The organism is Pseudomonas sp. W3I7, assembly GCF_030816095.1.
Lineage (GTDB): Bacteria > Pseudomonadota > Gammaproteobacteria > Pseudomonadales > Pseudomonadaceae > Aquipseudomonas > Aquipseudomonas salomonii.
Genome location: NZ_JAUSXP010000001.1, coordinates 5,999,458 through 6,055,858, shown reverse-complemented (window position 1 = coordinate 6,055,858; position 56,401 = coordinate 5,999,458). Strand labels below are relative to the sequence as shown.

At 60.3% G+C, this 56,401-nt stretch carries 50 protein-coding genes, 1 tRNA gene and 1 pseudogene (2 of these 52 running past the window's edge); 35 read left to right on the top strand and 17 right to left on the bottom strand.

Features of this window, described 5'->3' with window-relative positions; genetic code table 11:
- Positions 1-2,353, top strand: the 3' portion of a protein-coding gene (locus QF043_RS27805; protein WP_307420936.1) for an autotransporter outer membrane beta-barrel domain-containing protein. The gene continues 218 nt to the left of window position 1, outside the view; the window shows 2,353 of its 2,571 coding nt (coding positions 219-2,571); the start codon falls outside the window, past its left edge; its stop codon occupies positions 2,351-2,353.
- A gap of 667 nt (positions 2,354-3,020) precedes the next feature.
- Here the strand turns inward: QF043_RS27805 and QF043_RS27800 are convergent.
- Both QF043_RS27800 and QF043_RS27795 read right to left on the bottom strand, forming a co-directional pair.
- The gene (locus QF043_RS27800; RefSeq protein WP_305456966.1) at positions 3,021-3,608 is read right to left on the bottom strand and encodes a hypothetical protein; all 588 of its coding nucleotides are present in this window, start codon (positions 3,606-3,608) and stop codon (positions 3,021-3,023) included.
- Between the two features lie 16 nt (positions 3,609-3,624).
- Positions 3,625-4,236, bottom strand: coding sequence for a hypothetical protein (locus tag QF043_RS27795; RefSeq protein WP_307420935.1), 612 nt, complete (start codon positions 4,234-4,236; stop codon positions 3,625-3,627).
- A 197-nt stretch (positions 4,237-4,433) separates the two neighbouring features.
- Between QF043_RS27795 and QF043_RS27790 the strand changes: the two genes are divergently transcribed.
- From QF043_RS27790 to QF043_RS27775, 4 genes are all read left to right on the top strand, one after another.
- A complete protein-coding gene (locus QF043_RS27790) occupies positions 4,434-4,598 on the top strand; it encodes a hypothetical protein (RefSeq protein WP_307420933.1) in 165 nt (54 codons plus the stop codon).
- A 67-nt stretch (positions 4,599-4,665) separates the two neighbouring features.
- Positions 4,666-5,346: a CsgG/HfaB family protein gene (locus QF043_RS27785; protein ID WP_056858115.1), complete on the top strand. Its 681-nt coding sequence runs from the start codon at positions 4,666-4,668 to the stop codon at positions 5,344-5,346.
- A 29-nt stretch (positions 5,347-5,375) separates the two neighbouring features.
- On the top strand, positions 5,376-5,738 hold the full coding sequence (locus tag QF043_RS27780) for a DUF4810 domain-containing protein (RefSeq protein ID WP_056858116.1): 363 nt from the start codon (positions 5,376-5,378) through the stop codon (positions 5,736-5,738).
- Entirely contained in the window at positions 5,735-6,385 is a 651-nt protein-coding gene (locus QF043_RS27775) for a DUF799 domain-containing protein (RefSeq protein WP_017136674.1), read from the top strand. Before QF043_RS27780 ends, QF043_RS27775 begins: the two co-directional genes overlap by 4 nt.
- A gap of 81 nt (positions 6,386-6,466) precedes the next feature.
- Here QF043_RS27775 and QF043_RS27770 read toward each other — a convergent pair whose 3' ends face one another.
- The 3 genes from QF043_RS27770 to QF043_RS27760 all read right to left on the bottom strand — a co-directional run bounded on the left by QF043_RS27770 (position 6,467) and on the right by QF043_RS27760 (position 11,509).
- On the bottom strand, positions 6,467-7,615 hold the full coding sequence (locus tag QF043_RS27770; RefSeq protein ID WP_307420932.1) for a M10 family metallopeptidase C-terminal domain-containing protein: 1,149 nt from the start codon (positions 7,613-7,615) through the stop codon (positions 6,467-6,469).
- Between the two features lie 506 nt (positions 7,616-8,121).
- On the bottom strand, positions 8,122-9,507 hold the full coding sequence (locus tag QF043_RS27765) for a M10 family metallopeptidase C-terminal domain-containing protein (protein ID WP_307420931.1): 1,386 nt from the start codon (positions 9,505-9,507) through the stop codon (positions 8,122-8,124).
- Positions 9,508-9,607: 100 nt separating this feature from the next.
- Positions 9,608-11,509 carry a M10 family metallopeptidase C-terminal domain-containing protein gene (locus QF043_RS27760; RefSeq protein ID WP_307420929.1) on the bottom strand — a complete coding sequence of 634 codons (1,902 nt, stop codon included), beginning with the start codon at positions 11,507-11,509 and terminating at the stop codon, positions 9,608-9,610.
- A 560-nt stretch (positions 11,510-12,069) separates the two neighbouring features.
- Between QF043_RS27760 and QF043_RS27755 the strand changes: the two genes are divergently transcribed.
- The 3 genes from QF043_RS27755 to QF043_RS27745 all read left to right on the top strand — a co-directional run bounded on the left by QF043_RS27755 (position 12,070) and on the right by QF043_RS27745 (position 14,944).
- A complete protein-coding gene (locus QF043_RS27755) occupies positions 12,070-13,695 on the top strand; it encodes a VWA domain-containing protein (protein ID WP_307420928.1) in 1,626 nt (541 codons plus the stop codon).
- Between the two features lie 92 nt (positions 13,696-13,787).
- On the top strand, positions 13,788-14,360 hold the full coding sequence (locus QF043_RS27750) for an RNA polymerase sigma factor (protein WP_307420927.1): 573 nt from the start codon (positions 13,788-13,790) through the stop codon (positions 14,358-14,360).
- Positions 14,357-14,944, top strand: coding sequence for a hypothetical protein (locus QF043_RS27745; RefSeq protein ID WP_307420925.1), 588 nt, complete (start codon positions 14,357-14,359; stop codon positions 14,942-14,944). Before QF043_RS27750 ends, QF043_RS27745 begins: the two co-directional genes overlap by 4 nt.
- A 322-nt stretch (positions 14,945-15,266) precedes the next feature.
- Here QF043_RS27745 and QF043_RS27740 read toward each other — a convergent pair.
- A tRNA-Arg gene (locus QF043_RS27740) sits at positions 15,267-15,343 on the bottom strand.
- Positions 15,344-15,712: 369 nt separating this feature from the next.
- On the opposite strand from QF043_RS27740, the gene gabD reads away from it, so the two are divergent.
- The 3 genes from gabD to QF043_RS27725 all read left to right on the top strand — a co-directional run bounded on the left by gabD (position 15,713) and on the right by QF043_RS27725 (position 19,957).
- Positions 15,713-17,155: an NADP-dependent succinate-semialdehyde dehydrogenase gene (gene gabD / locus QF043_RS27735; protein ID WP_056858131.1), complete on the top strand. Its 1,443-nt coding sequence runs from the start codon at positions 15,713-15,715 to the stop codon at positions 17,153-17,155.
- Between the two features lie 182 nt (positions 17,156-17,337).
- Positions 17,338-18,615 (top strand): 4-aminobutyrate--2-oxoglutarate transaminase, encoded by a 1,278-nt coding sequence (gene gabT / locus QF043_RS27730; RefSeq protein ID WP_012721619.1) that lies wholly within the window; start codon positions 17,338-17,340, stop codon positions 18,613-18,615.
- Positions 18,616-18,754: 139 nt separating this feature from the next.
- Positions 18,755-19,957, top strand: coding sequence for an HDOD domain-containing protein (locus tag QF043_RS27725; RefSeq protein WP_307420924.1), 1,203 nt, complete (start codon positions 18,755-18,757; stop codon positions 19,955-19,957).
- Positions 19,958-20,100: 143 nt separating this feature from the next.
- Here the strand turns inward: QF043_RS27725 and QF043_RS27720 are convergent, their stop codons facing one another.
- Both QF043_RS27720 and desA read right to left on the bottom strand, forming a co-directional pair.
- Positions 20,101-21,102 carry a sensor domain-containing diguanylate cyclase gene (locus QF043_RS27720; RefSeq protein ID WP_307420923.1) on the bottom strand — a complete coding sequence of 334 codons (1,002 nt, stop codon included), beginning with the start codon at positions 21,100-21,102 and terminating at the stop codon, positions 20,101-20,103.
- A gap of 312 nt (positions 21,103-21,414) precedes the next feature.
- Complete coding sequence (gene desA, locus QF043_RS27715; RefSeq protein WP_017136693.1) at positions 21,415-22,599, bottom strand: delta-9 fatty acid desaturase DesA; 1,185 nt, start codon at positions 22,597-22,599, stop codon at positions 21,415-21,417.
- Between the two features lie 166 nt (positions 22,600-22,765).
- On the opposite strand from desA, the gene dibA reads away from it, so the two are divergent.
- The 6 genes from dibA to QF043_RS27685 all read left to right on the top strand — a co-directional run bounded on the left by dibA (position 22,766) and on the right by QF043_RS27685 (position 29,180).
- On the top strand, positions 22,766-24,679 hold the full coding sequence (gene dibA / locus QF043_RS27710) for a phosphodiesterase DibA (RefSeq protein WP_307420922.1): 1,914 nt from the start codon (positions 22,766-22,768) through the stop codon (positions 24,677-24,679).
- A gap of 301 nt (positions 24,680-24,980) precedes the next feature.
- Positions 24,981-25,163, top strand: coding sequence for a sulfur starvation response protein OscA (gene oscA / locus QF043_RS27705; protein ID WP_003170956.1), 183 nt, complete (start codon positions 24,981-24,983; stop codon positions 25,161-25,163).
- A gap of 75 nt (positions 25,164-25,238) precedes the next feature.
- Positions 25,239-26,249, top strand: a complete 1,011-nt coding sequence (locus QF043_RS27700) for a sulfate ABC transporter substrate-binding protein (protein ID WP_003170959.1) — start codon at positions 25,239-25,241, stop codon at positions 26,247-26,249.
- Between the two features lie 242 nt (positions 26,250-26,491).
- The gene (gene cysT, locus QF043_RS27695; RefSeq protein WP_056858136.1) at positions 26,492-27,310 is read left to right on the top strand and encodes a sulfate ABC transporter permease subunit CysT; all 819 of its coding nucleotides are present in this window, start codon (positions 26,492-26,494) and stop codon (positions 27,308-27,310) included.
- A gap of 13 nt (positions 27,311-27,323) precedes the next feature.
- Entirely contained in the window at positions 27,324-28,196 is an 873-nt protein-coding gene (cysW, locus tag QF043_RS27690; RefSeq protein ID WP_056858137.1) for a sulfate ABC transporter permease subunit CysW, read from the top strand.
- Between the two features lie 3 nt (positions 28,197-28,199).
- Positions 28,200-29,180, top strand: a complete 981-nt coding sequence (locus QF043_RS27685; RefSeq protein ID WP_056858138.1) for a sulfate/molybdate ABC transporter ATP-binding protein — start codon at positions 28,200-28,202, stop codon at positions 29,178-29,180.
- 123 nt (positions 29,181-29,303) lie between these two features.
- Here QF043_RS27685 and QF043_RS27680 read toward each other — a convergent pair whose 3' ends face one another.
- Entirely contained in the window at positions 29,304-29,831 is a 528-nt protein-coding gene (locus QF043_RS27680) for a DUF962 domain-containing protein (RefSeq protein WP_307420920.1), read from the bottom strand.
- 83 nt (positions 29,832-29,914) lie between these two features.
- Here QF043_RS27680 and QF043_RS27675 point away from each other — a divergent pair, with 83 nt between their 5' ends.
- The gene (locus QF043_RS27675) at positions 29,915-30,601 is read left to right on the top strand and encodes a Crp/Fnr family transcriptional regulator (RefSeq protein ID WP_307420919.1); all 687 of its coding nucleotides are present in this window, start codon (positions 29,915-29,917) and stop codon (positions 30,599-30,601) included.
- 38 nt (positions 30,602-30,639) lie between these two features.
- On the top strand, positions 30,640-30,999 hold the full coding sequence (locus QF043_RS27670; protein ID WP_305457010.1) for a response regulator: 360 nt from the start codon (positions 30,640-30,642) through the stop codon (positions 30,997-30,999).
- A gap of 99 nt (positions 31,000-31,098) precedes the next feature.
- Here the strand turns inward: QF043_RS27670 and QF043_RS27665 are convergent, their stop codons facing one another.
- On the bottom strand, positions 31,099-32,103 hold the full coding sequence (locus QF043_RS27665; protein ID WP_307420917.1) for an AraC family transcriptional regulator: 1,005 nt from the start codon (positions 32,101-32,103) through the stop codon (positions 31,099-31,101).
- A 101-nt stretch (positions 32,104-32,204) separates the two neighbouring features.
- Here QF043_RS27665 and QF043_RS27660 point away from each other — a divergent pair, with 101 nt between their 5' ends.
- The gene (locus QF043_RS27660) at positions 32,205-33,275 is read left to right on the top strand and encodes a fatty acid desaturase (protein ID WP_058422575.1); all 1,071 of its coding nucleotides are present in this window, start codon (positions 32,205-32,207) and stop codon (positions 33,273-33,275) included.
- On the opposite strand, the gene QF043_RS27655 is transcribed toward QF043_RS27660, so the two are convergent.
- The gene (locus QF043_RS27655) at positions 33,262-34,077 is read right to left on the bottom strand and encodes an ABC transporter ATP-binding protein (protein WP_307420916.1); all 816 of its coding nucleotides are present in this window, start codon (positions 34,075-34,077) and stop codon (positions 33,262-33,264) included. The genes QF043_RS27660 and QF043_RS27655 overlap by 14 nt on opposite strands.
- Positions 34,074-35,660 carry an ABC transporter permease gene (locus QF043_RS27650; RefSeq protein WP_307420915.1) on the bottom strand — a complete coding sequence of 529 codons (1,587 nt, stop codon included), beginning with the start codon at positions 35,658-35,660 and terminating at the stop codon, positions 34,074-34,076. The genes QF043_RS27655 and QF043_RS27650 overlap by 4 nt, the downstream gene beginning before the upstream one ends.
- Before the next feature lie 279 nt (positions 35,661-35,939).
- Between QF043_RS27650 and QF043_RS27645 the strand changes: the two genes are divergently transcribed.
- On the top strand, positions 35,940-36,941 hold the full coding sequence (locus QF043_RS27645) for an ABC transporter substrate-binding protein (protein ID WP_307420914.1): 1,002 nt from the start codon (positions 35,940-35,942) through the stop codon (positions 36,939-36,941).
- A 98-nt stretch (positions 36,942-37,039) separates the two neighbouring features.
- Here QF043_RS27645 and QF043_RS27640 read toward each other — a convergent pair whose 3' ends face one another.
- Positions 37,040-37,960 (bottom strand): LysR family transcriptional regulator, encoded by a 921-nt coding sequence (locus QF043_RS27640; RefSeq protein ID WP_307420913.1) that lies wholly within the window; start codon positions 37,958-37,960, stop codon positions 37,040-37,042.
- Between the two features lie 181 nt (positions 37,961-38,141).
- On the opposite strand from QF043_RS27640, the gene QF043_RS27635 reads away from it, so the two are divergent.
- Positions 38,142-39,047: a TauD/TfdA family dioxygenase gene (locus QF043_RS27635; RefSeq protein ID WP_307420910.1), complete on the top strand. Its 906-nt coding sequence runs from the start codon at positions 38,142-38,144 to the stop codon at positions 39,045-39,047.
- Positions 39,048-39,185: 138 nt separating this feature from the next.
- Here QF043_RS27635 and QF043_RS27630 read toward each other — a convergent pair whose 3' ends face one another.
- Positions 39,186-40,793, bottom strand: a complete 1,608-nt coding sequence (locus QF043_RS27630) for an alkaline phosphatase family protein (RefSeq protein ID WP_307420909.1) — start codon at positions 40,791-40,793, stop codon at positions 39,186-39,188.
- A 190-nt stretch (positions 40,794-40,983) separates the two neighbouring features.
- A complete protein-coding gene (locus tag QF043_RS27625) occupies positions 40,984-41,928 on the bottom strand; it encodes a LysR family transcriptional regulator (protein WP_307420908.1) in 945 nt (314 codons plus the stop codon).
- A 155-nt stretch (positions 41,929-42,083) separates the two neighbouring features.
- Here QF043_RS27625 and QF043_RS27620 point away from each other — a divergent pair, with 155 nt between their 5' ends.
- Positions 42,084-44,399: a TonB-dependent receptor gene (locus tag QF043_RS27620; protein WP_307420907.1), complete on the top strand. Its 2,316-nt coding sequence runs from the start codon at positions 42,084-42,086 to the stop codon at positions 44,397-44,399.
- Here the strand turns inward: QF043_RS27620 and QF043_RS27615 are convergent.
- A complete protein-coding gene (locus tag QF043_RS27615) occupies positions 44,370-45,569 on the bottom strand; it encodes a CynX/NimT family MFS transporter (protein WP_307420905.1) in 1,200 nt (399 codons plus the stop codon). The genes QF043_RS27620 and QF043_RS27615 overlap by 30 nt on opposite strands.
- A 109-nt stretch (positions 45,570-45,678) precedes the next feature.
- Between QF043_RS27615 and QF043_RS27610 the strand changes: the two genes are divergently transcribed.
- From QF043_RS27610 to QF043_RS27555, 12 genes and pseudogenes are all read left to right on the top strand, one after another.
- Entirely contained in the window at positions 45,679-46,530 is an 852-nt protein-coding gene (locus QF043_RS27610) for a LysR family transcriptional regulator (protein WP_307420904.1), read from the top strand.
- 397 nt (positions 46,531-46,927) lie between these two features.
- Positions 46,928-47,746 (top strand): energy transducer TonB, encoded by an 819-nt coding sequence (locus QF043_RS27605; RefSeq protein WP_307420903.1) that lies wholly within the window; start codon positions 46,928-46,930, stop codon positions 47,744-47,746.
- Positions 47,747-47,797: 51 nt separating this feature from the next.
- Positions 47,798-48,520, top strand: a complete 723-nt coding sequence (locus QF043_RS27600; protein WP_305459957.1) for a MotA/TolQ/ExbB proton channel family protein — start codon at positions 47,798-47,800, stop codon at positions 48,518-48,520.
- Between the two features lies 1 nt (position 48,521).
- A complete protein-coding gene (locus tag QF043_RS27595) occupies positions 48,522-48,923 on the top strand; it encodes a biopolymer transporter ExbD (protein ID WP_017136714.1) in 402 nt (133 codons plus the stop codon).
- A 237-nt stretch (positions 48,924-49,160) separates the two neighbouring features.
- Positions 49,161-49,967 (top strand): type III effector, encoded by an 807-nt coding sequence (locus tag QF043_RS27590; protein ID WP_307421535.1) that lies wholly within the window; start codon positions 49,161-49,163, stop codon positions 49,965-49,967.
- Positions 49,968-50,131: 164 nt separating this feature from the next.
- Positions 50,132-50,713, top strand: coding sequence for an alpha/beta hydrolase (locus QF043_RS27585; protein WP_058422586.1), 582 nt, complete (start codon positions 50,132-50,134; stop codon positions 50,711-50,713).
- A 48-nt stretch (positions 50,714-50,761) separates the two neighbouring features.
- A complete protein-coding gene (locus QF043_RS27580) occupies positions 50,762-51,700 on the top strand; it encodes a sigma 54-interacting transcriptional regulator (protein WP_069786395.1) in 939 nt (312 codons plus the stop codon).
- Between the two features lie 124 nt (positions 51,701-51,824).
- Positions 51,825-52,607, top strand: a complete 783-nt coding sequence (locus QF043_RS27575) for a MetQ/NlpA family ABC transporter substrate-binding protein (protein ID WP_017135750.1) — start codon at positions 51,825-51,827, stop codon at positions 52,605-52,607.
- A gap of 488 nt (positions 52,608-53,095) precedes the next feature.
- On the top strand, positions 53,096-53,761 hold the full coding sequence (locus tag QF043_RS27570) for an amino acid ABC transporter permease (protein WP_058422589.1): 666 nt from the start codon (positions 53,096-53,098) through the stop codon (positions 53,759-53,761).
- Positions 53,742-54,402: pseudogene (locus QF043_RS27565) on the top strand (amino acid ABC transporter permease). The gene QF043_RS27570 and the pseudogene QF043_RS27565 overlap by 20 nt, the downstream one beginning before the upstream one ends.
- On the top strand, positions 54,399-55,175 hold the full coding sequence (locus QF043_RS27560; RefSeq protein WP_056858161.1) for an amino acid ABC transporter ATP-binding protein: 777 nt from the start codon (positions 54,399-54,401) through the stop codon (positions 55,173-55,175). The pseudogene QF043_RS27565 and the gene QF043_RS27560 overlap by 4 nt, the downstream one beginning before the upstream one ends.
- A complete protein-coding gene (locus QF043_RS27555) occupies positions 55,172-56,023 on the top strand; it encodes a transporter substrate-binding domain-containing protein (protein WP_056858162.1) in 852 nt (283 codons plus the stop codon). Before QF043_RS27560 ends, QF043_RS27555 begins: the two co-directional genes overlap by 4 nt.
- A 116-nt stretch (positions 56,024-56,139) precedes the next feature.
- Here the strand turns inward: QF043_RS27555 and QF043_RS27550 are convergent, their stop codons facing one another.
- Positions 56,140-56,401, bottom strand: partial view of an AAA family ATPase gene (locus tag QF043_RS27550; RefSeq protein WP_307420902.1) — the 3' end only. It continues 899 nt past the right edge of the window; 262 of the gene's 1,161 nt are visible here — the last part of the coding sequence; its start codon lies beyond the right edge, outside the window — the gene reads right to left on this strand; it ends in the stop codon at positions 56,140-56,142.

Sequence of the window (56,401 nt, the reverse complement as noted above, 5' to 3'; positions counted from 1 at the left end):
GTTGATCAACTACGCCAATTTCAACCTGGATGGCAGCGGCCGCAATGTGCGCGGGTTTGTGGTGGATGGCGCGCTGGATTCAGACCTGCGCAACCGGGGCGGCACCATCACCGGCGGTATCGTTCAGGCCGGCACGATCAACATGGTCAACCAGATCTGGGCCGAAGGCTTTGAAGTGGGCGCGGCCATGGTCGGCGGCAATCTGGTCAACACCGGCACGATCATCGCGGTCGATGTACCGGGCTCCGGGCCGGAAAGCGACGCGGAAGGCATCTACCTCAATGGCACTACGGTTGCCGGCGACGTGATCAACTCGGGCCTGGTGGATATCACCTCGTACTACGGGTATGGCTTGATTCTGGACACCCACAACAACATACCGGTGACGGTCGGCGGCAAGATTATCAACGCCGGGATTATCCGCGTCACGGGTGAAGAAGCGCTGGGGATGGTGATTGAGACCAAGACCAATGCCCTGCGCATTGAGAACACGGGCTTGCTCTCGGTCACCGGTGGTCAGTCACGGGCGGTAGAGATATACGAAGGCACCCTTGATAACCTGCTCAACACGGGCACCATCGAAGCCAAGGGCGGCAACGCGAGCGCGATCAGCTTGCGCGGGGCGACGTTCACCAACGATTCGCCGGTCGGGGCGCGGGGCATCATCAACCGGGGTGTGATCAGTGCTGACAGCACGGCGATCCTGGTGAACCCTCTCGAGCAGACCTCGCCCTTCGAGATCAACCAGCAAGCCGGGGAAATTCGCAGCAGTTCCGGCGTTGCGATTGACGGCGGCAACATGGCCTCGCTGATCTGGACCGGTGGCCGCATTCAGGGTGACGTGCTGGATGTGAACTCGGTGAACATCGGCGGGCAAGCGGATTTTACCGGCAGCCGTATCAACGCGCCGGTGTCGGTTAACGCCGGTTCCCTGAACCTGTCGGCGCCCGGCACGGTGGTTAGCCGTGAGATGTATGTGGGCAGCGGCGCAGGTGTGGACATGCGCCTGGGCAGCCATGTGGTGCCGACCACGCCGTACCTCACCGTCAATGGCCCGGCGACTTTTGCCCTGGGTTCGCACATTACCGTCAGCGCCCAACCCGGTGACTTCACCAGCACGCCTGCCGCCACGCAATACACCCTGTTACAGGCCGGCAGTTTGCAGAATAACGGCCTGACGGTGGCCAGCGCGTCGTCGTTGCTTAACGTGCTCAGCTACTCGGCTGACGCGCAGACGGTCAAGGCCGTGGTGAGTGTGAAGAGCGATCAGCAAGTGCGCAGCATGCTCGCCAGTGTGGGCACTGCCGAGCCGACTGTGGCGGTGGTCAACACCCTTAAAAACCGCGTGCTCGGCCAGCTCGATACCCAGGATGCGGTGTTCCAGTCGGTGGCCAATGCGCCCTCGGTACAAGCGCTTGCACAGGTCGGCGAGGCGCTGAAGCCGGACGCCAACCGCGGCGCGTTGGATGTGGCGTTGTCGGGGCAAAGCGTGGTCAATGGCGCGATCTTCAACCGCCTCACTGACCAGCGTGAAAACCGCCAAACCGGCGGCGTGTGGGTGCAGGGTTTGAGCAGCAACATGGACCAGGACGGGCGCGGCGGTAACAACGGTTACTCGGCCAACAGCAGCGGCATGGCCGTGGGTGTGGACGGGCGATTGAACGACACCACCACCCTGGGCGTGGCTTACAGCTACCTTAATTCCAACATCCATTCGGACCTGGGCAACAAGACCGAAGTCGAAGGCCATGCGCTGTCGCTGTATGGCAACTGGGCGCTGCAAAACTGGTTTGTGGATGGCAGCCTCAGCTACGGCCACAACGACAACGACAGCAAGCGCCATGTGGCCGGGACCACGGCCAAGGGCAGTTACGACAGCAACGTGTTGGCAGCCAGTGTGATCGGCGGCTACAGCTTCAAGCCATCGCAGGCGGTGGTGATCGAGCCTCGCGTGGCGGCGCGTTATGCCAATGTGCGCATGGACGGTTTTGACGAGAAGGGCTCGGCCGCCGCGTTGAGCACACGTTCGCAGCGCTATGAAGTGGGTGAGCTGGGCGCCGGTGTGCGTTTGGCCGGCAACTTGCCGATGGGCGCAGGCAGCCTGCAACCGGAAGCCACCTTGATGGCGTATCACGACCTGATGGGTGATCGCGTGGCGCAAACCTCAAACTTTGTCGCGGGTGGTGCGGCGTTCACCACCACTGGTGCGTCGGTGGCGCGTGACAGCTACGAGGCAAGTGTGGGTGTTAACTACCAGGTGTCGGACTTCACCGTGGGCGCCAGCTACACCCGCCAGGCGCGCAGTGGCTTTGACGCCGATGGCGTGATGCTCAAAGCGCGTTACGCGTTCTAAACCCCAGCACCAAACCCCTGTGGGAGCGGGCTTGCTCGCGAAAGCGGCGGGTCAGTCGATACATGCACTGGCTGACACACCGCCTTCGCGAGCAAGCCCGCTCCCACCTTTGGATTTGGGTGTTTCAGGTAGCTGGGTTTTGCTTTCAGTTCAGTTATCGCCAGTGTGGTATGCGTTGCAAGCTAACATCACCTGACCCTGTGGGAGCGGGCTTGCCCGCGAAAGCGGCGGGTCAGTCGATACATGCACTGGCTGGCACACCGCCTTCGCGAGCAAGCCCGCTCCCACCTTTGGATTTGGGTGTTTCAGGTAGTTGGGTTTTGCTTTCAGTTCAGCTATCGCCAGTGCGGCACGCGTTCTAAACCCCAGCGCCTAACCCCTGTGGGAGCGGGCTTGCCCGCGAAAGCGGTAGACCAGTCGATACGTGCACTGGCTGGCACACCGCCTTCGCGAGCAAGCCCGCTCCCACCTTTGGATTTGGGTGTTTCAGGTAGCTGGGTTTTGCTTCCAGTTCAGTTGTCGCCAGTGCGGCACGCGTTCTAAACCCCAGCGCCTAACCCCTGTGGGAGCGGGCTTGCTCGCGAAAGCGGCGGGTCAGTCGATACATGCATTGGCTGACACACTGCTATCGCGGGCAAGCCCGCTCCCACAAGGGGTGTTGTGTTTGTCAGAACAGCTTGCGCTGCACGGCCTCATCCAGCGTGCTGCGGGTCAGTGCTTCAACCACTTCTCCGGTATTGGCCTGGAACGGAATACCCACGATCAGCACCAGGTGCATCCAGGTCCGCACGGATTCGCTTTTCTTCACCCGGCCCAACTCTTTGCCGTCCTTGTCCTTGAACACGGTTTCCAGGGTGAAGGTGTTCTTCGCCGTGGACGGGATGATGAAGAACGTGGCGCCGGTGATGATCGCCGAGGCCATGCTGAACTGTTCGTTGTTGTACAGCGTGGCATCGGCGTAGATGTCTGAGTCGACCTTGTCGGTGCTCACCCGTGCAAAGCGGTTGGACTGGCGGAACCCATCAGCCACGGTTTTTTCCCACAGCGCCGCAGGTGCACCGGCAGTGGTATTGCCGGGGCCACCGTTGACCTGGCTCAGCGCCGTGGTGCGCACGTAGGCAGTGGGTTTCTGTGCCGGTGTGCTGGCGGTCGGCGGCCAGGTTTGCACGGCTGGCAATTCGTGTTGCGAGTAGGACACGCAACCGGTCAACAAGACGGCGGCGAGGACCAGGCTGTGTTTGATCAACCCTTTCATGTGTTGCTCCCTGAAATTACGGTTTGGCGAGTTTGGCAGTGGCGGTATCGAGCAGTTGCGCGACCAGTTCGTTCAACTGTTTGGCGCCCATGGTCGGGGCCCAGTATTCGCGGCCGTAGAGGCCCACGTTGCGTTCAAACTTGACCTCTTGCTTGGCGCTCGCCAATTCCTTGCCGTCACGGTCGACAATCACCAGGTCGCCGGCCACGTCGAAGGTGTCGACGAAAATCGGGCCGTTGACCCAGATCCAGATCGTTAGCGTCAACAGCGCGCCAGGCACGTAGGCGGGGTGAACGCCACGGTGGCCCTTGAGGGAGGTCATGTTGAATTTCAGCGCGACGTCGTTTTCGCCAAGGCGCACCGGGTACTCAGTGACCTGCTTGAAGTAGCCCGCCGTACGCACGTACTGGTTGAGCTGGGCCGTGAGCGAGTGGCTGATCGCAGTTTTATTGGCGTCGTTGACGTCGGCGGCGCTCACTGTCACATCAGCCACTTGCGCACTGCGCGGGCTGCTGATGGGTGCCGGGTGGAGCGGGGCGCCAATGGGGCCGCTGACGGTGTAGGAGACGCAGCCGGTCATCGACAGCGTCGCGAGCAGGGCCGCAGCCCTAAGGAGGGTTTTCAACACGCAATATCCCTATTTAATGAACAAGCCAAGCCAATGTCTCGACCGATGGCTGGGTAACTTGAGGCGGGCGCGCAGCGTAACAGAACGCCGTTGAGCGGCGAACGCTTGCGAAACGGTGAAACCGCTTGAGTACACAGGGCAACCCCGTAAAATACCGCGCACTGGATACACGGCATTTTTCAAGGACGAATCAAGCAATGCGCCTGTCTGCTTTTCTCCCTGCCACCCGCCTCACTGCGGGCCGCATGTTTCAACCGCACTGCTGCATGGCAGTCACTCTTCCTGATACCGCTATTGGCGGGCTCGACACTTTTGATGTTGAGGCCGTGTGCAAGCGTGCGCGCTTTTTCAGCAAAATCTGATCGCCGCCACTGGGTTGATAACGTACACCACAGCCCTTTCCGTTGGTTTCACCCCTAGGAGCACCCTGTGAAAACACTGTCCAAAATTCTGCTGTCGGGCTTTGCCGCCGCAGCGCTGCTGAGCGTGGCCGGTTGTGCCACCGAGAGCAACCGTGCGATGCCGGTGGAGCAAGTTGCCAGCGCCCACGTCGCTTATTCCGGCGTGCGTGTGCCGATTGCCGTGGGCAAGTTCGATAACCGCTCCAGCTACATGCGCGGCATCTTCTCCGACGGCGTTGACCGCCTTGGCGGCCAGGCCAAGACCATCCTGATCACCCACCTGCAGCAAACCAACCGCTTCAGCGTGCTGGACCGCGACAACATGGGCGAAATCTCCCAGGAAGCCGCGATCAAAGGCGCCGTGCAGAAGCTTAAAGGCGCTGACTATGTGGTGACGGGCGACGTGACCGAGTTCGGCCGCAAAGAGACCGGCGACCGCCAGTTGTTCGGCATTCTCGGCCGTGGCAAAACCCAAGTGGCCTACGCCAAAGTTGCGCTGAATATCGTCAACATCAGCACCTCCGAAGTGGTGTATTCCACCCAGGGCGCCGGTGAGTACGCGCTGTCCAACCGCGAAGTCATCGGTTTTGGCGGCACTGCCAGCTACGACTCCACGCTCAATGGCAAGGTTCTGGACCTGGCCATGCGCGAAGCGATCAACCGCCTGGTAGACGGCATCAACGCCGGCGCCTGGAACCCGCGTAACTAATAACAACAACGCCAAGGAGCACTACACGGATGAGCAAGGCAGTTAAGTTGGCGCTGATGCTGACAGCAATCGCGACGGTCGCCGGGTGCCAGACGGCGCCCCAACCCCTGTATCAATGGGAAAGCTACCAGCCCCAGGTTTACGAGTACTTCAAGGGCGAGCCCAAGGAAGCGCAGGTGGAAGCCCTGGAGCGCGATCTGCAAAAGATCAACGCCAGCGGCCGCAAGGCCCCGCCGGGTTACCACGCGCACCTGGGCATGCTGTACATGAGCATGGGCAAGGATGACCAGATGGTGCAGGAGTTGCGCACCGAGAAGGCGTTGTTCCCTGAGTCCGCTGCGTACATGGATTTTCTGCTGAAAAACGCCAAGGCTGGAGTCGCCACTAAATGAACCTGTTAAAACTCACCGGCGCCTTGCTGGCCCTGGCGTTGCTCGGCGGTTGCGCGGCGCCCAAGACCATTGATTACACGGCCTTCAAACAGGCTCGGCCGAAGTCGATCCTGGTACTGCCACCCATCAATGAATCGCCGGAAGTGCAGGCGTCCTACAGCCTGGTTTCGCAGGTCACCTACCCGTTGGCCGAAGCCGGTTACTACGTGCTGCCGATCGCCCTGGTGGACGAGACCTTCCGCCAGAACGGCCTGACCACCGCCAACGATATCCAGGGCGTAGCACCGGGCAAGCTGCATGACATTTTTGGTGCAGACGCGGCGCTGTACATCACCATCAGCGACTACGGCACCAAGTACATGCTGATCTCCAGCGACACCTCCGTGACGGCCTCGGCCAAGCTGGTGGACCTGCGTACCGGCACCACGCTGTGGACCGGCTCGGCACGCGCCTCCAGCGAGGAAGGCAACAACAATGGCGGTGGCCTGGTGGGCATGCTGGTCTCGGCAGCGGTGAAGCAGGTGATCAACAGCTCCACCGATGCGGCGCACCCGATTGCCGGTATTGCCAGTGTCCGCCTGCTGTCGGCCGGGCAGCGCACCGGCATTTTGTATGGCCCGCGTAACCCGAAATACGGCACCGACTGAGTGCCTGTTCAACCGTGAACAACCTTTGCTGGCCGCTCGGGTCCGCAAAGGCTTCGCGGGGGTGGTGTCCACGCGTTGCCGTCAGTTTACAAGCACATCCGGTGGCCTGATCACTTGCGTACTGGTCACCACAAAGTCTGCTGTGCGGTTGCCGGTCAAGTCGATGGCGATGAAGTGGCGCTGGGTCTGCGGGTTGAAGCCCACGATCGCGTCGCCGATACGCCCGCTGAACGCCTGGACGGGCTTGAATCGCGTGTTGGACCTTCGCTCCAGCCCGCGCAGGTCAATCTTGTCGGTGCCGCTGGTGAAATCCATGATGACATCGGGGTTTGCAGGCGTGGAGTCGCTGGCGTGATTATAGACGAAACTGTCGGCGCCGCCGCCGCCGCGCATGCGGTCCGCACCCGCCCCACCGGTGAGCCGGTTATCGGCGGCGTTGCCGATCAGCACATCGTGGCCTGAGCCACCGATAGCGTTTTCGATGAGGCAGTTGCGGGCGATAGAGACGTTGCCCTGATAACCACCTACGTCGGAAAACGAGCCATCTCTCAGATTGATCGTTTGGTTATTGCCGTAACCCGAGAAGTCCAGCGTGTCATTGCCGGCGCCATCCCATACGCAAAAAATAGCGGCATCCTGATGGCTTCTCAGGGAGTAGTGGTCCCTGCCGGTGTTGGAGTTGAAACCGTAGATGTTGTTTTCTCGGCGGGTTTGATAGTTGGCGCCGTACTGGTGCTGGATAGCACTGATGTCATCCATCATGGGAGCCAGCGGCCTGCCCTCGAAGTGTTTGCCACTGCTTTGGGCAGGGTAATAGCTCATGACGGTATGGGCTTTAGAGTCTTGGGCATAAAACCGTTTGGCGTCGTCTTTTTGGCCGTTGTAAGTACCGGGGTGATTCAGGCCGAGCGTGTGACCGATTTCGTGGGTTACGGTGGGGCGTGTCACAAAGCCCGGTTGATAGCGGGTATCGCCAGCGATGCCGTCTTTGTCGTGGCTATAGGGGTAGTAGCCGTCGGCAACTATCACATTATTGGAAATACGGAAGGCCAGCCGTCCTTCTGCCGGGCCGCCGTTTTCAGTGAACGTCAGGTTCGCCACATCGCCCCAGGACTGGATGGCGCGCCGTGCTTCTTGTTTCTCGTAGTCGTTGAATCCAAGACCCTGTTCATAAGTGAAGTTGTAGGAAATCTCGGTCCTGTTGTTTTGGTTTCGGTCCTGCCATTTCAACCTGCCACCCGTCAGTTGCTCAACGACCTGCCGCTGATTAAATGACGGCCTGTCGGCTCTGCTTGTGTAGGGGTCATTCGCGCGTAGAGTCGGGTCATAGTTGCCCCCATTGCCGCTGAGAGAACGGGCTACCGGGGCGTCCCAGCGGCGGTGTGCTGGGCTTTGGGCTGATTGAGCGCTGCTCGAATAAGGCTTGTACATCGGCGTTAAAGGATTAATTCTCAAGGTCGTTGTTCTCACGGGGTATTGGCACTTTTCCTTCTTGGTGAGGCAGGCAGGTTCCCTTTTGCCTAGTGTGAAGTTGCCAGTGTTGGCGTCACTTTCCAAAGCCCGATGTGTGTCCGAGTAAGTTGTTTTTCTTGCAGGTAAAGTGTTCCTACACAGGGTTAAGCCAATGCCCAGTCCTGGGCTGAATTTTCGCCCTGCATCAGAAAAAACGGCCACCGCGAATGACCGTTTTTCACACGTGTTCAGGGACGACTTTGAACCCTGGTGCGACAGTGCGTTTATCCGAATATAGGCCGTGAGGTCATCAGCCCACTGATATCCTGGGGCCTTATCAACCGCGTGCTTTTCAGCAGGAAGTCCGTCTGGCCGTTTCCGGTCAGGTCAATGGCGACAAAGTACCGATTACTGTAGGCGTTGAACCTCACCAGCGTGTCGCCCGCGCGGCCGGAGTAGGTGTGGACTAGTCGCAGCTGAGTGCGGGTGCTCTGGCTCAGCCCGGTAAGGTCGATCCTGTCTTGGCCGCTGACAAAATCGGTGATCAGGTCAGCACCCGCAGCGGTTGAATCGCTGGCCTTGTCGTAGACAAAAACATCCGCGCCGCCGCCGCCCCTCAACGTGTCTGCGCCGCCCCCGCCCTTGAGGCGGTTGTTGGCGTTGTTGCCAATCAACGTATCGTCATGGCTGCCGCCAATGGCATTTTCCACGGTCACGCCCTTGGCGATGGAAACGTTGCCTTTCATACCGCCCACATCAGAGAAAGCTTCGGCGTTCAAGTTGATGGTTTGTTTCTGATTGAAACCGGAACAGTCCAACGTATCGTTGCCACCGCCATCCCATATGCAAAAAACCGGCGCGTCCCGCGAGGACTTCAGGCTGAAATAATCACGCTCGGTATTGGAGTTGAAACCGTAAACGGTATCGCCGCGACGGGTCTGGTAGTTGGCGCCGTAAGCGGCCTGTATAGCTGCAATGTCATGCATCAGGGGCGCCACTGAGTAATGGGTCCACTGTGCGTTTTTTGAGAAGTTCTGACCACTTCTGATCTCGGGGTTGTAGCTCATCACGCTGTAGGCTTGAGTGTCCTCCAAGTAGTCACGCGTGGCGGGTTGCTGGGTATAGTCACCGGTATGGTCAAGGCCCAGCGTATGCCCAATTTCGTGAGCCATGACATGTTGGTCGTAACGGTCAGTCCTGGGTTGTGCATGCCCTGAGTCCAGCCATGCCTCGCCTCCTTTTTTGAAGCGCTTGGGAAAGGGCAGGGTCGCATAGGATTCCTCGTTACCCTCGTAAAGACCCAGGGTCAGCCGCCCCTCGGTACTGGCGCTTTTATGCGAGAACTTTATACGGGCGACATCCGCCCAGGCTTGCATCGACGTAAGCGCTCGTTTCTTTTGTTGTTCATTCAACTCACGGGCGCCCTTGGGCACATGACTGACCCGGTGCGGCTCATTCGGCGTAAAGAACTCATAGGCAATATCAATGACGCCGTCGCGGTTGTGGTCTTGCCATTTCAATCCCTTTTCGCGGCTGGCGCGTAGCAAGTGCCTGGCGGCTTGGTCGGTGGTGTAGGACACCAGTGGCGTGTCCTTTACACCACCGGGTGGTTGATGCACACGTTCAATTAGTGCAAGCGCGGTATAAGGCTTGTTATTAACGGGAAGCATCTACTTGAATCCTTTTAATAGGCGAACGGAGGCGTGAACGTTAAAGCTCATGGGTAATGAAATTTCTCAGTGGGCGGGCGGGGTTAAACCTTTGGAATTGCTATCCGCGTGAAAATGCCTTGGCGGGTGTTTTAATGTTTGCAGTCAAACCCGTAATGTCCTCGGGCTTTATCAGTTGAGTGCTTTTGACCAGAAAATCGGTCCGGCGATTACCCGTAAAGTCCACGCCCACAAAATAACGACCACTGCGTGAATTTAACTTAACAACGGTATCGCCAATGCGGCCTGTATAGTTATCGACAAGCCGCAACGGTGTGCCGGTATTCTTGGCCAAGGCAGTGAGATTGATCTTGTCTTTGCCACTGACAAAGTCCTCAATCAAGTCGGCATTCTGATAGGACGAGTCACTGACCTTTTCGTAAGTGTGTGTCATTGAACGGTGGGAGGGTCGGGTGGGTGTGAGTGTGGATCGAGTCGTTGGGGCGTCAGGCTGTTGATGATGGGCTGCGGTGTTTGCGGAGGCGACAATATCGTTTGCTTTGACTTGCCCATAAGTGCGGATCAGCAGGTCAGCTTTGCCGTCGCCCGTCAGGTCAATCGCCACGCTGCCCTTGCCGCTTTGTTGATCGTAGGTGAGCACCGTCTCACCTGCCTTGCCTGTCATCTGGCTGACGAAGGCCAGGGCGCCGACATTGGCATGCTTCATGGCCACGGACACGTTGATTTTGTCGGTGCCGCTGACAAAATCCATAATCGTATCGGGGTTGTCGGGCGTGGAGTCACTGGCACTGTTGTAGTCAAACGTATCCGCGCCGCCGCCGCCGCGCAGCCGGTCACCTCCCGCGCCGCCGGTGAACCGGTTATCGGCATCGTTGCCGATCAGCGCGTCGTCGCCTGAGCCACCGATGGCATTTTCGATGACGCAACCGCGAGCGATGGACACGTTGCCCCTGAGCCCGCCGACATCGGAGTACGAGCCGGCCTTGAGGTTAATGGTCTGGTTGGAACGGTAGCCGGAAACGTCCAGGGTATCGTTGCCACCGCCGTCCCATATGCAGAACACGGCAGTGTCCCGGTTGGAATTGAGGGTGTAGTGGTCGCGCTGGCTATTGGAGTTGAACCCGTAGGTGGTGTCATCCTGACGGATCTGGAGGTTGACGCCATAGAGTGCCTGGATGGCGGAAATATCATCCATCATGGGTGAATTTGTATCGGAACGGCCATGGCTTTTGCCGCTTTTCTCTGCACTGAAATAACTCATGACGCTATGGGCCTTCGAGTCTTGTGCATGGCTCCATTGGCTTGCGCTCATGCTGCCATTGTAATTGCCGCTATGTGCCAGCCCCAGTGCGTGGCCTGTTTCGTGAACCACCATTTCGTCCGTCACATGTTTGGGGTTATAAGTCGTGACGCCGGCATCGTTGTGGTTACCTGGTGAGGAGCCATGGCCGCCGGGCACTGCGGATGAAATGCGAAACGACATCCTCCCTTCTGTGCGAGGCCCATTTTCCACGAAGGAAAGGTTGGCCGCGTCGCTCCACGACTGCAGGGCACGGCGCGCCATTTCTTTCTGGCGCTCATTGAACTGCCTGAAACCGGAGTTGAACGAGTAGCCAACAGAGACCTTGCCATCCCCATTAATGTCACGCCAACGAGTGTTCCAGCGAGTGAGGTTATTGACGGCCTGGCGTGCATCGAATGAGCGCTTGTTGAGGTTCGCCACATACGGGTCGTCAGGTCGCAGAGTCGGGTCTTGGCCATCCCAGTTACGCTTGGTCGGTGTGTCGGAGGTATTGGGAATGGTTCTGGGGTTGGGGTTCGACGGGGTGTACGTAGTGCGTTGAATAAACGGGCGCACAAACGGGTGCTGAACGAAGGGCTGTATAAATGGACGAAAAATCGGGTGCCGGTATATTTGGGTCAAAGGCCGAAGTAACGGTTGCAAAAAATCCCCCTCGAACCTTTGTTGTGGAAGTGCAAACGGCCTTAAGTCGATTTTCATAAGGATAATCCAGATTTTATTATGGGATGAGTTCCTTTTTTGTATGGGAAGCGCGTGTCCGTGTGCTGAAAATACCTTCGCATCCTATAAATTGATTGGCAATGAGGTATATATTTCTTGGGTGTTTCTGAGGGTGGGGTTTACATGAATTGCAATGGTCGTCATGTTTATTGAATTATTTATTTTTACAGGTGTTGTGCTGTTTTTCATGCTGATGCTTGTCATTTTGAAAGGGTTTTTTTCAATCTTGTTTATTATGTGTTTTTTCGACATACAGAACTACTTACAGAGTGGGTTGTGTTGGTAAAGCGGTTATCAATGTTCAAGTAAGAGATTTTACTCAAGTAGTTTTTTTTGAAGGTTTTCCCACGTGGCAGCAAATTTTTTTGGACTCGGCAGCGTTGAATCGCTTACTGCTTCTATGCCATGAGCTGACATTTGACGTTCACTGCGCGTTCGGACGAGCGTGCAGTGCGAGTGAACCTTGGCCATTAACCCGAACCCACTGTGGTTCGCGTCTGAACCTATGAACGGATTATCTACTGTTGAGGTTCAGCACCATGTCACATGTACCTTTAATTACGCGTCCCATCGCCTGCAGCGTTGCCGTTACCGTGCTGATGACGCTTGTAGGCTGTGGGGTGTCATCCTCTCCCGAGTCAACCAAGCCGGTCGGGCCGCTATCTGCTCCCCGTCCTGAGGGCGCCTTGGCCAAGCGAGCAGCTATGCCTGTATTGATGGCCGCGCCAACGCCCATGCACGACGCGGTGGCCTTGGCGTATCAGGCCACGCCTCAAGAGCACTACCAGAACCTGCCCGACAACCCGGTCTACAGCGTTGCACAAGCCCCGGTCTCGACCTTCAGCGCAGACGTCGACACGGGCAGCTACGCCAATGTGAGACGTTTCCTCAACCAGGGGCGGCTGCCACCTGACGGCGCTGTTCGACTGGAGGAAATGCTCAATTATTTCCCCTATGACTACGCGCTGCCCACTGATGGCTCGCCCTTTGGCGTGACCACCGAAGTCGCCGCCACACCGTGGAGCCCGCACACGCGACTGCTGCGCATCGGCATCAAGGCCTCCGACCGTGCGGTGGCAGACCTTGCGCCGGCCAACCTGGTGTTTCTGGTGGACGTATCGGGTTCCATGGACCGCCGTGAAGGGTTGCCGCTGGTGCAAAGCACGCTGAAATTGCTGGTGGACCAGCTGCGTGATCAAGACCGTGTGTCGCTGGTGGTCTACGCCGGTGAGTCGCGAGTGGTGCTTGAACCCACCAGCGGGCACGACAAAACCAGGATCCGCAACGCCATCGACCAACTCACCGCCGGCGGCTCTACGGCAGGCGCCTCCGGCATCGAGCTGGCTTACCAGATGGCCCGTGCCGGCTTTATAGAGAAGGGCATCAACCGCATCCTGCTGGCCACCGACGGTGACTTCAATGTGGGCATCAGCGACTTCGACAGCCTCAAGCAGATGGCCGTCGACCAGCGCAAAACTGGCGTGTCCCTGACCACCCTGGGTTTCGGTGTGGATAACTACAACGAGCACCTGATGGAGCAACTGGCCGACGCCGGCGACGGCAACTACGCCTACATCGACAACCTGCGTGAAGCCCGCAAAGTGTTGGTGGACCAGCTCAGCTCGACCCTGGCGGTAGTGGCGCGGGACGTGAAATTACAGGTGGAATTCAACCCGGCCCAGGTCAGCGAGTACCGCTTGCTGGGTTATGAAAACCGCGCACTCAACCGTGAGGATTTCAACAACGACAAGGTCGACGCCGCAGAGATCGGTGCAGGGCACACTGTGACCGCCCTGTACGAAATTGTGCCCAAGGGCGAGAAAGGCTGGTTGGAGCCGTTGCGTTACGCCGCCGCGCCTGCGGCCGAAAACACCTCCACTGAGCTGGCCATGCTGCGCGTACGCTACAAACCGGCGGCGGGCGGTGCCAGCCAACTGATTGAACGGCCCATCCGCAACGAAACCACCCCAGCCAGCGCCGACCTGCGCTTTGCGGCAGCCGTGGCCGCCTTCGCCCAACAGCTCAAGGGCGATGGCCGCTACACTGGCAGCATGAGCTTAAAGGACACCGCCGCACTGGCCCGCTCGGCACGCGGTGATGACCCGTTCGGGTTGCGCAACGAGTTCGTGCAACTGGTGGAACTGGCGCAGAGCCTCAAACGCTGATCCCGAACATGGCAACAATCAACTGTGGGAGCTGGCTTGCCTGCTCCCACAGTCAATGTGCATCGATCCATCGAAAGGAGTTCGCGACCTACATGGCCGTACCCGATGATTCACCCAGCGACGAATCGCTGCTGGCCCGCTACCGAACCGGCGACGCTTACGCGTTCGAAGTGTTGTACGCGCGGCACCGCCAAGGGCTTTATCGGTTTCTGGTGTCACTGAGCAACAAGGCCGAACTGGCTGAAGAGGTGTACCAGGAAACCTGGCTCAGCCTGATCCGCAGCACCACCCAGCCACAGGGCCGGGCGAGTTTTCGTACATGGCTGTTCCAGATAGCCCGCAACCGCCTGATCGACCACTGGCGCAAGCACGGCATCCACAACCCGCTGCACGACAGCTACGACGAACAACTGCACGCCCAGGCCGACGACAGCGCCGGCCCTGAGCAGCAACTAAGTTTGAGCCGCGACCAGGCCCGCCTCGACGCGGCATTGCAAGACCTGCCCGAAGACCAGCGCGAGGTCTTCCTGCTACGCCTGCACGGCGACCTCGAAGTGCCGCAAATCGCCGCCCTCACCGGCGCCCCGCTGGAAACCGTAAAAAGCCGCCTGCGTTACGCCCAGCAGAAACTGCGCCGCCTGCTGGCCGAGGAGATACTTGTATGACCCACTCCCCACACACACCCGACGACGAGCTGATCCAGCATTTTCGTCAACACAGCACCGGCGAGCCGCCTGCGTCCCTCGATGCCTTCATCCTCGCCACCGCCCGCCGCGAAGCCCCCAAGCCGCAACCCAGCCTGTGGCAACGCTGGCTGCAAGCCTGCCGCCAACCGCGCTGGCAAATGGCATTCGCCACCGTCGCCGGTGTGGCATTGATGATCGGCGTGGTGATGCGCGTGCCCGTGTCACCGCCGGAGATCTCCACCGCAACGTTTTCCGCGGCGCCGGCGCCACAGATGTATGCCGCGCCGGCGCCTGCGCCCATGGCGCGGATGGCGATTGCGCCGAGGGTTGAGTCCGCACCGGTTCAGGCTGAAATCGCCGGTGCGATGGCGGATGCACCCGTGGCGAAGCTGAGCAAACGCGCACCGGTCGTTGTGCCTTCGTTGGAGGAGGGGTTGCAGGAGATTGTGAACCTGCGCCTGGCGGGGCAAGCCAAAGCGGCGGATGAAAAGCTGTTGGCGCTGCATGAGCGCTTTCCCGAGGAGGATTTGCCGGCGCGGTTGGAGGCGTTGCAGAAGCGATAAATGCCTTCAAAGAAAGCCCGCCACCGACTACTCGGTGGTGGGCTTTTTAATGGAATCTTGAAAACAACTTGGCCAAAAAATGTGGGAGCGGGCTTGCTCGCGAAAGCGGTGTATCAGTCATACCTGTATTGGCTGGCACTCCGTCTTCGCGAGCAAGCCCGCTCCCACATTTTGATCATCGTTTGCCTGGAAAGGCGCTGGGGGGAAATGGGCACCCCAAGTCAACTATTTCGATAGTGCGGAGACTTGAAGCCTAGGACATAAAAAAAACGCCCACAAAAAAGCCCCAGGTCTTTCGACCTGGGGCTTTTTCATCTGTATCTGGTGCACCCGGCGGGATTCGAACCCACGACCCCTGCCTTCGGAGGGCAGTACTCTATCCAGCTGAGCTACGGATGCTTGTGCGGGCGACATCATACCCATGTCGACCTTGGGCGTCCATGCTGGTCTTTGGCCGTTTATGGGTAGGAATTTGCTGCCAGGAGGCTCTACGCCGCGTACCAGTGATCGAAAGGTTGGAACCCGGCCGAAACACATTGATCAGAAAGATTCGGCAAATGCGCCGTTTTCGTTCTTTTTTTCGAACAGACTATTGCCCTGTACCCCCATTGATCCTAGGATTCGTTTGAGATTTCAAACGCTCTGTCTCCCGTGCGCTATTTCACTTATCTCTCGCACTGGGTGATTTCCCTGACGGCAGCCCACAAGGCGCCTTTCAACAACTCTAATTCGCTCCGCGTGCGCGCGGTGCTGTTAAGGAAAGCCGACATGCAGCTCAAAGATACCCAGTTGTTCCGCCAACAAGCCTTTATCGATGGCGCTTGGGTCGATGCGGATAACGGTCAAACCATCAAGGTCAACAACCCGGCCACGGGCGAAATTCTCGGTACCGTGCCGAAGATGGGCGCGGCCGAAACCCGCCGTGCCATCGAAGCCGCCGACAAGGCTCTGCCGGCCTGGCGTGCACTCACCGCCAAGGACCGCGCCAACAAGCTGCGTCGCTGGTTCGAGCTGATCATCGAGAATCAGGACGACCTGGCGCGCCTGATGACTCTGGAGCAGGGCAAGCCGCTGGCCGAAGCCAAAGGCGAAATCGTCTATGCCGCTTCCTTTATCGAGTGGTTCGCCGAAGAGGCCAAGCGTGTCTACGGTGATGTGATTCCTGGCCACCAGCCGGATAAGCGCCTGATCGTGATCAAGCAACCGATCGGCGTTACCGCTGCCATCACGCCGTGGAACTTCCCGGCCGCGATGATCACCCGTAAAGCCGGCCCGGCCCTGGCCGCCGGTTGCACCATGGTGCTCAAGCCGGCTTCGCAAACCCCTTACTCGGCGTTCGCCCTGGCTGAACTGGCCCAGCGTGCGGGCATTCCAAAAGGCGTGTTCAGCGTGGTTTCCGGCAGCGCCGGTGATATCGGCAGCGAGCTGACCAGCAACCCGATCGTGCGTAAATTGTCCTTCACCGGCTCCACCGAAATCGGTCGCCAGCTGATGGCCGAATGCGCCAAGGACATCAAGAAAGTCTCGCTGGAACTGGGCGGCAATGCGCCGTTTATCGTGTTCGACGACGCCGACTTGGATAAGGCTGTCGAAGGCGCGATCATCTCCAAGTACCGCAACAACGGCCAGACCTGCGTGTGTGCCAACCGCCTGTACATCCAGGATTCGGTGTACGACGCGTTCGCCGAAAAACTCAAAGTGGCCGTGGCCAAACTCAAGATCGGCAACGGTCTGGAAGAAGGCACCACCACTGGCCCGCTGATCGACGAAAAAGCCGTGGCCAAGGTTCAGGAACACATCGCCGATGCCCTGAGCAAAGGCGCCAAGCTGCTGGCCGGTGGCAAGGTGATGGAAGGCAACTTCTTTGAGCCGACCATTCTGGTCAACGTGCCCAAAGATGCTGCTGTCGCCAAGGAAGAAACCTTCGGGCCATTGGCGCCGCTGTTCCGCTTCAAAGACGAAGCCGAAGTGATTGCGATGTCCAACGACACCGAGTTCGGCCTGGCTTCCTATTTCTATGCGCGCGACCTGGGCCGTGTGTTCCGTGTGGCTGAAGCCTTGGAATACGGCATGGTTGGCGTCAACACCGGGTTGATCTCCAACGAAGTGGCGCCGTTCGGCGGCATCAAGGCTTCGGGCCTGGGCCGTGAAGGCTCCAAGTACGGGATCGAGGATTACCTGGAAATCAAATACCTCTGCCTGGGCATCTAAGCTCGGCACGAGATTGCAGCAAACGCAGAGGGCACGAGAGCGCTGACCCTTTGCGTGTTTCAAGACGTTATTCGTAGTGGCCGGGAAAGCTGTGGCAGTCGATCATCGCATGCTGCCGTAGTTGCCTCCCCGCCACGTATTCCTTGGACCACGCCACCCGATGAGTGGCGAATGAGGACTTTATGAGCAAGACCAACGCATCCCTGATGAAACGCCGCGAAGCCGCTGTACCGCGCGGTGTTGGCCAGATTCACCCGATCTTCGCCGAATCCGCGAAGAACGCCACCGTGACCGACGTTGAAGGTCGCGAGTTCATCGATTTCGCCGGCGGTATCGCCGTGTTGAACACCGGCCACGTGCACCCGAAAATCATCGCGGCCGTGACCGAGCAACTGAACAAGCTGACTCACACCTGCTTCCAGGTACTGGCTTACGAGCCTTACGTGGAGCTGTGCGAAAAAATCAACGCCAAGGTGCCAGGTGATTTCGCCAAGAAAACCCTGCTGGTCACTACCGGTTCCGAAGCGGTCGAAAACGCCGTGAAAATCGCCCGCGCCGCCACTGGCCGTGCTGGCGTAATCGCGTTTACCGGCGCTTACCACGGCCGCACCATGATGACCTTGGGCCTGACCGGTAAAGTCGTGCCGTACTCGGCCGGCATGGGCCTGATGCCAGGCGGTGTGTTCCGCGCACTGTTCCCGAACGAACTGCACGGCGTGAGCGATGACGATGCTATCGCCAGCATCGAACGCATCTTCAAAAACGATGCCGAGCCGCGTGATATCGCTGCCATCATCATCGAGCCGGTGCAGGGCGAAGGCGGTTTCTACGTGGCGCCTAAATCCTTCATGAAGCGCCTGCGCGAACTGTGCGACAAGCACGGCATCCTGCTGATCGCCGACGAAGTGCAAACCGGTGCCGGCCGTACCGGTACGTTCTTTGCCATGGAACAGATGGGCGTGGCTGCCGACCTGACCACCTTCGCCAAATCCATCGCTGGCGGCTTCCCGCTGGCCGGTGTGTGCGGCAAGGCTGAATACATGGACGCCATTGCCCCAGGCGGCCTGGGCGGCACTTATGCCGGTAGCCCGATTGCCTGCGCGGCTGCGCTGGCGGTGATGGAAGTGTTCGAAGAAGAGCACCTGCTGGACCGCTGCAAGGCGGTTGGCGAGCGCTTGGTGACGGGCCTCAAAGCCATTCAAGCCAAGTACCCGGTGATCGGTGAAGTGCGTGCCCTGGGCGCGATGATCGCGGTGGAGCTGTTCGAAGATGGCGACAGCCACAAGCCGAACGCGGCTGCCGTGGCTTCCGTGGTGGCCAAGGCGCGTGACAAGGGCCTGATCCTGCTGTCTTGCGGCACCTACGGCAACGTGTTGCGCGTACTGGTGCCGCTGACCTCGCCGGACGAGCAGTTGGACAAAGGTTTGGCGATCATCGAAGAGTGCTTCTCCGAGCTGTAAGCGGCGCTTGACCTGATCGACAGAAAAAACCCGCCTCGGCGGGTTTTTTTGTGCCTGGTGCAGCACATTCAGGCCATGTTCATTGTATGTAGGCGGGGTGATTGACTAAGGTGCACGCATTGCCGATGGAGCGTGCTGGATGACTGCTGTTGATTTACCCGCTGTACCCCGTGTGTTAATTGCCGAGGCGGACCCTTGGTCGCGGGACCTGCTCAAGCAAGTGTTGTTGAATGTGCGCTGTGACGCGCGGCTGGATGTGTGTGGCGATGGTCAGGAAGCGGCCACGCTGTTGCGAGACAAAACCTACGACCTGATCCTGGCAGATTGGGAGTTGCCGGGCATCGATGGCTTGAGCCTGCTGCGCAGCGTGCGCCAGAAGCGCCGTTCGCTGCCATTTATTCTGCTGAGCAACCGCAATGACAGCGCCAGCGTGCGCGAAGCCTTGCCCCTGGCGCCCACGGCGTATCTGACCAAACCCCTGAACATGCAAGGCCTGACCCAGCGCCTGCAAGACCTGCTGCTCAATGAAGGCGAAAGTGTGTATTGCGAGATACCGCCGCTGGCCCCGGGCATGGCCTTGCCCATGTTCCTGGAACGCCGCCGCGACGTCTGCGATGGCGCGCCGCTGCGGGTCGATGTGAAGGCCGCCGTGCAACACAGCCTGGCGCCGGACGGCCTGGACCTTGGGCAACTTGAAGAACAGGTAAAAACCGACCCGCAAATCACGGCTGTACTGATCGCCGCCGCCAACAGCGCCGGGCATCACGGCACGCCGGTGCAGACCCTGGCCGCGGCACTGCAAAAGCTCGCCGCCGGGCAGAGCATGAATCTGATTCTGGGCCTGGCGCTCAAGCACAACGTGGTGCTGGGTGACCCGGCGCTGGTGGCCTACGCCGAGCGCCACTGGCAGTTGTCCCAGGACACCGCCGACTATGGCCGCCGCCTGGCGCGCATGTTGGAGCTGGATCACGAACGCTGTTACTGCGCCGGCATCCTGCATCGGCTGGGTGACTTGGCCTTGTTACGCTGCCTGGAAGACTGGCGCCTGGGTGGCGGGGCGCTGGATGACGAGGCAATCGGTGAATCTCTCGACACCTTTGGCGCGGCTTATGGCTCGGCGTTACGCACGCGCTGGCGCTTGCCGCTGGAGTTGCGACAGTTGATTGCGGCAACCTACTCACTTGAAGGCGGGGTGTATTCGCGCGACGCGCTGGTGGTGAACCTGGCGGCGCAGATGGCGCGCCTGACTGAACATGAGGGGCTGGAAGCGCTGGCCAAGGGCAAGACGGCGCGGCTGCTCAAGGTGGGCTTGTCGGAGCTGATGCGGGTGCGCAAGGCCTAGTCAGCAACGAGGTTCGGGTCTGGGAGCAGGCTTGTGTGGGAGCCGGGCTTGCCCGCGATAGCATCGACTCGGTATAGCCGATAGACCGAGGTGCCGGCATCGCAGGCAAGCCAGCTCCCACACAAACCCGCTCCCACTGAGTGCTAGCCTTCTATGACGCGGTTTTTGCCTTGGCGCTTGGCCTCATACATCGCGGCATCGGCCCGTGCGAACAGGCTGTCCAGGGTTGAGTCGTCTTCGCGCAGGTTGGCCAGGCCTTGGCTGACGGTCACGGTAAAGTCCCGGCCTTCAAAGCTGAAACTCAGGGCCTGGATTTCCTTGCCCAGCCGCTCGGCCACCTGTAACGCCATCTGCGGGGCACAGCCAGGCAGCACGGCGGCGAACTCTTCGCCGCCAATGCGTCCGAACAGGTCGCCACGACGCAGTACACCGCGACCGCTCTCGGCGATACGCCGCAACACCTGATCGCCTTCCAGGTGGCCGTAGCTGTCGTTGACGTCTTTGAAGTCATCGATGTCCAGCAGCAGGAACGCCAGTGGGGCGCCTTGGGCACAGGCGGTGTCGAAAGCCTGGTTGGCGCACTCGAAAAAGTGCCTGCGGTTGCTGCTTTGGGTCAGCACATCAGTGGTGGCGAGTCGGTGCAGCTCCAACTCCATGTGCTTTTTTTCGGTGATGTCTTCGGCCATGCCGACCACAATCACCGGCTTGCCGGGTTCGACCTGTTGGTTGATGTAGCACTTGTCGCTCAACCAGCGAATCTGACCGTCGGCGGTGATGATGCGGTACTCGCGGTCCTCCACGGCGCCGTCTTCCATCACGCGGGCCAGGCTGTGTTCGGCGTAGTCGAGGTCTTCGGGGTGAATGCTGTTGCGCCATTCGCGGTGGTCGGCGAGCAACAAACCGGCGGATCGGCCAAACACCCGCTCGTAGGCCGGGCTCACGTACAGCACACGCCGGGTTTCCCAGTCGATGGCCCACAGCACGGCATTCACGCTGACCAGCAGTGAACTGAGCAGTTGTTCGCGCTCACTCAGCCGTTCGACTTCACCCTGGGCATGCATCAGCGCCAGCAGGGTGGCCGCCGCAGTCGGGCGTGGGGGCTCAGCGACAGGGGCATCGGTTGAATAGGGCTTTTCGGGAACCATCGGCACAACTCTCTCTGGGCTCGCCGCAGGATGGAGCAGCGGTCAGTACAAGGGCCACCATGATGGCGAAGTGTTCCTTGAGAGAGGGGATTTGCGGTGAAGTTCCGTGAACGGGCTGACTAAGAAATGGCGTCAGAAACCAGTGGCAAGCCAAACTCGAGGTTCAGCTGTTGCAGATCAATTTACGGCAAGCACCGTACCTGTGGCGCGCGAGCTTGCTCGCGCTGGACTGCGTAGCAGGCCCAATTTGGGGCCGCTTGGCGGCCCAGCGGGAGCAAGCTCCCTCGCCACAGGAGGGTTGTGGAGACCGGGTCAGACCGCTGCAGGGCGCAGCGAGTAGGTCTTCAACTGGTGGGCAAAATCGCGCAGGGACTGAATGCCGCTGGCCTCAGCCTCATGCACCCATTCCTTGATCGCCGCCAACATGTCGTGGCCATTGGTGCTGGTCTTCAGCCAGATCTGCTGCAGCGCCAGGCGCTTCTCGTAGATCACGGTCAGCGCGTGGCTGTGTTCGAGCATGCTCTGGATGCGCACGTGATGGCGGTCATCCAGCAGGCTGGTTTCACGCGACAGCAGGCGCTTGGCACGGTGGAACTGGTGACGCACCGAATGATCGACCTTTTCCAGCTCCTGCTTGACCAGCGGGCCGATCACCAACTTGCGGTACTGGGCCATGATCTGGAAGCGGTTGTTGAGGATCGCCATGGCGGTGTCCATGTCCAGATGGCCTTTGCCTTCCACGCGGTGCGCGATGGGCGCGACGCGTTGCACCTTGGCCAGACGCAGGAAGCTGAACACCTTGATCCACGCCCAACCCAGGTCGAATTCCCACTTCTTCACCGACAGCTTGGCCGAGTTCGGGTAGGTGTGGTGGTTGTTGTGCAGCTCTTCACCGCCAACGATGATGCCCCACGGCACCAGGTTGGTGGCGGCGTCACGGCACTCGAAGTTGCGATAACCGACCGCATGGCCCAGGCCGTTGATGACGCCGGCGGCCCAGAACGGGATCCACATCATCTGGATCGCCCAGATGGTGATGCCGATGGTGCCAAACAGCAGCAGGTCGATGACGCCCATGATCGCCACGCCCAGCAGCGGGTAAGGCGTGTAGATTTTGCGTTCGATCCAGTCGTCCGGGCAGTTTTTGCCGTAGATGCGCAGGGTCTCGGGGTTCTCGGCCTCGGCGCGGTACAGCTCGGCGCCTTTGCGCAGTACGGTGGACAAACCCTTGATGACCGGGCTGTGCGGGTCGTCGACGGTTTCGCACTTGGCGTGGTGCTTGCGGTGGATGGCGGTCCACTCGCGGGTGTTCTGCGCCGTGGTCAGCCACAGCCAGAAGCGGAAGAAGTGTTTCAGGCCGGCATTGAGCTCCAGGGAGCGATGGGCTGAATAACGGTGCAGATAGACCGTGACCCCAACAATGGTCACGTGGGTCATCAACAGCGTGACTGCCACCAGTTGCCAGGCTGACAGGTCAAGAAAACCGTTGTACCACATAGGCTGTATGGCCCTCAGATAAAGAAAAAAACAGCTCACGCATTATCACTAAGCCTACAGAGAAAACCAGCCGCCCTTTCAGATAGGAGTGACTGGATGTTTCTTATTCTATAATCCTCAGCCTTTGTAGGGCGATTTTGTTTTTTGGGTAAGGATTACTGACCATATGCTGTTTTCGTACCGAGGTGCCCTGCGAGTGGGGTTGGTATACCTGCTGGTTTCCATAGTGTGGCTCCAGCTCAGCAACCAGCTATTGATCAACTTTCTCGATGACCCGAGGCAGTTAGGGCGCTGGCTGCAGCTACGCGGCTATGTGTGGGTGGCCCTCAGCGCGTGGGTCATTTACCTGATCTGTGCCCGTTTTGCCCGCACCCACCGGCTGCAGCAACCCTTGAAAGAAAACCACGAACGCCTGCAACAGGCCGCCGCCGTGTTCGATTGCACCCGTGAAGGCGTGCTGGTCACTGACGCCCAGGGGCTGATCGTGCATGTGAACCGGGCGTTCATGGAGATCACCGGTTACAGCCGTGAGGACGTAATGGGCGAACGGCCGAGCCTGTTCAAGTCCGGGCGCCATTCGTCGAATTTTTATCAACAGGTGTTCCAGACCCTGGAGCGCACCGGCGAATGGAGTGGGGAAATCTGGAACCGGCGCAAAAGCGGTGAGATTTATCCACAATGGCAAACCATCCGGGTTATCCACAATGACCAAGGCCAGGTCAGCCATTACGTCGCGGTGTTTTCCGACATCAGCGCCATCAAGGACTCCGAGCACGAACTGGCGCACCTGGCCCACCACGACCCGCTCACCGACCTGCCTAACCGCCTGCTCTTTACCGACCGCGCCGAGCAGGCGCTGGCCTCGGCGCAGGTGCACAAACGCGGCTGCGCGCTGCTGTTGATGGACCTGGACCACTTCAAGATCATCAACGACAGCCTCGGCCATAACGTCGGTGACCAGTTGCTCAAGGCCGTCGGCGAGCGGTTAAAGGGCCTGTTCGGCCCCGGCGTGACCCTGGCGCGCCTCGGCGGCGATGAGTTCGCCGTGCTGGCCGAAAGTTGTCCACAGGTGGTGCAGGCTGCCGCGCTGGCGCAGCGCATGCTCGACGCGATGAAAGAGCCGTTTGTGTTCGACGGCAACCAGTTGTTTATCAGCGCCAGCATCGGCATCAGCCTGTTTCCCAGTGATGCCCTGAGCGCCGAACAACTGCTGCGCAATGCCGACTCCGCCCTGTTCAAAGCCAAGAGCGCCGGTCGTGAAGGTTATGCGCTGTACACCGAAGAACTGACCGCCCACGCCCAGCACCGCGTGGAAATCGCCAGCGAGCTGCGCCGCGCCCTTGATCAGCAAGAGCTGCGGGTGTACTACCAGCCCGTGCACGACCTGCAAGACCGCCGCCTGGTCGGCGTCGAAGCCCTGGTGCGCTGGCAACACCCGGAGCGCGGCCTGGTGCCGCCGGGCGAATTTATCCCGATTGCCGAGCGCACCGGGCTGATCGCCGATATTGACGCCTGGGTGATGGACCAGGCCTGCCGTCAGATGGGCCAATGGCTGGCCGATGGGGCGCCGTTGAGCTTTATTGCGGTGAACGTCTCCAGCCGTTTGTTTGCTCGGCGTGAGCTGTATGAGCAAGTCGCCCAGGTGCTGCACACCACCGGCCTGGATCCTGCTTATCTGGAACTGGAAGTCACCGAAAGCGCGGTGATGGAAGACCCGGAAGTGGCCCTTGAACAACTGCACCGCCTGCGCGAGCTGGGCTTGCGCCTGGCTATCGACGACTTTGGCACCGGTTATTCGTCACTGCTGCGCCTCAAGCGCCTGCCGGTGCAGAAGCTCAAGATCGACCAGGGGTTTGTCGCCGGGCTGCCGTGGGATGAGGACGACGCGGCAATTGTGCGCGTGGTGATCGCCTTGGCGAAAAGCATGGGCATGCAGGTGCACGCTGAAGGCATTGAGCAGGTAGAGCAGGCGCGGTTTTTGTTGGAGCAGGAGTGTGATTTGGGCCAAGGGTATTGGTTTGGCCGGCCGGTGCCGGCGCAAGAAATGGATTGGGCCAGGTCACCCTCTATCCGCATGTGAAATGCAGGCCAATGTGGGAGCCGGGCTTGCTCGCGAAAGCGGACGGTCAGTCAATAAATGTGTAGCTGATTCACCGCACTCGCGAGCAAGCCCGCTCCCACATTTCGATCTAGGCATGGCTTATTTTCTGCGGTGAGCTCGTAAATACCCGCGCAACCCCACGTCCTGTCAGAAAATTCTTTCTGGTTATATAAACATTCTTAAATAGTATTTTTAAGAATATCCGCGCTTATCTACTATCGCTCTCACGCCGCAAGCAGTGCCGCCACTGCCAGGCACTCTTTATTTCAGGAGCGAGACCATGAGCGCATCTCTACGTAGCGTCGACGGCCAGGACGAAGCAGCCATTTTGCGTGAGATCCAGAGCGCCTTGCGCGACCTGCGGTTTGGCGCGGTGGAAATCACTGTGCATAACGCCCAAGTGGTACAGATCGAACGCAAGGAAAAATTCCGTTTGCAGAACCCCGGTAACAAACCGAGCTAAGCACCGACGGCGATTCGCATGCTAGACCCGCAACTATAAGAAAAAGCCAACACCCAAGAATTTTCAGGAGCTTCTATGTCGTCGATTCGCCGTTATGCCCTGGCTGCACTGGCCAGCGCCGTGTTTGCCGGTTCCGCCGTTGCCAAGGACTACGAGTTGCTCAACGTCTCGTATGACCCGACCCGTGAGCTGTACCAGGACTACAACGCTGAGTTCACCAGCTACTGGAAACAGTCCCACCCTGGCGACAACGTCAAGATCCAGCAATCCCACGGTGGCTCGGGTAAACAAGGCCGTGCGGTGATCGACGGCCTGCGCGCCGACGTAGTGACCCTGGCCCTGGCCGGCGACATCGATGAAATCGCCAAACTGGGCAAGACCCTGCCGGAAAACTGGCAAACCCGCCTGCCGGATGCGAGCACCCCGTACACCTCGACCATCGTGTTCCTGGTGCGCAAGGGCAACCCTAAAGGCATCAAGGACTGGGGCGACCTGATCAAGAAAGACGTTTCCGTTATCACGCCTAACCCGAAAACCTCCGGCGGTGCGCGCTGGAACTTCCTCGCCGCGTGGGCCTACGGCCTCAAATCCGGCGGCAGCGAAGCCAAGGCCCAGGAATACGTAAAAGAGCTGTTCAAGCACGTGCCGATCCTCGACACCGGCGCTCGCGGTTCGACCATCACCTTCGTCAACAACGGTCAGGGTGACGTGTTGCTGGCCTGGGAAAACGAGGCGTTCCTGGCACTCAAAGAAGACGGCGGTGCCGACAAGTTCGATATCGTCGTGCCGTCCCTGTCGATCCTCGCGGAGCCGCCAGTGGCTGTGGTCGACAAAAACGCCGAGAAAAAGGGCAATACCGAGATCGCCACCGAATACCTCAAGCACCTGTACAGCCCGGCTGGCCAGGAGATTGCGGCGAAGAACTTCTACCGCCCACGCGATGCGAAAGTTGCCGCCAAATACGCCCAGCAGTTCCCGAAACTGGACCTGGTGACTATCGACAAAGACTTCGGCGGCTGGAAAACTGCCCAACCGAAATTCTTTAACGACGGTGGCGTGTTCGACCAGATCTACACGGCGCAGTAAGCCAAATTACCTGTAGGAGCCCGTTTTCAGCGGCAAGGCTCCTACTGGGGCGAGGGAGCTTGCTCCCGTTGGAGTGCGAAGCGCTCCCAAACCGGTGTCCGCGTTGCATCTGATGCATTTCGGCGGATGGTTTTGGGGCTGCTTCGCAGCCCAGCGGGAGCAAGCTCCCTCGCCACAGTAGGTCACCTTTGCCGATGTGGCGTGCTCCTACAGTGGTGTTTACCCTTTAACCAAGGACTCTTATGTCGCGTCGTATTTCCCCCGTCATACCCGGCTTCGGGCTGACGCTGGGCTACACCGTGGTGTACCTCAGCCTGATCGTACTCATCCCCCTGGCGGCGATGTTTGTACATGCCGCTCAACTCACTTGGGATCAGTTCTGGGCCATCATTACCGCACCGCGGGTGCTGGCGGCGTTAAAACTGAGCTTCGGCACCGCGTTCGTCGCGGCGATCATCAACGGCGTGATCGGCACACTGCTGGCCTGGGTGCTGGTGCGTTACACCTTCCCCGGCCGCAAGATCATCGATGCAATGATCGACTTGCCGTTTGCCCTGCCGACCGCCGTGGCCGGTATCGCGCTCACCGCGCTATACGCTCCGGCCGGTCTGGTCGGGCAGTTCGCAACCGACCTGGGCTTTAAAATCGCCTACACCCCACTCGGCATCACCCTCGCACTGACCTTCGTCACCTTGCCCTTCGTGGTGCGCACGGTGCAGCCGGTGCTGGCCGACATCCCGCGTGAGATCGAAGAAGCCGCCGCGTGCCTGGGCGCCAAGCCCTTGCAGGTGTTTCGCTACATTCTCGTACCCGCATTGCTGCCCGCCTGGCTGACCGGCTTCGCGCTGGCGTTCGCCCGGGGTGTGGGTGAGTACGGTTCGGTGATCTTCATCGCTGGCAACATGCCGATGAAAACCGAGATCCTGCCGTTGCTGATCATGGTCAAGCTCGACCAATACGACTACACCGGCGCCACCGCCATCGGCGTGATGATGCTGGTGGTTTCCTTTGTCCTGCTGCTGCTGATCAACTTGCTGCAGCGGCGCATCGAAACCCCATAAGGAGGCGCGGAACATGTCCCAATCGTCTATTTCCGCCGCGTCCTCGGCCAACGCTGCCCGTCGTGGCAGCGCGGTGTCGCGGCGCATCCTGATCACACTGGGCTGGCTGGTGTTCGCGCTGTTCCTGCTGCTGCCGCTGTTTATCGTGGTGTCCCAGGGCTTGAAGAACGGCCTCGGCGCGTTCTTCGCGGCGATCCTTGAGCCGGACGCGCTGTCGGCGCTCAAGCTCACGGTGATCGCCGTGGTGATTTCGGTGCCGCTCAACCTGGTGTTTGGCGTCAGCGCCGCATGGTGTGTGAGCAAGTACTCGTTCCGTGGCAAGAGCATTCTGGTCACGCTGATCGACCTGCCGTTCTCGGTGTCACCGGTGATCGCGGGCCTGGTTTATGTGCTGATGTTCGGCGCCCAGGGCTTCTTCGGCCCGTGGCTGCAAGACCATGACATCCAGATCGTGTTTGCCCTGCCGGGCATTGTGCTGGCGACCATCTTTGTCACGGTGCCGTTCGTGGCCCGTGAACTGATCCCGCTGATGCAGGAGCAGGGCACCCAGGAAGAAGAAGCCGCACGCCTGTTGGGCGCCAACGGCTGGCAAATGTTCTGGCACGTGACCGTGCCGAACATCAAGTGGGGCCTGATCTACGGCGTGGTGCTGTGTACCGCGCGGGCGATGGGTGAGTTCGGCGCGGTGTCGGTGGTGTCCGGCCACATTCGCGGCGTGACCAACACCTTGCCGCTGCACGTCGAGATCCTCTACAACGAATACAACCATGTTGCCGCGTTTGCCGTCGCGAGCCTGTTGCTGATCCTGGCGCTCTTCATCCTGCTGCTCAAGCAGTGGAGCGAGAACCGTATCAACCGCCTGCGCAACAGCGCCGGTGAGGAATAAGTCATGTCGATCGAAGTCCGTAATGTCAGCAAGAACTTCAACGCCTTCAAGGCCCTGAACAGCATCAATCTGGACATCCAGAGTGGCGAGCTGGTGGCGTTGCTGGGCCCGTCCGGCTGCGGCAAGACCACCTTGCTGCGCATCATTGCAGGCCTGGAAACCCCGGACGCCGGCAGCATCGTGTTCCATGGTGAAGACGTGTCCGGCCACGACGTGCGTGATCGCAACGTCGGCTTTGTGTTCCAGCACTACGCGCTGTTCCGCCACATGACTGTGTTCGACAACGTTGCCTTCGGCCTGCGCATGAAGCCGAAAAACCAGCGCCCGAGCGAAAGCCAGATCGCGGTCAAAGTGCATGAATTGCTGAACATGGTGCAGCTCGATTGGCTGTCGGATCGCTACCCGGAACAACTCTCCGGTGGTCAGCGCCAGCGTATTGCTCTGGCGCGCGCCCTGGCGGTGGAGCCCAAAGTGCTGTTGCTGGACGAACCCTTCGGCGCCCTCGACGCCAAGGTGCGTAAAGAGCTGCGCCGCTGGCTGGCGCGCCTGCACGAAGACATCAACCTCACCTCCGTGTTCGTGACCCACGACCAGGAAGAGGCCATGGAAGTCGCCGACCGCATCGTGGTGATGAACAAGGGCGTGATCGAGCAGATCGGCTCGCCGGGCGAAGTCTACGAAAACCCGGCCAGCGATTTTGTCTATCACTTCCTGGGCGATTCCAACCGCCTGCACGTGGGCGAAGACAAGCACGTGCTGTTCCGCCCGCACGAAGTGTCGCTGTCACGCCATGAGCTGGAAGACCACCACGCGGCGCAAGTGCGCGACATTCGCCCGCTCGGCGCCACCACACGGGTAACGCTGAAGGTCGAAGGCCAAAGCGAGCTGATCGAGGCCGAAGTGGTCAAAGACCACGACAGCCTGACGGGTCTGGCGCGTGGCGAGACCTTGTTCTTCAAGCCCAAGGTCTGGCAAAAAGCCTGATCCCAACGCCAAACCCAATGTGCATACAGGGCTCATGTGGGAGCTGGCTTGCCTGCGATAGCATCACTGCGGTGTGACTGACACGCCGAGGTGATGCTATCGCAGGCAAGCCAGCTCCCACATTCAAACCTTGCTTGGCTTTAGATCGCGGCGTGCTACCGGGCCAGACCGCGCCTCAATCTGCTCTTTAAGGCCATGCCGCAACCCCAGCACAAACGCCAACTCCGCCACCACAAACAACGGCCCCACAATCAACCCCGACACATCGTCCACAAACGCCGGCTTCCTGCCTTCGTAATAGTGCCCGACAAACTGAATCACCCAGCCCACCACAAACATCCCGATGCCGCTGCTCAGCCACACCAGTGTGCTCTGCGCCGCCAGCGTATGCCCGGCCCACACCGACAAGCCCATCAGCACCGTCATCAGCACGCCCAGCGCCAGTTCCAGGCGCAGGTAAAACCACGCCGACAACAACGCGAGTACCACCGTCGGAGATATCCACAGGCTGCCGACGGCCCATTCGGGGCGCGACAACAGCACCGCCACGGCGACGACGATCAGCGGGATGCCGATAAAGTGGCTGGCGATATTGCGCGGGTCGCGGTGGTAGGCGGCGTATTGGCTGAGGTGGTCGACGAGGCTTTTCATTGTTGTTCCTCCTGTAGGATGCTTGATCATGCCCTGCCAGCCTTGGATTGACTGTCAGCTGGGCGACAATCTTCGGAGTGCTCATGGACACAGAGAAATGGCGTACTCGCTTGGCCACCGGCCACTGGTTCAGCCACCTGCCTGCGCCTTTTCAGCATAGCCTGCTGGCCCACGCCCGGCAGCGGCAGCTGGCGGCGGGGCAATACCTGTTCAAGCGTGGCGACCCGCCCTGTGGCCTGTACGCGGTGCTCGACGGCGCCTTGCGCATCAACGCGGTGAATGAGCATGGCAAGGAAGCGCTGTTGAGCCTGGTGGAATCACCCTTTTGGCTGGGTGAAATTTGCCTGTTCGATGGCCTGCCGCGTACCCATGACGCCTGCGCCGTCGGGTCGTGCACGTTGTTGCAGGTGCCGCAACAGGCGCTGCTGAATATCCTCAATGAACACCCGCAGTACTGGCGTGATCTGGCGTTGTTGATGAGCCAGAAGCTGCGCCTGAGTTTTATCAATATCGAGCAACTGAGCCTGATGCCGGCCTCGGTGCGCCTGGCGCATCGGTTGTTGATGATCGTCGAGGGTTACGGCGAGGCCGAGTCTTCAAAAAGCGTGTTGCAACTGCCCCAGGAAGACCTGGCCGCCATGTTGAGCCTGTCACGCCAGACCACCAACGCCTTGCTCAAAGACCTGCAGGCCCAAGGTATCGTGCGCCTGGGCTACGGCGAGATCGAAATCCTCGATGCCCGGCGACTGCGTGAGGCGGCGCACACCTGAGGGTGTTAGCCTGCAAACCTGATTAATCGAGGTGTGTTATGCGCGTGCTGTTAGTGGAACATGAATCCGAAGAGGCACAGCGGATGGCCCAGGGCTTGAACGAGGCCAGTTACAGCGTCGAAGTCGCGGCCAATGGCATGGCGGCGTTGCGCCTGGTTGAAAGCACTGAGTACGACCTGGTGATCCTGGATGTGATGCTGCCGGGTCTCAATGCCTGGAAGTTGCAGCAGGCGATCCGGTTGAAGGGTGAGACGCCGATGTTGTTCCTGACCACGCCGGGCGGGATTGAAGACCGCTTGCGTGGGCTGGAACTGCATGAGGATGATTATTTGCTCAAGCCGTTTGAAGACAAGGTGCTGGTGGCGCGGGTGAAAAAACTCTTGCGGCGTGGTCGCTGAATTCGGGGTGACTGAGCCACCGCTATCGCAGGCAAGCCAGCTCCCACAGTTGGAATGCATTCCCCTGTGGGAGCTGGCTTGCCTGCGATGAGGCCCGACCTAGCGCAACCCATCGCGAAACTGCCCCGGCGTCATCCCCGTCCAGCGCTTGAACGCTCGGCTGAAACTGCTGGTATCGGCAAACCCAAGCAAATAACTGGTCTCGGCCAATGAGCAGTGCGGATCGCGCAAGTGCAGCAGTGCCAGGTTCTCGCGGCACTCGTTGAGCAATGCATCAAACCGACAGCCCTCATCCGCCAGATGCCGTTGCAAGCTGCGCAGGCTCAGGTGCAAGGCCTGGGCGATGCGCTCGGCGCTCGGCTCACCCTCGGGCAGTTGCGCCTCGATGGCCGCGCGCACCTTGCGCTCCCACGTCAGCGGTTGCAGTTGGGCAAGGGTGCGCTTGAGCACGGTTTCATTGTGCTCGGCCAACTCGGGGTTGGCGTCGTCCAGGTGGCTGTCGAAGTCCTGGGCGGAAAATTCAAGACGGTCTTCCTCGGCAGCGAAAAACACCGGTGCGCGAAATACCGTGTGCCAGGGTTTTGGATCCGCCGGTTCCGGCCGCCGCAGGTACACCGCCAACGGCGCGTAGTCACGGCCCAGGCGATTACGGCAGGTGCGCACATAGATCGCTGCAAACGCATCAATCGCTTCCGGCGCGGGTGCCGGACTGTCCGCAGGTTGCAGCAGACGAAAGCGGTAACGCTCGCCATCTCCGCTAAGCTCCAGGGTCAGGGCATCGCTGACCACCTGGTGATACCGCACAATGCGCTCGAACACCTCACGCAGGCTGCCGCTGGCCACCAGTGCATAACCCAGCGCATGAAAGGTGGTCGGGCTCACAAACCGCGACACGCGCAAGCCGATCGCCGGGTCGCCACTGGCCTGCACTGCCAGCGCCCACAGGCGCGTGGTGGCCGACAGCGGGTAACGCGCATTGGGGTCGTCCATCTGCTGCGGGTCGAGCCCGGCCTCGATGCACAGCGCGGCGCTGTCCAGGTTCAGGGCGTCGAGCTGCTTGCGCAGGGCGCGGGTCCAACTGGCGAGGGAGGTGGGTTCAGTCATGGTGATTGGCGCTTGCGGTCAACAGGTTGGCGTCCGGGGCTAGCGTCCCGCCCGACCGCGTGGGGCAGGATGGACGTATCACTTAACAAGAGGATGGGAGCATGGACGGTACTTCTGCAAGTCCCCAACAGATGAACGCGCAACAGCGCTCGGCAAAAATCCGCGAAGTGGTGCTCGCCGAAGGCGTGCGATTGCGCCAACAGCACCCCTGGCTGCTGCATCAGGACGCGTTGGGCGCGGGCATCCTGGCCTTTGCCTTGCTCGGCATGCTCGGCTCGGCGGCGCTCTATATCACCGGCCATATGGCCTGGTGGGCGTGCCTGCTGCTCAACGCCTTCCTCGCTTCGCTGACCCACGAGCTGGAACACGACCTGATCCACAGCATGTATTTTCGCAAGCAACGCGTACCGCACAACCTGATGATGGGCCTGGTGTGGCTGGCGCGGCCGAGCACCATCAACCCGTGGATTCGTCGGCACTTGCACCTTAACCACCACAAGGTATCCGGCACCGAAACCGATATGGAAGAACGCGCCATCACCAATGGCGAGCCCTGGGGGTTCGCGCGGTTGCTGATGGTGGGCGATAACGTGATGTCGGCGTTTATCCGCATGCTGCGGGCCAAAACCTGGCGTCACAAACTCAAGATCCTCAAGCGCTCGCTGCTGGTCTACGCACCGCTGGCGCTGCTGCATTGGGGCGCGTGGTATGTGTTCCTGGGCTTTCATGCCGCCAATGGCATCGCCAGCCTGATGGGCGCGCCAATCCAGTGGTCTGCCGGTACCTTGCAGATGATGCAGGTGATTGATATCGCCGCCGTGGTGATCATCGGCCCTAACGTGCTGCGCACTTTTTGCCTGCATTTTGTCAGCTCCAACATGCACTATTACGGTGATGTGGAACTGGGCAACGTGATCCAGCAAACCCAGGTGCTCAACCCGTGGTGGATGTGGCCGTTGCAGGCGTTCTGCTTCAACTTTGGCAGCACTCATGGCATCCACCATTTTGTGGTGAAGGAGCCGTTCTACATCCGTCAGATGACGGCCAAGGTCGCCCACCAGGTGATGCGCGAGATGGGCGTGCGCTTCAATGATATCGGCACGTTTACCCGCGCCAATCGGCTAGAGCGCCAGGAACGGCCGGACGCCGAATTGGCGTTCAGCAAGCAATAAACGCCAGCGGCAGGTCGCGAATCTGTTCGCGCAGCGGCGGCTGATAGTGGTCGTCGCTGATCAGCTCATGCAGCAGCTCTTCGCGCAGTTGGTGGAACTCGAAGCTGCTGCGCTGGCGCGGATGGGGCAGGGCGATGTCCACCACCTGCTTGATCCGCCCGGGTCGCGGCGCCATCACCACCACGCGGTCAGCGAGGAAAATCGCTTCTTCCACATCGTGGGTCACCAGCACCGTGGTAATTTTGGCGCGGGCGCGAATGGCCAATAGCTCGTCCTGCATCTGCTGGCGGGTCAGCGCATCAAGGGCGCCGAACGGCTCGTCGAGCAACAGAATGCGCGGGCTGGCCACCAGACCACGGGCGATAGCCACACGTTGCGCCATGCCGCCGGACAGCTGATGCGGGTAAGCGCGGGTAAAGTCGGTAAGGCCCACCAATTCGATAAAGTCACCGATGCGCCGGTTGCGCTCGGCCTCGCTCAACGGCTCGTTGACCAGGCCCAGGCCGATGTTTTCTGCGACCGTCAGCCAGGGGAACAAACGATGCTCCTGGAACACGATGCCGCGTTCGCCGCCAATGCCCTTTACGGCGTTGCCATCCACCCGGATCTCGCCACGAAACTGCGTGTCCAGCCCCACCAGCAGGCGCAGCAGGGTGGATTTGCCGCAGCCGCTGGAACCCACAATCGCCACAAACTCGCCTTCGGCAATGTCCAGGTTGAATTCGCGAATCGCCTCCAGCTCAAAGCCGTCGACGTCAAAGGTCTTGCCCACATGGTTGAAGCTGACGATGGGTGCGTTCATGCGTGTCTCCAGCGCGTGGCGCGGGTTTCGATGCGTTGGCCGATAAGGTTGAGGGTCGCGCCGGTGAGGCCGACCAGCAGCATGCCGCCCATGATCAGGTCCATGCGCAGCAACTGTTGGGCGCCGATCATCAGGCTGCCGATGCCGCCATTGGAGGGCATGAAATATTCCGCGCCAATGGTGCCCAGCCAGGCATAGATCAGGCTCAGGCGCAGGCCGGCGAAGATCCCCGCCGCCGCGCCCGGCAGCACCAGGCGGCGCAGGCGCTGGAACAGGTTCAGGCGCAGCACTTGCGCGGCTTCGCGCAGCTGTGGCGACAGGTTCAACACGCTGCGCTGCGTGGCGATAAACAGTGGAAAAAACGCCGCCAGGGCGATAAACACCCACTTGGCCAATTCACCCAGGCCGAACCAGGCGGTGAGTAATGGCACCCAGGCGAAAATTGCGATCTGGCGCAGTGCGGCCAGGGTCGGCCCGAGCACTCGCTCGCTGCGTCGCGACAAACCCAGCCACAAGCCCATGGCAAACCCCAGGCTGCCGCCGAGCAACAAGCCTCCCAGCGTGCGGCCGAGGCTTTTGCCCAACGCGCCGGACAGGCTGCCATCCAGCACACCGGCGGCGGTGGTTTGCAGCACGGCCCATGGGCTGACCAGAATATTCGGGTCCACCCAAGCCTGATCCGTCGCCACCTGCCACAACGCCGCCAACAGCAACGGCAACAACCACGGTTGCAGGCGTTGCCACCCCTCATAACGCGGGCCGCGCCGAATCTGCGCAGTGGCCGGGTGCGGCCAGTGCACCCATTTGCGGTCCAGCCAGCCGATGCCGCGATCCATCACCACGCCCAGCACACCGATGACCACGATGCACACGAAGACAATATCGAGCATGAACAACTGGCGTGCCCAGACCATCAGGTAGCCGATGCCTTCGCTGGACGCCAGCAGCTCCACGGCCAGCAACGAAGTCCAGCCCGCCGCCAGCGCCAGGCGCACACCGGCCATGAAGGCCGGCAATGCAGCGGGCAGGATCAGCCGACGAATCAGCAGATGGGTGGGCAGGCGCAGCACGCGGGCGGCTTCACGCAGGTTGGGTTGCGCGTCACGCACACCGACCAGTGTGTGCAGGGTGACGGGCACCACAATCGCCTTCACCAGCACCACCAGCTTCAAGGTTTCGCCGATGCCGAAAAACACCATGAACAACGGGATCCAGGCCAGGGTCGGCACTTGCGACAGTGCGCTGAACGTGGGGAACACCAGGCGTTCGGCACGCGCGCTGAAACCCAATAGCGCACCCAACAGCGCCCCGGCGCCGATACCGGCCAGCAGCCCCCAGAACAAACGCTGCAAGCTGATCGCCAGGTTGCTCCATAACTCGCCGCCGGCCAGTTCCACGGCGCTGCTCCACACCAGCGACGGCGCGGGCAAAATTTGTTCGCTCATCCACTGATGACGGCTGGCCAACCACCACAGCGCAAACAGCGCCAGCGGCAACAGCCAGGGCAGCAGACGCTCACCGAGCAAGGGCCAGCGCGGCATGGAGGCTGAAAGAGGCAGGCTCAACTGTGAAGTACGGGCCATGGCGGACCTTCCTCGGCGTTATGTGATTTCGATCTTATAAAAATGGAATCAAGATGATTGTGAGATAAGAAAAATCATTTAAAGCCTCTGTCCGGCACGCATCCAATGCATTCGAAGAATATTTTCGATGCTGTTTATGCATACGCCGCTGGAGCCAGCGTTTCTGCTTGCATAGTCCAAAAAGCTATTAAATTGTGAATTTATAGTATTTAAAGTTTTGCTCGGGCTATGCCTACTTTCTGCTCCCCAGGCGACCGTCGCCCACCAGGAGCTGCGCTTATGAAACTGCCCTTCAAACGTCTGATCAGCCTGTTCGCGGGCACCGCCCTGGCCGGGTTGGTGCACGCTGCCGACCTCAAGGAAATCCGCATCGCCGTGCCTGACTTGAGTGCCGGCAGCCAGCACAGCGGCGGCGGTATAACGGATGTATTGCGCGAGCAGCAGGTCTTCGAAAAAGCCTTTGCCGACCAAGGCATCACGATTCAGTGGAACTACTTCAAGGGCGCCGGTCCCGTGATCAATGAAGCCTTCGCCAATGGCCAGGTGGACTTGGCCTACCTGGGCGATCTGGCGGCGATCATCGGTCGCTCCAATGGGCTGGACACGCGTTTGCTCAGCGCCTCCGCGCGCGACATCAAGCAGTACCTGGGCGTGGTGCCGGGCTCGGGGATCAAGACTTTGCAAGATCTCAAGGGCAAGCGCGTGGCGGTGTTCCGTGGTACGGCCAGCCAGTTGTCGTTCGACAGTGCATTGGCCAGCCAGGGCTTGAATGAAAAGGACATGAAGGTCATCAACCTGGATTTCAACGCGGCGGGCGCGGCATTGGCCGCCAAGCAGATTGATGCGACCTGGGGCGGTTCGAACCTGACGGCGTTGCAGGCCAAAGGGCTGGCGGAAATACCGCTCACCACCAAGGACCTCGGCGGTGCCGGCAGCGTCCAGGCGGTGCTGGTGGGCAGCAAACAGTTTGTCGACGAACACCCTGATGCGGTGGCCAAGTTGCTCAAGGCCCAGCAGCAAGCGGTGCAGTGGTTGACCACCGACAGCAACAAGCAGGCCTACATCGAGTTGGTGTCGGGGCGTGCCAGTTATCCGCCGGTGATCCTGACCAACGACTTGAAAGACCAGCAGCTCAGCGAGATTTTCCCGGCGACCCTGGATCCGGTGTTCCTGGGCAAGTTGCAGGGCGCGGTGGACTTGGCGTCCAAGGAGCGCTTGATTCGCAAGTCGTTTCAGGTGAGTGACTGGGTGGCGCCGAACCTGGCGGCGGCGGGGCTCTGAGAATTTTGGCGGCTGGGATATTGCTATCGCAGGCAAGCCAGCTCCCACAGGGGAATGCATTCCAACTGTGGGAGCTGGCTTGCCTGCGATGAGGCCCGTCAAACCGCCACACTCACCTCCTGCCTGTCGACCTCCACCAATGTCTCGATCATCGCCTTCGCCGCCGGCGATAACCTCGACCCGGTGCGGCTGACAATCCCGCACCGCGCACTCATGGTCTCCATGTTCTGCGGCAGGTTGCGCCAGTGCAGCAGTACCAGCGAACCCTGTGCGATGGCCTCGGCAAAGGCTTCCTCGGTGCCCACGCCGATGGCATTCGATTGCAGCACGATTTTTACCAGTGCCGGGAAGTGTTCAGTCTGAATGCTGGGTGAAAAATCCATGCGCCCGCTCAGGTTCGCCAGCAGTTTACGAATGCCCTGGGAGATCAGCGGCGAGGCCAGCGGGTAGTCGAACATGTCGTTGGTCGACAGGCTGTCCTTGGCCAGCAACGGGTGCCCCGGGCGGCAGAAGAATACGCCGCGCTTGGGCGTCAGTGCGCGAGTCTGGAAATTCGGGTCGGCCTCGAACTGGCGGATGTCGGCGATAAAAAATTCGATCTCTTCGCGGCTCAAGGCGCGGCTGAGTTTTTCCCAGTTATCCACCTGGAAACTGGTGCGGATTTTCGGGTGCACGCCGATAAAACGCGCCACTGCGTCCGGCACCAGTTTTACCGCTGGCGCCGGGCCACAACCGAAGCGCAGGTCGCCGGCGTCGAGCTTGGTCATGCGCGTGACTTCACTGCTCAGCAGCGCGGCGCCGTGCACCAGGGTCAAGGCATGTTGCAGCACCACCTGGCCCTCTGGCGTGGGGCGCAAGTCCTTGTGGCCACGGTCGACCAGCACGCAGCCGAATTCCTGTTCGAGCCCCTGGATGCTGCGGCTGAATGCCGGTTGGGTGATGCCCATGGCGTCGGCGGCGCGCACGAAACTGCGGTGTTCGTTGAGGGCGATGAAGTACCGAAGTTGGCGAAGATCCATATGCTTTCCCGGCATTTTAAAAATAGGTCGAAGGCATTTGCGACCGTGGGAGCTGAGGTTTTAAATGCAAGCTCTTATTCCGTCAACGAAGCATTGATTCATTTGCTAGATCTAAATTGCATATGAATAGAGCGTTGCAGGAAAGCATCCCACCATCAGCAGGCACATGAGGGTCATCACAATGAGCAACGCCGCATTAGCTGTTCAACCCGTCGCCCAGGCGCTCGACATCCACCCGGTGGCCGGCCGCATCGGCGCCGAGATCCGTGGCATCAAACTCTCCGGCGACCTGGATGCCGCCACCGTCGAGGCCATCCAGCAAGCGCTGGTGCAGTACAAAGTGATCTTCTTCCGCGAGCAAACCCACCTCGATGACCAGCGCCAGGAAGCCTTCGCGCACCTGCTCGGCGAGCCGATCGCACACCCGACGGTGCCGGTGCGCGACGGCACGCGCTTCCTGTTGGAACTGGACGGTGCCCGTGGCCAGCGCGCCAATTCCTGGCACACCGACGTGACCTTCGTCGATGCCTACCCGAAAGCCTCGATCCTGCGTTCGGTGTTGGCACCAACGTCTGGTGGCGACACGGTGTGGGCCAATACGGCCGCCGCCTACAACGACCTCAGCGCCGACCTGCGCGCACTCGCCGACAACCTTTGGGCCGTGCACAGCAACGAGTACGACTACGCCGGGCGCAAGCCGGATGTGTCGCTGGAAAAGCTTGAGGAATATCGCAAAATCTTTACTTCCACCGTGTATGAAACCGAGCACCCAGTGGTGCGTGTACACCCGGTCAGCGGCGAAAAAACCTTGCTGTTGGGCCACTTCGTCAAACGCCTCAAAGGCTATTCCCAGACCGAATCGGCGCAGCTGTTCAACCTGCTGCAAGGCCACGTCACCCGCCTGGAAAACACCGTACGCTGGCGCTGGAACACCGGCGACGTGGCGATCTGGGACAACCGCGCCACTCAGCACTACGCGGTGGACGACTACGGCACCCAGGAACGCATCGTGCGTCGAGTGACGCTCAAGGGCGATGTGCCGGTGAGTGTGCAAGGGCAGCGCAGCCAGACCACCAAAGGTCTCTAAACCGGTTGGAGATTAAACAATGTGGGAGCTGGCTTGCCTGCGATAGCATCGCCTCGGTGTGACTGATACACCGAGGTGTCTGCATCGCAGCGGTGCGACGATTCGACAAGCCAGCTCCCACAATAGTTTTTTGTGTGTTTACCAGACGCCGATTTTTACCACCTTCTCCGCCTCAGGCTCACCGTACCGGAACCACTGGCCACGCGAATCAACCTCCGCATGGCTGATGGTGGTACGCCGCTTCAACCCGCGCAGCCACTCGAACAGATAACCCAAGTGAGTTTCGCGCACCGCCGCATACGCTGGATCCTCGCCCAAATCGTGCACTTCCTGCGGGTCATTTTCCAGGTCAAACAGCTGTGGACGAAAGCCGTCATAGGCCAGGTATTTCCAACGCTCACTGCGCACCATGGTCATGCGGCAGCGGTCGATAGGCTGCGCCAGCCGCTCGCGGGCGGGAGCCTGGAAGGCATAGTCATATTCAGCGATGGCGTAATTGCGCCAGGTGATGGGTTCGCCGTGTAGCAGCGGGATCAGCGAGCGGCCTTCCAGGCGATGGTCTGCGGCGGGCAAGCCCAGGGCATCGAGGAACGTTGGCAGGGCGTCGATGGTTTCCACCAGGCGCTCGTCCACCGCGCCACGGCTGATATCGGCACTGGCACGCGGGTCGCGCACGATCAGCGGAATGCCCACCGCCGGCTCCAGCAGAAACTCTTTTTCGCCCAGGAAGTGGTCGCCGAGGAAGTCGCCATGGTCGCTGGTGAACACGATCAGCGTGTCATCCCAGCGGCCGTTGCTTTGCAGAACATCGAACAGCCGCCCGAGTTGATCATCGACTTGTTTGATCAGGCCCATGTAGGTTGGAATCACCGTGAGCCGCACTTCATCTCGGGAAAAATTCACGCTCTCCTGATGCTGACGGAAAGCCTGGTAAACCGGATGATCACTGGTGTGCGCAGGTTGAATCGGCGCCTGGATATGCGCGGCGCCATACAACGCGTGATACGGCGCCGGCGCAATGTAGGGCCAGTGCGGCTTGATGTACGACAGGTGCAAGCACCACGGCTGTTCGCCTTGTTCAGCGATAAAGTCGATGGCGCGGTCGGTGGTGTAGACAGTCTCCGAATGCTGCTCGGCTACCCGCGCAGGCAATCCGGCGTTGCGCATGTGCCAGCCGCTGAGCACCTCACCGTTTTCACCGGCGGCGGCGTTGGCCCATTCATGCCACGGGTTGGTGCCGTCGTAGCCGTGCTCGCGCAGGTACTGGGTGTAGGGCGCGGACTCACGTTTTTCCGCGAACAGCGGGCTGTCGGGGTAGATGCCGTCATGGCGCAAATACGCGTCGAAGCCCACCTCATTGAAGGGCTCGGCCTGCGGACTTTCAGGGTCGATATTCAGGCGTTGCAAGGCCTCCAGGTTCGGCGTGGCGTGGGTCTTGCCCACCAGCGCGGTGCGGATGCCATGGGGGCGCAGGTAGTCGCCGATGGTCAGCTCCTCCAAGGGCAGCGGCACCGCGTTCCAGGCCACCTGATGGCTGCTGACATAGCGCCCGGTGTACGCCGACATCCGCGACGGCCCGCAAATGGTGCCCTGGGTGTAGGCGCGGCTGAAACGCACGCCGGCGGCGGCGAGGCGGTCGATATTCGGCGTGTGCAAATGCGCGTGGCCGTAGCACGACAGGTAATCGCGGCGCAGTTGATCACACATGATGTAGAGCACGTTGCGCAAGGGTTGGGAGTTGGACATGGGGTTTCACCGGACTGAGGACAGGTGAAGGTTTTCGCTGTTCGGGTGGTGGACTGGCAAGTGCATTTGAGGACTTGGTTTTATGCAGGGAATGCATGGGTATTGCTACCGGCGCTATCGCAGGCAAGCCAGCTCCCACAGTTGAAATGCGTTCCCCTGTGGGAGCTGGCTTGCCTGCGATAACGCCCGCTCAGACGGCGACATTCTCCAGCGCGCACACATCCTCATCCAGCTCATCAATCTGCTTGATCTGCTCAATCATCGCCTCCGCCAACGGCGATAACCGATACCCCGCACGGCTGACAATCCCGTAGCGCGTATAGCGCTCTTCCAAGTCCTCAGCCAGCCCATCAATCTTCAAACACACCAACTCACCCCGGGCCATGTGCAGCACATCGCTGTTGGCGCTGACGATGCCGATCGCATCCGAGCGCAACACCACACCCATCAGGCTGTAGCCGTTTTCACACTCCACATTGGGCAGGTAATCCGGCCGGCCGCTGAGGTCGACGATCACTTTGCGCAGGTTCGGCGGGCGAATCGTCACCGCCAGCGGGTAGCTCATCAGCTCGGCCGCGCTGACACTGTCGCGCTCGGCCAGCGGGTGCCCGGCGCGGCAGCAGAAGTACCAGCGCCGCGCGCGCAGGCGGTGGGTGTGGTAGTCCGGGTTGGCTTCGAAGTGGCGGGTGTCGGCGACGAAAAATTCGAACTCTTCGCTGAGCAGGCGCTTGCTCAAACTTTGCCAGTCATCCACCTGGAACTGCACGCGGGCCTTGGGGTAGCGCCCGATAAAACTGCCGATGGCACGCGGGATCAACCCGGCAGCGGGCGCCGGGCCGCAGCCGAAGCGCAGTTCACCGGCTTCCAGGCCATTGAACTGGCTGATCTCGTTGGCCAGTTGTTGCGCGCCGCTGACCAGGCGCCGTGCATGTTCGAGCAGCACCTGGCCTTGTTTGGTCGGCGCCAGGTCCTTGCGGCCACGGTCTACCAGTTGGCAACCGGCACTGTGTTCCAGCGCCTGGATGCTGCGACTGAACGCCGACTGCGACAGGTTCACGGCCAACGCCGCCGCGACAAAACTGCGTTGTTCGGCAAGGGCAATAAAGTGGCGAAGTTGGCGTAAGTCGATATGCATTTTTCACATCAAAAATATCCGGGAAATGCATTGGCTATGCATTAGGTCGACTCCTTATAAAGGCTATCTCTTATGCAGTAAATGTTCGATAAAACATAAATAAATAACCTTTTGGAATATCTATTGATGGATATTTCCGGGTTTCGGAGCCGCTTATGAGTCTGTTGAAGTCCTTGCCCCTGGCCATGTTGGTGGCCGGCAGCACCACTTGGTCGCCGACCCAGGCCGCCGAAACGCCTGCGCCTGCCGGCAAGGGTGAAAACGCCAGCGGCCAGCTTGAGACCGTCACGGTGACCGCCCGGCGGCGTACCGAAAGCGCCCAGGAAGTGCCGACGCCCATGAGCGTCATCGGCGGCCAGGCGCTGGAGAGCCAGCGGGTCTACCGCATTCAGGATTTGCAGCAACTGGTGCCCAGCGTCAACGTCGCTTATATGCATGCGCGTCAGTCCAGCGTGTCGATTCGCGGGTTGGGCAACAACCCGGCCAGCGACGGTCTGGAAGGCAGCGTGGGGCTGTATATCGACAACGTTTATCTCGGGCGGCCGGGCATGGCGGTGTTCGACTTGATGGACATCGAGCAGCTTGAAGTCTTGCGTGGTCCGCAAGGCACCTTGTTCGGCAAGAACACCACGGCGGGGGTGATCAATATCAGCACGCGCGCGCCGAGTTTCACTCCGGAGCGCAGCATTGAAACCTCGTTGGGCGAGGATGGTTATTTCCAGACCAAGGGGACGATTTCCGGCCCGCTCACCGACGAGTTGGCGGGGCGTTTTTCCGCCTATCGCACACGCAGCGATGGCGACATCAAGAACGAATACAACGGCCATGACCTTAACGGCGGTTCACGCCAGGGCTTTCGCGGGCAGTTGCTGTACAAGCCCAGCGACACGTTCAACCTGCGCTGGATCGGCGACTACAACGAAGAAGACTCCAGCGCCGGCACCCGCGTGCTGTACAGCACAGGGCCGACCATCAATGGCACCAACCTCTATCAATCCCGCGCCGCAGCGGCGGGCGCGACTCTGGTGGATGGCACCCATCGCAAGGTCAACCTGGACAACGACCAGCATGTCACCGTGTTCCAGGGCGGCACTTCATTGGAAGCCAACTGGACGTTGCCGAGTGACTTCACCCTGACCTCGGTCAGTTCCTATCGCTGGTGGAATTTCACCCCGCGCAATGACGACGGCCTCAATGTGCCGGCGTCGTATAACGCCGGTGTGTCGGTGGAAGATAAGCAGTGGTCCCAGGAGTTCCGCCTGGCCTCGCCCACCGGCGGTTTCTTCGACTATGTGCTGGGCGCCTACTACTTCGGCAATTCGCTGGATAACAAATCCTTCGCCTATTACGGGCCAAAGGCGGATATCTGGAATGGCACGCCGACCGGCGCGCTGAATGATGTGAGCACCGTCGGCAACGGGCATATTCGCACCGACAGCTTTGCCCTGTTCGCCCAGGGCACCTGGCACCTCACCGAACGCCTGGATTTCACCGCCGGTGTGCGCGGCACTTACGAAGAAAAAAGCGCCTGGGTCAGCCGCAATGCGCCCGTGGGTGGCGCTGCGGTCACCGGCGCCGCTGCCACGGCGCGGCGTGGGCGCACCGGCGCGTATGACTCCGGCGATCTCAACCAGTACAGCGCCACGCCGTCGGGGCTGCTCAACCTGAGCTATCACTTCAACGACAACCTGCTTGGCTACGCCACGTTGTCCCATGGCGAGAAGTCCGGCGGGGTGAACTTGGTGGTGGGCTCTGCGCCGACGGCCGGGGCCGATTCGCTGCTGGTCGGCACCGAGCGCGCCAACAACGCCGAGCTGGGGTTTAAAAGCACGCTGTGGGACCGCCGTCTGCAACTCAATGCCAACCTGTTCTGGACCCAGGTCAACGGCTACCAGACCAACGCCTACGACCAGGACAACCGCGTGCAATACCTGACCAACGCCGGTTCCGTGCGCTCGCGCGGCGTGGAAGTGGAGAGCACGCTGGTGCCGATCCGGGGCCTGACGTTGAATATCAATGGCTCGTTCAACGATGTGAGTTACCTGTCTTACAAAGATGCGCCGTGCCCACCGGAAGTCAGCTTGCGTCCGGGTGCGCCGGCCTCCTGCGATTTGAGCGGCCACCAAGTGGTGGGCGCGTCCAAGTGGATCGCCAACGCCAACGGTGAGTACAAGTGGAACCTGGATAACGGCTTCGAACCTTACGTGACCGCCAGCTATGCATTCCGCTCCAAAGCGGTGGGCACGGTGGAGGATTCCGACTATGGGCAGATTCCGGCCTACGCGGTGGTCAACCTCTCTACCGGCCTGCGCGGCAACTACCAGCAAGGGCAGTGGGATGTGTCGTTGTGGCTGAAAAACGCCTTCGACAAAACCTACTACACCACCCTGTGGACGGGCGGCAACGGCGGCTACGAAGGCTTGCTGGGCACGCCGCGCACCCTAGGCGTGACGGGCCGCTACGACTTCTGAGTCGGTGCGGTAGGTGGCCGGGTTGAACACCCGCGTCACCACCAGCATCGCCAGCACCGTGACCGTCAGCACCACCCAGGCGCTGACGAAGTTGCCGGTGAGTTCGCGCAGCCAGCCGGTCAGCCAGGGCGAAACCGCGTTGATCAAAAAGCCCACGCCCTGCACGAAGGCCGCCAGTTGCCCGGCCTGACGTGGATCGCGGTGGTGGTCGAGGGTCAGCAGCAGGCTCAGGGCGAAACACGCGCCCAGGCCAAAACCGCACAAGGCTACCCACAGGTGCGGGTACTCCAGCGGTGCGAGGATCAGGCCGAGGTAGCCGACAGTCTGCGCCAACAGGCTGATGCCGAGCAGCGGGCGACGGTCGATACCGCGCTGAGCCAGCACCGGCATCAACAGCGCAGCGATCACCTGGAAGATGGTCATGAACGCCAGCAACGAACCGCTCGGCAACACGCCCCAGCCGAGTTGCTGATAGTAGGCCGGCAGCCACGCCACCATGCTCATGTAGCCGCAATTCACCAGCCCGAAATACAACGCCAGCAGCCAGGCCCGACGATTGCGCAGCCCCTTGAAGGCAGGCGCGATTTGCTGGTTTCTCGCCGCGCCCAACGGCAGCCAGGCCCACAGCAGCAACGCCCCCAATGCAGGTAACAGCCAAACGCCAAGCCCTGCCTGCCATTGTTGAAAATGCGTAGCCACCACGGGGCTGAGCAACGCCGCCAGGCCACCGCCCGCCATTAACGAGGCCGAGTACACGCCCATCGCCACCGGCACGCGGTGATGAAATTCGCGCTTGATCATCGCCGGCACCAACGCCTGGATCAATGCCACACCGGCGCCGCCCAGCAACGCGGTAACCAGCAGCGCCGACGCCTGGCCCATCAACCAGCGCGCCAGGCACGCCAGCAGAATCATCATCAAGCCCAGCGCGATGCCGCGCCGTTCGCCCAGGCGTGCCTCCACGCGCACACCGACCAGCGCCACCAGGCCCATGCACACCACCGGCAGGCTGGTGAGCAGGGCGCTGCTTTGGAAGCTCAGGCCGGTGGCTTGGCGGATCTCGCCGAGCAAGGGGCTGATGGAGCTGAGGATGGGACGCAGGTTCAGGCCCAGTACGACCAAAAGGCCCCAGCCGGCGAGTTTTCCCGCAAATGAATGGTTGAGCGTCATGCACGGCCTGTCGTCTGCGCAAAAGAGGCGTGAAGTATGGCCAGCCGCCAGAGTATTCTGAAATTAAATATAACCATGCCAATCAGTGGCAAACGCAATGGTGACGAGCATGTTTGATCCCGTGTTACTGCGCAGTTTTGTCGCCGTGGTGGATTGCGGCAATTTCACCCGCGCCGCCGAGCGCCTGCACTTGACCCAATCCACCGTCAGCCAGCAGATCCGTCGCCTGGAAGACACGGTGGCGTGCCAGTTGCTCGACCGTGACCAGCGCCGCGTGGTGGCCACGGCCGAGGGCGAGCGTTTGCTGGCGTACGCGCGGCGCATCCTCGCGCTGCATGAAGAGGCCGCCGATGTATTGATCAACCAGCAAAGCGACGGCGTATTGCGCCTGGGTGTGCCGGAGGACTTTGCTGCCGAGCGCCTGATGCCGTTGCTGTCGGCTTTTGTGGTGGCCTATCCGCGGGTGCGTCTTGAGGTGACCAGCGGCCTGGGCCCCGAGTTGCAGCGCCAATACCGTGCCGGCGAGTTCGACGTGTTGCTGGTCAAGCAGATGGGCGACAGCGACGACTGCGTGGCCTCGTGGCCGGAACCCCTGTGCTGGGTCGACAGCCGCGACATGCCGTCGCTGGGGCGCGACCCGCTGCCCCTGGTGGCGTTTCCGGTAGGCGGTTTGTACCGCAATGAAATGCTCCACCACCTGGAAGTCGGCGGCTGGCGTTGGCGTATCGGCTATTCCAGCGCCAGTTTGGCCAGTGTGTGTTCGGCGGTGGCGGCGGGGCTGGGCATCAGCTTGTTGCCACGGCGGGTGGTGCAGCCTGGGCATGTGGTGCTCGACGATGACAGTGGTTTGCCGATGGTGCAGGGCGTGCGCCTGGCGCTGTATGGCCGCAGTGGGTTGGGCGCGGCCGGGCAGACTTTGCAGCAGCAATTGTTCGCTCTATGCGCCAACAACCCATCTTGAAGCGTTCGACGAGTATTTTTTTGTGGCGAGCGGGCTTGCCCCGCGTTGGGCTGCGCAGCAGACCCAAAACCTGCCAATACGCTATGCCTGGCGCGCCGCGTTTTGCCTTAGAGGGGCCGCGGCGCAGCCCAACGCGGGGCAAGCCCGCTCGCCACAATCCATGCGTTTACTGAATATTTTTTATGCCTTTAAAGCATTCAAAAACAACCCCTTCGCCACAGGCCACGGCCGCCGTGGCTTTGGCGTTTCAGGATGTTTCGTTTATTCAATTCAGATCTATGTATAACTTTAAAGATTACTTTAAGAGATAAGCGTCTAGCCCCGATGATTCAGCCCTCGACGGCCGCTTTGGCAGGCCTGTCGGTTTTTTTGTGCGAAAACCGTAGGGAGTGAATCAATGGGCAAAGTCCAGACCGCCGCCAGTGCACCCGAGGCGCAGTGGCGCCAGGCACCGGGTGGTGAGTTGGTCGACCTTGGCCGGCCGCACCGCGCGCCGTTGGGGCAATTGCGTTTGCAGAAAACCCCGAAGCGTTTTTCGAGCCGTCGCGAAGGGATTCTGCTCGGGTTGCTGGTGCTGGCCCTGCACGGTGCGGTGATCTATTGGGTGAGCCAGAAGCCCACGCCGGTGCTGCCGATTGTGCCGCCGGAAATCCCGCCGATGACCATCGAATTTTCCCAGCCCGCGCCGCCGGTGGTGGAGCCGCCTCCGCCTGTGCCGCCACCACCGCCGCCACCTGTGGTCGAGCCACCGCCGCCGGTTGTCGACGAGTTGGCCGCCAAGCCTGCACCGCCAAAACCTGTTCCAAAACCCAAACCAAAGCCGGTCCCGAAACCGGAACCCAAGCCTGTGCCAAAAGCGGTCGAGCAACCGCCCGCGCCACCGACACCCGCGCCTCCAGCGCCCGCAGCGCCACCGACGCCGTCACCTGCACCGGTGACACCGGCTTCGGCCAACGCTGCGTACCTGAAGAACCCGGCGCCGGAGTACCCGTCACTGGCCCAGCGCCGAGGCTGGGAAGGCACGGTGTTGTTGCGCGTGCATGTGTTGGCCAGCGGCAAGCCGGGCGAGGTCCAGATCCAGAAAAGCAGCGGTCGCCAGCAACTCGACGACGCCGCACTGACCGCCGTAAAGCGTTGGAGCTTCGTGCCGGCCAAGCAGGGCGATGTGGCCCAGGACGGCTGGGTCAGCGTTCCGATCGATTTCAAGATTCACTAACTATTCGGCAGCGGTGTGTTGGACACGCCGCCACCTGCACAGAGGGAAAACATCATGGCATTAGCATCTCCACTTGAATCCATCGAAAGCGCGGTGATCTGGCTGCTGGTGGTCTTTTCGGTCGCCACCTGGGGCCTGGCGTTGTTGAAGGGCGTGCAGTTCGGACGCCTCAAGGCCCAGGATCGAAAATTCCACAAACAGTTCTGGGCGGCGTCGAGCCTCGATGCCGCCGCTGAATTGGCCGAAACCCAGCCCGGCGCCGCTGCCCGCGTGGCCCAGGCCGGTTATGCCGCGATCCAGGTCGGTGATGCACCGCACGCGGCAGACTTGAGCCAGGCCATCAATCACCAGGACCGCCTGGAACGCGCCTTGCGCCAGCAGATCGTGCGTGAGCGCCGCTCTTTGGAAACCGGCCTGGCCGTGGTCGCCAGTATCGGCAGCACCTCGCCGTTTATCGGCCTGTTCGGCACCGTGTGGGGCATCATGGAAGCCCTCAAGGGCATCAGCGCTGCCGGCTCGGCCAGCCTGGAAACCGTGGCCGGCCCGATTGGTGCGGCCCTGGTCGCCACAGGTGTGGGTATCGCCGTCGCCGTGCCGGCGGTGCTGGTCTACAACTACTTCCTGCGTCGCCTGAAGCTCACGGCGGCGGACCTGGATGATTTCGCCCACGATTTCTACAGCCTGGCGCAGAAGAATTCCTTCCGTGTGCTGCTGCACCCGACCCTGACCAAAAGCGCAGCCGGCACCGCGCAAAAAGTGAAGGAGGCGTCCTGAGATGGCCTTCTCCACGCAAGACAGTGATGAGGTGCTGAGCGAGATCAACGTCACGCCGCTGGTGGACGTGATGCTGGTGCTGCTGGTGGTGTTTATCGTCACCGCGCCGTTGTTGACCAACTCGATCCCGATCAACCTGCCCAAGACCCAGGCTGTAGCCCCGGTGGAGCAGAAAGACCCGCTGGTGGTCAGCATCGACGGTGCCGGCAAATTGTTTATCAACAAGGACGAAATCCAGCCCGACCTGTTGGAATTCAACCTGCAGGCGGCCAAGGCCAAAGACCCGGAAGTGCGGGTGCAACTGCAGGCCGATGATGGCGTGAATTACGGCGAAGTGGCGCGAGCCATGGCGTCTATCGAGCGCGCAGGCATCACCAAGCTGTCGGTGATTACTGCACGTTAAGTTTCAAAAGCCTCGACAATTTTTTGGCCGTCTCCTTGGCAGGGTGCGGCCTTTTTTTTGCCGGGAAAAAACCTGACCGTGGGAACCTCATTCGATCTTGTTCCACTCACTGTAGGAAGTTTCGCCGGCAAGGGGCCAATGCTCAGTCAGGTTCTATGAAAAGTTTGCATGGACGCGACGGTTTTTCAATCTGGACCGTCGGCCCCGATTTTCCCCCTACAGAATCGGTATCCCGTTATGCAAAGAGTTAGACCCAAGCTCGGTTTGTCATTGAACACGTTGGCGCCCCCACCCCCACCGAAAAAAAACGCGTCCGCTGAACTGCGCGGCATGTCCCGAAATGATGTCGCCGCGAGCACGCAAACCCGTTTTGCGTTGAATCATGGTGCGCCCACGTATGACGTGGCCATGCGCGGGCGTGGTGAGCAGCATGCCGGTTGGTCTGCGTTCAACCAGTCAGCGTTGACCGGCACAGATGCGTTTATTCACATGGACCGCGTCAGCCCTAAAAGCCAGGGCGATTTTGCCGGGGATAAAATCCATCTCAGTGTCGCGCCGCAACACGTAGAAGCTGCGTTTAACGCGATTGCAAAGATCTTGCAGGCCGAAGACAGCCCGGTGGATAAATGGAAAGTCACTGATATGAGCCGCATGCACGCGAACATGTCCCCCGAGCAACAACGGGTGACGCTGGGTGCGCAGTTTACGATCTATGCCAAGCCTGACCGCCCGGACCACACCTATAGCCCTCAGTACATGGGCAAGCTGCGCGGGATGATCAAGAGTGTTGAAAACGAATTGCAACAAGCCGGTGTAGCGCCCAGCAGCAATCGACCGACTTCTGACGTGTCGCCTCAGCACTGGCAATTCGCGTCCTATCGCAATGAGAGAAACAGCGAGCGAGTGGGCTCGCCCACTCGAAACCAAGGGCTGGAACACGAACCGTTTTTTCAGCTTGTCGCTTTTCCTGACGCGTCTCCCACGTCTGCCAGCTCAACGCGTTCGCATTCATCCCTCCTGCCGCCGCCGTGGAACAAAGGCTAGATAAGGTTGGCTAGGTGAAAGACCGTTGCCATTGATGCCAAACGCCGCACCTTCTCGGTGCGGCTTTTTTTTGGTTATTAATAAATAGCTTCTTATTCCTTAACGAATATAAAACCCGTCCCTATACTGTTCAGCAACGTTAAACGCTGCAGGAGGGCACACCCATGCACAGCGAGTCGATTCGTTATCTGATCGTGCCGGGCTGGCAAGGATCGCCAGAAGATCATTGGCAAAGTCATTGGCAGAACAGCTTGCCCAACAGTGCGCGGGTGGAGCAGGCCGATTGGCTTACCCCGCGTCGCGAGGACTGGGTGGCCGCACTAGCCGAGGCTATCGCCGCCGACAGCACGCCGGTGATTCTCATCGCGCATAGCCTCGGTTGCATCACCGTGGCCCACTGGGCGGCCACGGCGCCGGTGCATTTTCTGCGGCAGGTGCGCGGCGCCTTGCTGGTGGCGCCGGCCGATGTCGAACGCCCAGCCTGTGCCCCCGCCCTGCGCAACTTTGCACCGATTCCCACGCACCTGTTGCCGTTTCCTAGCCAAGTGGTCAGTTCCGACAACGACAGCGCCGTCAGCGCCACCCGGGCGCTGGAACTGGCACGTAACTGGGGTGCTGAAGCCGGCATTTTGTCCGGTGCCGGGCATATCAATGTGAAGTCCGGCCACCAGCGATGGGAGCAAGGTTTCGCCTACCTTTATCGCCTGCAAAATCGCCTGGAACATCACGCCCGGCGCCGTGCATAAATTTTTTCAACGCCCCGTCCCTGAGCGGATTTGGGGCGGGAGCCTGCCATGAGTCATGACACCTTTGGCCAGCCGTTGCTGACCTTTCCCGATGCTGAAAAAAGCCCGCTGAGCATCCGCGCCAAGGCGCTGGTGTTTGTCGACCCGCGCTCACGCCAGCTGCGTGAAGAGCTGGAAAGCCTCGCGCCGCGTGCATTGCCGGTGTTGATTCGCGGCGAGACCGGCAGTGGTAAAGAGTTGCTCGCGCGGCATATTCACCGGGGCAGCGACCGCACGGGTTTGTTTGTGTCGGTCAATTGCGGCGCCATCAGCCCTACCTACGCGGATGCCGAATTGTTCGGTTATGCCGCCGGCAGCCATAGCGGCGCAGCCAGCAGCCGCGCCGGCTGGTTTGGCTCGGCCAATGGCGGCACCCTGTACCTGGACGAGATCGGCGACTTGCCGCTGCCTATTCAGGTGAAACTGCTCGCCGCCCTGGAAAACCACGAAGTCACCCGTGTCGGTGCTCATCAGCCAAGCCCGGTGGATGTGCGCCTGGTTGCGGCCACCAGTATCGACCTGGCCCAGGCTGTAGCCGCCGGAAAGTTTCATGAGCGCCTGTTTCATTACCTGAGCGAAGGCCAGCTCGACCTGCCGGCCCTGCGTGAGCGGGTGGGCGACATCCTGTCGCTGGCTGAATATTTCCTCGGCATCTACAGCCAGCGCCTGGACCTGCCCGTGCCACTGATCAGTGACGCTGCCCAACGTGTGCTGGAACATCACAGCTGGCCGGGCAATACCCGCGAGCTGGAAAACGTTATTCACTTTGCGCTGTTGGTAAGCAGCGGCGATGAGATTTTGCCCGAGCATTTGAACCTGCCCGCCGCCGGTTCGCCGTTGGAACAACTGCGGCGGATCTTCGCGAGTGCCAGCGCCGCCGAACAGCAAACCTTGCTCAGCTTTCTAAATGAACAGCCGCAACATGAGCAAAATGGAATATCAACGTGAATAAAAGATATTGTTCGGGAATAAAAAATCTAGGTATTGTCCATCCCACGCCGCGATAGCACTTCGCTGGCACACCATAAAAACGGTCGTCAGAGACGCCCCGGAATTTCGATAAGGACACTGCATGAAAAAGGTTCTGTTGTTTACCGCACTGGCGGCTGCCCTGACTGCAAGCTTCGCCCAGGCCAACGAGAAACTGGTGGTAGCGGCTACCCCGATCCCGCACGCGGAGATCCTTGAGCTGGTCAAGCCGACCTTGGCTAAAGAAGGTGTGGACCTGGAAATCAAAGTCTTCACTGACTACGTGCAGCCGAACACCCAGGTTGCCGAGAAGCGTCTGGACGCCAACTACTTCCAGACCCTGCCGTACCTGGAAAACTTCAACAAAGGCAAGGGCACCAACCTCGTCACCGTGATTGGTGTGCACGTTGAGCCCATCGGCGGTTACTCGAAAAAGATCAAGAATATTTCTGAACTCAAAGATGGCGCCACCGTGGCCATCCCGAATGAAGGCTCCAACGCCGGCCGTGCCCTGTTGCTGCTGCAAAAGAACGGTCTGATTACGCTGAAAGACCCGACCAATGCACTGGCTACGCCGAAAGACATCGCCAGCAACCCGAAAAACCTGAAATTCAAAGAGCTGGAATCGGCGCTGTTGCCACGCGTGCTGGACCAGGTTGACCTGGACGTGATCAACACCAACTACGCTCTGGAAGCCGGCCTGAACCCGGCCAAAGATGCGCTGATCATCGAAGACGCCAAGTCGCCGTACGTGAACTTCCTGGTTGCCCGCCCGGACAACAAGGACAGCGACGCGATCCAGAAACTGGCCAAAGCCCTGACCAGCCCGCAAGTCAAAGCCTTCATCGAGAAGAAGTACAACGGCGCGGTAGTGCCTGCGTTCTGATGTAAATAAAACCCCCTTCAAGGTTTGAACGCCGACGGCTACTGCAGCGTCGGCGTTTTTTTATGCCTGATGCATAATCAAACCCTGTGGGAGCTGGCTTGCCTGCGATAGCGGTCTGTCAGTGACAAATAAGTTAGCTGACCCACCGCCATCGCAGGCAAGCCAGCTCCCACATTTGGAGCGGCAGTGGCTCAGAGCTCGCGGCTATTGATCGCCCGACGCAACGCCACCAGCCACTTCACCAACTCCTGCGGATCAATCGGTTTCGCTTCGTTCATCAGTCATTCCCTCGAAACACAGACCCAGCAACCATAGCCGTCACCCACCAAACCCGCGAATCCGCCGGTTATCTTTTTGGGTGATATCAATATGCTATTTCGGTATTTAAATTTTACTTTTTATGCCTTTAAAGTTCGCGCTACCCGACGTTACCCTCGTCGGAACGGACAGCGGCCGCCGCATTACCCCTGCGGCGTCATGGACTCAAGATGACCTTCGATTTTGCTTTTATCCTCAGCACCTTGCCGGCGTTTCTAAAAGCCGTGGGGGTCACACTGCAAGTGGGCTTGATCGCCATTGCCACCTCGTTGCTGGTGGCGGTGATCAACGCGGCGCTGCTGGTGTTTCGCACGCCCTACCTGTCACGCCTGGTGGCGCTGTATGTGGAGCTGGCGCGTAACACGCCGCTGCTGATCCAACTGTTCTTCGTGTACTTCGCACTGCCGGCCCTGGGTTTCAATATCTCCGGGTTCTGGGCGGCGATCATCACCATGACCTTCCTCGGCGGCGCCTACCTCACCGAAGTGCTGCGCGCCGGTGTGGAAGCGGTGCCACTGGCGCAGATCGAGTCGGGTAAATCCATCGGCCTGTCCGACTGGCAACTGCTGCGCCATGTGATCCTGCCCCAGGCCGGCATCCTCAGCCTGCCGGCGCTGTTCGCCAATTTCATCTTTTTGCTCAAAGAGACCACCGTGGTATCCGCCGTGGCGGTGCCGGAGATTCTCTACACCACCAAGAGCTACATCGCGCTCTACTACAAGACCTACGAAATGCTCGCCGTGTTGACGCTGATTTGCGTGCTGCTGTTCTTGCCGCTGTCGCTGTTGCTCAGCCGCCTGGAAAGGAGGCTCCAGCATGGCCAGTTCGGGTCTTGAGTTGTTGTGGGTGTCGTTGCCGCAACTGGGCAAGGGCGCGGCGCAAACCCTGTCGATTTCTTTTTTGAGCATCGCCTTCAGCACCGTCGGCGGCGTTGTTGTATGGCGTGTTGCGCACCTTGAATAACAAGGTGATCAACGCGGTGCTACGGGTGTACCTGGAGCTGTTTCGCGCGATCCCGGTGCTGGTGTGGTTGTACCTGCTGTTTTTCGGGCTGCCGATTTTCTTTGGCCTGAGCATTCCAAACTTCTGGTGCGCGGTGCTGGTGCTGTCGCTATGGGGCGCCAGCGAGGTGGGCGAGGTGGTGCGTGGCGCGCTGCATTCGCTGCCACGAGGCCAGCGCGAGGCGGGGTTGTCGATAGGTTTATCCGACCCGCAACTGTACGGCTACGTATTGCTGCCCCAGGCCCTGAAACGTATGACGCCGCCGACCATCAACGTCTACACGCGCATCATCAAGACCAGCTCCCTGGCGGTGCTGATCGGCGTGGTGGATGTGATCAAGGTCGGCCAGCAAATCATCGAGCGCACCTACGAGTCTGTGCTGATCTACGGCGTGCTGTTTCTGTTTTTCTTCTTTATCTGCTATCCGTTGTCGGCCGCCTCCAAGGTGCTGGAACGGCGCTGGGGCCAGGCATGAGCGCATTGATCGAGTTCCAGGGTTTCAACAAGTTTTTCGGCGAGGCGCAGGTGCTCAAGGGTATCGATCTGAGCGTGCAGAGCGGCGAAGTGGTGGTGATCCTCGGCCCCAGCGGCTGCGGCAAAAGCACCTTGCTGCGCTGCCTCAATGGGCTGGAAGTCGCCCACAGCGGCAGCCTGCGGTTTGCCGGCAAGGAGCTATTGGACAAAAACACAGACTGGCGCCAGGTGCGCCAGGACGTAGGCATGGTGTTTCAGAGCTACCACCTGTTCCCGCACATGAGCGTGCTCGACAACATCTTGCTCGGCCCGCTGAAAGTGCAAAAACGCGACCCGCGTGAAGCCCGTGAGCAAGCAGAGAAACTGCTGGCGCGCGTGGGGCTCGCCGACAAGCGCGATGCCTTCCCGCGCCAGCTGTCCGGCGGCCAGCAGCAACGCATCGCCATCGTCCGTTCGTTGTGCATGAACCCTCAAGTCATGCTGTTTGATGAAGTCACCGCCGCCCTCGACCCGGAGATGGTCAAGGAAGTGCTGGAAGTGATCCAGGGCCTGGCCCGCGATGGCATGACCCTGTTGATCGTCACCCACGAAATGGCCTTCGCCCGCGCCGTCGCTGACCGCGTGGTGTTCATGGAGGCCGGTCGCATTCTCGAACACAACACACCCGAGGCATTCTTTACGAACCCGCAAACCGCACGCGCGCAGCAGTTCCTCGAGAAGTTCTCCTTTGTTTCAACACTGCCCAAGAAAACCAAGGAATTGGAGCTGATATGAAAAAACTACTGCTGCCACTGTTTGCCGTCGCCTTACTGGCCGGCTGCGATAAAAAGGCCGAAGAGCCTGCCAAACCCGTCGCTGCTGCCAGCTACATCGACAAGATCAAAGCGCGGGACAAGCTGATTGTCGGCGTATTTACCGACAAACCCCCGTTCGGTTTCGTCAACGAAGCGGGCCGCTATGTGGGGTTTGATACCGACATCGGCCGCCAATTCGCCAAGGACCTGCTGGGCGATGAAAACAAGGTTGAGTTCGTAGCTGTCGAGCCGGCCAGCCGTATTCCGTTCCTGCAAAGCGACAAGGTCGACCTGATCCTCGCCAACATGACCGTGACGCCGGAGCGCAAGGAAGCGGTGGACTTTACCAACCCCAACCTCAAAGTGGCGGTACAGGCGCTGGTGCCAAATGACAGCGCGGTGAAAAGCCTGGATGACCTGGCGACCCGCACCACCATCGTCACCACCGGCACCACTGCCGATATCTGGCTGACCAAAAACCACCCGGACTGGAAACTGCTCAAGTTCGAGAAAAACTCCGAGTCACTGCAAGCCCTGTCGGCCGGGCGTGGCGATGCCTACGCGCAAGACAACCTGGTGCTGTTCAGCTGGGCCAAGCAGAACCCTGGCTACCGCGTGCTGGAAGAGAAACTCGGCGATGAAGCACCGATTGCACCGGCGGTGAAGAAGGGCAATATCGAATTGCGTGACTGGGTGAATGCGGAGCTGGCGAAGTTGGGCGAGGAGAAGTTTTTGCTCAAGCTGTATGACCAGTATGTGCGTAAAGAACTGAGCGATGACACCAAGCCTGAGAGTGTGATTGTTGAAGGCGGTAAGTGGCAGGGCTGATTATGTGCTGACTGTTCTACCGCTATCGCAGGCAAGCCAGCTCCCACCTTTGCGTGTGTTCGCACATCAAAATGTGGGAGCGGGCTTGCCCGCGATGAGGCCGGCCCAGTCATCCCTTATTCCGGCCAATGCCAAGCCGGCGCATCCAGAATCCCCTGGCCCACAATCTGAGTCTGCCCCAGCACCTTCTCCAGCACGATCGAATTGCAGTCTTCATCCTGCTGCAACGCCGCAATCAAGCGGCTGGCATGCGACACCACCCACACCTGGCACTGCGTCGAGGCCTGGATAATCAAGCGCGCCAGCGCCGGCAATAAATCCGGGTGCAGGCTGGTTTCCGGCTCGTTCAGCACCATCATGGTCGGCGGCCGTGGCGTC

What these genes read in the sequence shown, in the direction of transcription:
- desA (WP_017136693.1), bottom strand. Translation starts at nt 22,599, where the DNA reads ATGTGGTACAACGGTTTTCTTGACCTGTCAGCCTGGCAACTGGTGGCA.
- QF043_RS27670 (WP_305457010.1), top strand. Translation starts at nt 30,640, where the DNA reads ATGCGCGTGCTGTTAGTGGAACATGAATCCGAAGAGGCACAGCGGATG.
- QF043_RS27570 (WP_058422589.1), top strand. Translation starts at nt 53,096, where the DNA reads ATGACCTTCGATTTTGCTTTTATCCTCAGCACCTTGCCGGCGTTTCTA.
- QF043_RS27590 (WP_307421535.1), top strand. Translation starts at nt 49,161, where the DNA reads ATGCAAAGAGTTAGACCCAAGCTCGGTTTGTCATTGAACACGTTGGCG.
- QF043_RS27685 (WP_056858138.1), top strand. Translation starts at nt 28,200, where the DNA reads ATGTCGATCGAAGTCCGTAATGTCAGCAAGAACTTCAACGCCTTCAAG.
- cysW (WP_056858137.1), top strand. Translation starts at nt 27,324, where the DNA reads ATGTCCCAATCGTCTATTTCCGCCGCGTCCTCGGCCAACGCTGCCCGT.
- QF043_RS27575 (WP_017135750.1), top strand. Translation starts at nt 51,825, where the DNA reads ATGAAAAAGGTTCTGTTGTTTACCGCACTGGCGGCTGCCCTGACTGCA.
- gabT (WP_012721619.1), top strand. Translation starts at nt 17,338, where the DNA reads ATGAGCAAGACCAACGCATCCCTGATGAAACGCCGCGAAGCCGCTGTA.
- QF043_RS27640 (WP_307420913.1), bottom strand. Translation starts at nt 37,960, where the DNA reads ATGGATCTTCGCCAACTTCGGTACTTCATCGCCCTCAACGAACACCGC.
- QF043_RS27585 (WP_058422586.1), top strand. Translation starts at nt 50,132, where the DNA reads ATGCACAGCGAGTCGATTCGTTATCTGATCGTGCCGGGCTGGCAAGGA.
- QF043_RS27765 (WP_307420931.1), bottom strand. Translation starts at nt 9,507, where the DNA reads ATGCTTCCCGTTAATAACAAGCCTTATACCGCGCTTGCACTAATTGAA.
- dibA (WP_307420922.1), top strand. Translation starts at nt 22,766, where the DNA reads ATGCTGTTTTCGTACCGAGGTGCCCTGCGAGTGGGGTTGGTATACCTG.
- QF043_RS27630 (WP_307420909.1), bottom strand. Translation starts at nt 40,793, where the DNA reads ATGTCCAACTCCCAACCCTTGCGCAACGTGCTCTACATCATGTGTGAT.
- QF043_RS27655 (WP_307420916.1), bottom strand. Translation starts at nt 34,077, where the DNA reads ATGAACGCACCCATCGTCAGCTTCAACCATGTGGGCAAGACCTTTGAC.
- QF043_RS27605 (WP_307420903.1), top strand. Translation starts at nt 46,928, where the DNA reads ATGGGCAAAGTCCAGACCGCCGCCAGTGCACCCGAGGCGCAGTGGCGC.
- QF043_RS27560 (WP_056858161.1), top strand. Translation starts at nt 54,399, where the DNA reads ATGAGCGCATTGATCGAGTTCCAGGGTTTCAACAAGTTTTTCGGCGAG.
- gabD (WP_056858131.1), top strand. Translation starts at nt 15,713, where the DNA reads ATGCAGCTCAAAGATACCCAGTTGTTCCGCCAACAAGCCTTTATCGAT.
- QF043_RS27775 (WP_017136674.1), top strand. Translation starts at nt 5,735, where the DNA reads ATGAACCTGTTAAAACTCACCGGCGCCTTGCTGGCCCTGGCGTTGCTC.
- QF043_RS27555 (WP_056858162.1), top strand. Translation starts at nt 55,172, where the DNA reads ATGAAAAAACTACTGCTGCCACTGTTTGCCGTCGCCTTACTGGCCGGC.
- QF043_RS27720 (WP_307420923.1), bottom strand. Translation starts at nt 21,102, where the DNA reads ATGGTTCCCGAAAAGCCCTATTCAACCGATGCCCCTGTCGCTGAGCCC.
- QF043_RS27750 (WP_307420927.1), top strand. Translation starts at nt 13,788, where the DNA reads ATGGCCGTACCCGATGATTCACCCAGCGACGAATCGCTGCTGGCCCGC.
- QF043_RS27660 (WP_058422575.1), top strand. Translation starts at nt 32,205, where the DNA reads ATGGACGGTACTTCTGCAAGTCCCCAACAGATGAACGCGCAACAGCGC.
- oscA (WP_003170956.1), top strand. Translation starts at nt 24,981, where the DNA reads ATGAGCGCATCTCTACGTAGCGTCGACGGCCAGGACGAAGCAGCCATT.
- QF043_RS27675 (WP_307420919.1), top strand. Translation starts at nt 29,915, where the DNA reads ATGGACACAGAGAAATGGCGTACTCGCTTGGCCACCGGCCACTGGTTC.
- QF043_RS27780 (WP_056858116.1), top strand. Translation starts at nt 5,376, where the DNA reads ATGAGCAAGGCAGTTAAGTTGGCGCTGATGCTGACAGCAATCGCGACG.
- QF043_RS27665 (WP_307420917.1), bottom strand. Translation starts at nt 32,103, where the DNA reads ATGACTGAACCCACCTCCCTCGCCAGTTGGACCCGCGCCCTGCGCAAG.
- QF043_RS27615 (WP_307420905.1), bottom strand. Translation starts at nt 45,569, where the DNA reads ATGACGCTCAACCATTCATTTGCGGGAAAACTCGCCGGCTGGGGCCTT.
- QF043_RS27725 (WP_307420924.1), top strand. Translation starts at nt 18,755, where the DNA reads ATGACTGCTGTTGATTTACCCGCTGTACCCCGTGTGTTAATTGCCGAG.
- QF043_RS27700 (WP_003170959.1), top strand. Translation starts at nt 25,239, where the DNA reads ATGTCGTCGATTCGCCGTTATGCCCTGGCTGCACTGGCCAGCGCCGTG.
- QF043_RS27645 (WP_307420914.1), top strand. Translation starts at nt 35,940, where the DNA reads ATGAAACTGCCCTTCAAACGTCTGATCAGCCTGTTCGCGGGCACCGCC.
- QF043_RS27790 (WP_307420933.1), top strand. Translation starts at nt 4,434, where the DNA reads ATGCGCCTGTCTGCTTTTCTCCCTGCCACCCGCCTCACTGCGGGCCGC.
- QF043_RS27680 (WP_307420920.1), bottom strand. Translation starts at nt 29,831, where the DNA reads ATGAAAAGCCTCGTCGACCACCTCAGCCAATACGCCGCCTACCACCGC.
- QF043_RS27610 (WP_307420904.1), top strand. Translation starts at nt 45,679, where the DNA reads ATGTTTGATCCCGTGTTACTGCGCAGTTTTGTCGCCGTGGTGGATTGC.
- QF043_RS27620 (WP_307420907.1), top strand. Translation starts at nt 42,084, where the DNA reads ATGAGTCTGTTGAAGTCCTTGCCCCTGGCCATGTTGGTGGCCGGCAGC.
- QF043_RS27760 (WP_307420929.1), bottom strand. Translation starts at nt 11,509, where the DNA reads ATGAAAATCGACTTAAGGCCGTTTGCACTTCCACAACAAAGGTTCGAG.
- QF043_RS27755 (WP_307420928.1), top strand. Translation starts at nt 12,070, where the DNA reads ATGTCACATGTACCTTTAATTACGCGTCCCATCGCCTGCAGCGTTGCC.
- QF043_RS27595 (WP_017136714.1), top strand. Translation starts at nt 48,522, where the DNA reads ATGGCCTTCTCCACGCAAGACAGTGATGAGGTGCTGAGCGAGATCAAC.
- QF043_RS27800 (WP_305456966.1), bottom strand. Translation starts at nt 3,608, where the DNA reads ATGAAAGGGTTGATCAAACACAGCCTGGTCCTCGCCGCCGTCTTGTTG.
- QF043_RS27625 (WP_307420908.1), bottom strand. Translation starts at nt 41,928, where the DNA reads ATGCATATCGACTTACGCCAACTTCGCCACTTTATTGCCCTTGCCGAA.
- QF043_RS27650 (WP_307420915.1), bottom strand. Translation starts at nt 35,660, where the DNA reads ATGGCCCGTACTTCACAGTTGAGCCTGCCTCTTTCAGCCTCCATGCCG.
- QF043_RS27635 (WP_307420910.1), top strand. Translation starts at nt 38,142, where the DNA reads ATGAGCAACGCCGCATTAGCTGTTCAACCCGTCGCCCAGGCGCTCGAC.
- cysT (WP_056858136.1), top strand. Translation starts at nt 26,492, where the DNA reads ATGTCGCGTCGTATTTCCCCCGTCATACCCGGCTTCGGGCTGACGCTG.
- QF043_RS27745 (WP_307420925.1), top strand. Translation starts at nt 14,357, where the DNA reads ATGACCCACTCCCCACACACACCCGACGACGAGCTGATCCAGCATTTT.
- QF043_RS27580 (WP_069786395.1), top strand. Translation starts at nt 50,762, where the DNA reads ATGAGTCATGACACCTTTGGCCAGCCGTTGCTGACCTTTCCCGATGCT.